This window comes from Lachnoclostridium sp. An14, from assembly GCF_002160755.1.
In the GTDB taxonomy this organism is placed as follows: domain Bacteria; phylum Bacillota; class Clostridia; order Lachnospirales; family Lachnospiraceae; genus Lachnoclostridium_A.
Window position 1 is genome coordinate 57672 of sequence record NZ_NFLE01000003.1, and the last position, 56872, is coordinate 114543.

54 protein-coding genes (2 of these 54 only partly in view) are annotated in these 56872 nt (G+C 56.4%); 40 read left to right on the plus strand and 14 right to left on the minus strand.

The features are described from left to right. From B5E84_RS02750 to B5E84_RS02790, 8 genes are all read left to right on the plus strand, one after another. A protein-coding gene (locus tag B5E84_RS02750) for a [Fe-Fe] hydrogenase large subunit C-terminal domain-containing protein (protein ID WP_087218904.1) crosses the window boundary here: on the plus strand, window positions 1-1107 show its 3' portion. The gene continues 282 nt to the left of window position 1, outside the view; only the last 1107 of its 1389 coding nucleotides appear in the window; its start codon lies off the left edge, out of view; its stop codon occupies window positions 1105-1107. Window positions 1108-1111: 4 nt separating this feature from the next. Next, the gene (locus tag B5E84_RS02755; protein ID WP_087218907.1) at window positions 1112-1441 is read left to right on the plus strand and encodes a DRTGG domain-containing protein; all 330 of its coding nucleotides are present in this window, start codon (window positions 1112-1114) and stop codon (window positions 1439-1441) included. A 47-nt stretch (window positions 1442-1488) separates the two neighbouring features. Further along, the gene (locus B5E84_RS02760; RefSeq protein ID WP_087218910.1) at window positions 1489-2196 is read left to right on the plus strand and encodes a PHP domain-containing protein; all 708 of its coding nucleotides are present in this window, start codon (window positions 1489-1491) and stop codon (window positions 2194-2196) included. Window positions 2197-2348: 152 nt separating this feature from the next. Continuing rightward, a complete protein-coding gene (locus B5E84_RS02765; protein ID WP_087218911.1) occupies window positions 2349-3680 on the plus strand; it encodes an enolase C-terminal domain-like protein in 1332 nt (443 codons plus the stop codon). Between the two features lie 449 nt (window positions 3681-4129). After that, window positions 4130-5647, plus strand: a complete 1518-nt coding sequence (gene garD, locus B5E84_RS02775) for a galactarate dehydratase (protein WP_087218917.1) — start codon at window positions 4130-4132, stop codon at window positions 5645-5647. Between the two features lie 644 nt (window positions 5648-6291). Then, entirely contained in the window at window positions 6292-6939 is a 648-nt protein-coding gene (locus B5E84_RS02780) for a response regulator transcription factor (RefSeq protein WP_087218920.1), read from the plus strand. Beyond that, a complete protein-coding gene (locus B5E84_RS02785; protein ID WP_242963235.1) occupies window positions 6936-8333 on the plus strand; it encodes a sensor histidine kinase in 1398 nt (465 codons plus the stop codon). The genes B5E84_RS02780 and B5E84_RS02785 overlap by 4 nt, the downstream gene beginning before the upstream one ends. A 117-nt stretch (window positions 8334-8450) precedes the next feature. Further along, a complete protein-coding gene (locus B5E84_RS02790; RefSeq protein WP_087218923.1) occupies window positions 8451-10784 on the plus strand; it encodes a glycoside hydrolase in 2334 nt (777 codons plus the stop codon). On the opposite strand, the gene B5E84_RS02795 is transcribed toward B5E84_RS02790, so the two are convergent. Continuing rightward, a complete protein-coding gene (locus B5E84_RS02795) occupies window positions 10751-11269 on the minus strand; it encodes a GNAT family N-acetyltransferase (RefSeq protein ID WP_087218926.1) in 519 nt (172 codons plus the stop codon). The genes B5E84_RS02790 and B5E84_RS02795 overlap by 34 nt on opposite strands. 219 nt (window positions 11270-11488) lie before the next feature. On the opposite strand from B5E84_RS02795, the gene B5E84_RS02800 reads away from it, so the two are divergent. From B5E84_RS02800 to B5E84_RS02820, 5 genes are all read left to right on the plus strand, one after another. After that, window positions 11489-12121 carry a cytidylate kinase-like family protein gene (locus B5E84_RS02800; protein WP_087218929.1) on the plus strand — a complete coding sequence of 211 codons (633 nt, stop codon included), beginning with the start codon at window positions 11489-11491 and terminating at the stop codon, window positions 12119-12121. A 414-nt stretch (window positions 12122-12535) separates the two neighbouring features. Further along, window positions 12536-13267, plus strand: coding sequence for an amino acid ABC transporter ATP-binding protein (locus B5E84_RS02805; protein WP_087218932.1), 732 nt, complete (start codon window positions 12536-12538; stop codon window positions 13265-13267). Between the two features lie 38 nt (window positions 13268-13305). Further along, window positions 13306-14130, plus strand: a complete 825-nt coding sequence (locus tag B5E84_RS02810) for a transporter substrate-binding domain-containing protein (RefSeq protein ID WP_087218935.1) — start codon at window positions 13306-13308, stop codon at window positions 14128-14130. Between the two features lie 59 nt (window positions 14131-14189). Then, complete coding sequence (locus tag B5E84_RS02815) at window positions 14190-14888, plus strand: amino acid ABC transporter permease (protein ID WP_330374163.1); 699 nt, start codon at window positions 14190-14192, stop codon at window positions 14886-14888. Then, complete coding sequence (locus B5E84_RS02820) at window positions 14881-15588, plus strand: amino acid ABC transporter permease (RefSeq protein ID WP_087218938.1); 708 nt, start codon at window positions 14881-14883, stop codon at window positions 15586-15588. The genes B5E84_RS02815 and B5E84_RS02820 overlap by 8 nt, the downstream gene beginning before the upstream one ends. Before the next feature lie 150 nt (window positions 15589-15738). On the opposite strand, the gene B5E84_RS02825 is transcribed toward B5E84_RS02820, so the two are convergent. Beyond that, window positions 15739-16770 carry a 3-deoxy-7-phosphoheptulonate synthase gene (locus B5E84_RS02825; RefSeq protein ID WP_087218941.1) on the minus strand — a complete coding sequence of 344 codons (1032 nt, stop codon included), beginning with the start codon at window positions 16768-16770 and terminating at the stop codon, window positions 15739-15741. Between the two features lie 120 nt (window positions 16771-16890). Here B5E84_RS02825 and B5E84_RS02830 point away from each other — a divergent pair, with 120 nt between their 5' ends. The 6 genes from B5E84_RS02830 (at window position 16891) to tyrS (ending at window position 26080) form a co-directional block, all read left to right on the plus strand. Then, window positions 16891-17499 carry a DUF4358 domain-containing protein gene (locus B5E84_RS02830; protein WP_087218944.1) on the plus strand — a complete coding sequence of 203 codons (609 nt, stop codon included), beginning with the start codon at window positions 16891-16893 and terminating at the stop codon, window positions 17497-17499. A 25-nt stretch (window positions 17500-17524) separates the two neighbouring features. Continuing rightward, window positions 17525-19093 carry an MBOAT family O-acyltransferase gene (locus tag B5E84_RS02835; protein WP_087218947.1) on the plus strand — a complete coding sequence of 523 codons (1569 nt, stop codon included), beginning with the start codon at window positions 17525-17527 and terminating at the stop codon, window positions 19091-19093. A gap of 24 nt (window positions 19094-19117) precedes the next feature. Continuing rightward, window positions 19118-20332, plus strand: a complete 1215-nt coding sequence (locus B5E84_RS02840) for a DHHW family protein (RefSeq protein ID WP_087218951.1) — start codon at window positions 19118-19120, stop codon at window positions 20330-20332. Window positions 20333-20376: 44 nt separating this feature from the next. Further along, complete coding sequence (locus B5E84_RS02845; RefSeq protein ID WP_242963236.1) at window positions 20377-21279, plus strand: DMT family transporter; 903 nt, start codon at window positions 20377-20379, stop codon at window positions 21277-21279. 350 nt (window positions 21280-21629) lie between these two features. After that, window positions 21630-24197 (plus strand): hybrid sensor histidine kinase/response regulator, encoded by a 2568-nt coding sequence (locus tag B5E84_RS02850; protein ID WP_087218953.1) that lies wholly within the window; start codon window positions 21630-21632, stop codon window positions 24195-24197. Between the two features lie 656 nt (window positions 24198-24853). Next, window positions 24854-26080 carry a tyrosine--tRNA ligase gene (gene tyrS, locus B5E84_RS02855; protein ID WP_087218955.1) on the plus strand — a complete coding sequence of 409 codons (1227 nt, stop codon included), beginning with the start codon at window positions 24854-24856 and terminating at the stop codon, window positions 26078-26080. A gap of 131 nt (window positions 26081-26211) precedes the next feature. Here tyrS and B5E84_RS02860 read toward each other — a convergent pair whose 3' ends face one another. Both B5E84_RS02860 and B5E84_RS02865 read right to left on the minus strand, forming a co-directional pair. Beyond that, window positions 26212-27096, minus strand: a complete 885-nt coding sequence (locus B5E84_RS02860) for an N-acetylmuramoyl-L-alanine amidase family protein (RefSeq protein WP_087218957.1) — start codon at window positions 27094-27096, stop codon at window positions 26212-26214. A 447-nt stretch (window positions 27097-27543) separates the two neighbouring features. Then, window positions 27544-28062: an NYN domain-containing protein gene (locus B5E84_RS02865; protein WP_242963238.1), complete on the minus strand. Its 519-nt coding sequence runs from the start codon at window positions 28060-28062 to the stop codon at window positions 27544-27546. 213 nt (window positions 28063-28275) lie between these two features. Between B5E84_RS02865 and B5E84_RS02870 the strand changes: the two genes are divergently transcribed. Then, window positions 28276-29607 (plus strand): aspartate aminotransferase type Ic, encoded by a 1332-nt coding sequence (locus tag B5E84_RS02870; protein ID WP_087218960.1) that lies wholly within the window; start codon window positions 28276-28278, stop codon window positions 29605-29607. 369 nt (window positions 29608-29976) lie between these two features. Here B5E84_RS02870 and B5E84_RS02875 read toward each other — a convergent pair whose 3' ends face one another. Continuing rightward, a complete protein-coding gene (locus B5E84_RS02875) occupies window positions 29977-30855 on the minus strand; it encodes a LysR family transcriptional regulator (protein WP_087218963.1) in 879 nt (292 codons plus the stop codon). 330 nt (window positions 30856-31185) lie between these two features. Between B5E84_RS02875 and B5E84_RS02880 the strand changes: the two genes are divergently transcribed. The 5 genes from B5E84_RS02880 to B5E84_RS02900 all read left to right on the plus strand — a co-directional run bounded on the left by B5E84_RS02880 (window position 31186) and on the right by B5E84_RS02900 (window position 37504). After that, window positions 31186-32175 (plus strand): FAD:protein FMN transferase, encoded by a 990-nt coding sequence (locus B5E84_RS02880; protein ID WP_087219206.1) that lies wholly within the window; start codon window positions 31186-31188, stop codon window positions 32173-32175. Between the two features lie 78 nt (window positions 32176-32253). Beyond that, the gene (locus B5E84_RS02885; RefSeq protein ID WP_087218966.1) at window positions 32254-32679 is read left to right on the plus strand and encodes a GtrA family protein; all 426 of its coding nucleotides are present in this window, start codon (window positions 32254-32256) and stop codon (window positions 32677-32679) included. Window positions 32680-33226: 547 nt separating this feature from the next. After that, the gene (locus B5E84_RS02890) at window positions 33227-36046 is read left to right on the plus strand and encodes a YfhO family protein (RefSeq protein ID WP_442911384.1); all 2820 of its coding nucleotides are present in this window, start codon (window positions 33227-33229) and stop codon (window positions 36044-36046) included. Then, window positions 36034-36654, plus strand: coding sequence for a cyclodeaminase/cyclohydrolase family protein (locus tag B5E84_RS02895; RefSeq protein ID WP_087218969.1), 621 nt, complete (start codon window positions 36034-36036; stop codon window positions 36652-36654). The genes B5E84_RS02890 and B5E84_RS02895 overlap by 13 nt, the downstream gene beginning before the upstream one ends. Before the next feature lies 1 nt (window position 36655). After that, window positions 36656-37504 carry a bifunctional 5,10-methylenetetrahydrofolate dehydrogenase/5,10-methenyltetrahydrofolate cyclohydrolase gene (locus tag B5E84_RS02900; RefSeq protein ID WP_087218972.1) on the plus strand — a complete coding sequence of 283 codons (849 nt, stop codon included), beginning with the start codon at window positions 36656-36658 and terminating at the stop codon, window positions 37502-37504. A 179-nt stretch (window positions 37505-37683) separates the two neighbouring features. On the opposite strand, the gene B5E84_RS02905 is transcribed toward B5E84_RS02900, so the two are convergent. The 3 genes from B5E84_RS02905 to B5E84_RS02915 form a co-directional block, all read right to left on the minus strand. Further along, on the minus strand, window positions 37684-39009 hold the full coding sequence (locus B5E84_RS02905) for an MATE family efflux transporter (RefSeq protein ID WP_087218975.1): 1326 nt from the start codon (window positions 39007-39009) through the stop codon (window positions 37684-37686). 235 nt (window positions 39010-39244) lie between these two features. Next, window positions 39245-39805: a TetR/AcrR family transcriptional regulator gene (locus B5E84_RS02910; RefSeq protein WP_087218978.1), complete on the minus strand. Its 561-nt coding sequence runs from the start codon at window positions 39803-39805 to the stop codon at window positions 39245-39247. Between the two features lie 109 nt (window positions 39806-39914). After that, window positions 39915-40541 (minus strand): class I SAM-dependent methyltransferase, encoded by a 627-nt coding sequence (locus tag B5E84_RS02915; protein ID WP_087218981.1) that lies wholly within the window; start codon window positions 40539-40541, stop codon window positions 39915-39917. Between the two features lie 270 nt (window positions 40542-40811). Here B5E84_RS02915 and B5E84_RS02920 point away from each other — a divergent pair, with 270 nt between their 5' ends. Together B5E84_RS02920 and B5E84_RS20545 are read left to right on the plus strand one after the other, a co-directional pair. Next, window positions 40812-41003 carry a hypothetical protein gene (locus tag B5E84_RS02920; RefSeq protein WP_087218984.1) on the plus strand — a complete coding sequence of 64 codons (192 nt, stop codon included), beginning with the start codon at window positions 40812-40814 and terminating at the stop codon, window positions 41001-41003. Continuing rightward, a complete protein-coding gene (locus B5E84_RS20545) occupies window positions 40996-41169 on the plus strand; it encodes a hypothetical protein (RefSeq protein ID WP_162612794.1) in 174 nt (57 codons plus the stop codon). Before B5E84_RS02920 ends, B5E84_RS20545 begins: the two co-directional genes overlap by 8 nt. Window positions 41170-41349: 180 nt before the next feature. Here B5E84_RS20545 and B5E84_RS02925 read toward each other — a convergent pair whose 3' ends face one another. Continuing rightward, window positions 41350-41679, minus strand: coding sequence for a hypothetical protein (locus B5E84_RS02925; RefSeq protein ID WP_143469160.1), 330 nt, complete (start codon window positions 41677-41679; stop codon window positions 41350-41352). Window positions 41680-41806: 127 nt separating this feature from the next. Further along, entirely contained in the window at window positions 41807-42514 is a 708-nt protein-coding gene (locus tag B5E84_RS02930) for an SDR family oxidoreductase (protein ID WP_087218990.1), read from the minus strand. A 293-nt stretch (window positions 42515-42807) separates the two neighbouring features. On the opposite strand from B5E84_RS02930, the gene B5E84_RS02935 reads away from it, so the two are divergent. The 9 genes from B5E84_RS02935 to B5E84_RS02975 all read left to right on the plus strand — a co-directional run bounded on the left by B5E84_RS02935 (window position 42808) and on the right by B5E84_RS02975 (window position 49155). Then, window positions 42808-43236, plus strand: a complete 429-nt coding sequence (locus B5E84_RS02935) for a DMT family transporter (protein WP_087218993.1) — start codon at window positions 42808-42810, stop codon at window positions 43234-43236. 79 nt (window positions 43237-43315) lie between these two features. Next, window positions 43316-43906 carry a helix-hairpin-helix domain-containing protein gene (locus B5E84_RS02940; protein ID WP_242963242.1) on the plus strand — a complete coding sequence of 197 codons (591 nt, stop codon included), beginning with the start codon at window positions 43316-43318 and terminating at the stop codon, window positions 43904-43906. Between the two features lie 14 nt (window positions 43907-43920). Next, window positions 43921-44619, plus strand: a complete 699-nt coding sequence (locus tag B5E84_RS02945) for a response regulator transcription factor (protein WP_087218996.1) — start codon at window positions 43921-43923, stop codon at window positions 44617-44619. A 16-nt stretch (window positions 44620-44635) separates the two neighbouring features. Next, window positions 44636-45133 (plus strand): GNAT family N-acetyltransferase, encoded by a 498-nt coding sequence (locus B5E84_RS02950; protein ID WP_087218999.1) that lies wholly within the window; start codon window positions 44636-44638, stop codon window positions 45131-45133. Next, on the plus strand, window positions 45130-45609 hold the full coding sequence (gene rlmH, locus B5E84_RS02955; RefSeq protein WP_087219002.1) for a 23S rRNA (pseudouridine(1915)-N(3))-methyltransferase RlmH: 480 nt from the start codon (window positions 45130-45132) through the stop codon (window positions 45607-45609). Before B5E84_RS02950 ends, rlmH begins: the two co-directional genes overlap by 4 nt. A 30-nt stretch (window positions 45610-45639) precedes the next feature. Further along, entirely contained in the window at window positions 45640-46434 is a 795-nt protein-coding gene (locus tag B5E84_RS02960; protein WP_087219005.1) for an AIM24 family protein, read from the plus strand. Next, window positions 46431-47009, plus strand: coding sequence for a GNAT family N-acetyltransferase (locus B5E84_RS02965; protein ID WP_087219007.1), 579 nt, complete (start codon window positions 46431-46433; stop codon window positions 47007-47009). The genes B5E84_RS02960 and B5E84_RS02965 overlap by 4 nt, the downstream gene beginning before the upstream one ends. 42 nt (window positions 47010-47051) lie before the next feature. Then, entirely contained in the window at window positions 47052-47894 is an 843-nt protein-coding gene (locus B5E84_RS02970) for a MerR family transcriptional regulator (protein ID WP_087219010.1), read from the plus strand. Between the two features lie 178 nt (window positions 47895-48072). Further along, window positions 48073-49155, plus strand: a complete 1083-nt coding sequence (locus B5E84_RS02975) for an oxidoreductase (RefSeq protein WP_162612795.1) — start codon at window positions 48073-48075, stop codon at window positions 49153-49155. 116 nt (window positions 49156-49271) lie between these two features. On the opposite strand, the gene B5E84_RS20785 is transcribed toward B5E84_RS02975, so the two are convergent. Continuing rightward, on the minus strand, window positions 49272-49445 hold the full coding sequence (locus B5E84_RS20785) for a DUF6774 domain-containing protein (protein ID WP_204248527.1): 174 nt from the start codon (window positions 49443-49445) through the stop codon (window positions 49272-49274). 287 nt (window positions 49446-49732) lie between these two features. Between B5E84_RS20785 and B5E84_RS02980 the strand changes: the two genes are divergently transcribed. The 3 genes from B5E84_RS02980 (at window position 49733) to B5E84_RS02990 (ending at window position 52678) form a co-directional block, all read left to right on the plus strand. Beyond that, entirely contained in the window at window positions 49733-50758 is a 1026-nt protein-coding gene (locus tag B5E84_RS02980) for an aldo/keto reductase (RefSeq protein ID WP_087219016.1), read from the plus strand. A gap of 17 nt (window positions 50759-50775) precedes the next feature. Next, the gene (locus tag B5E84_RS02985; protein WP_330374165.1) at window positions 50776-51381 is read left to right on the plus strand and encodes a nitroreductase family protein; all 606 of its coding nucleotides are present in this window, start codon (window positions 50776-50778) and stop codon (window positions 51379-51381) included. Window positions 51382-51619: 238 nt separating this feature from the next. After that, the gene (locus tag B5E84_RS02990) at window positions 51620-52678 is read left to right on the plus strand and encodes a S66 family peptidase (RefSeq protein WP_087219019.1); all 1059 of its coding nucleotides are present in this window, start codon (window positions 51620-51622) and stop codon (window positions 52676-52678) included. Here B5E84_RS02990 and B5E84_RS02995 read toward each other — a convergent pair. From B5E84_RS02995 to B5E84_RS03005, 3 genes are all read right to left on the minus strand, one after another. Beyond that, window positions 52660-54132: a DUF6034 family protein gene (locus B5E84_RS02995; protein ID WP_143469161.1), complete on the minus strand. Its 1473-nt coding sequence runs from the start codon at window positions 54130-54132 to the stop codon at window positions 52660-52662. The genes B5E84_RS02990 and B5E84_RS02995 overlap by 19 nt on opposite strands. 193 nt (window positions 54133-54325) lie before the next feature. After that, window positions 54326-55705, minus strand: a complete 1380-nt coding sequence (locus tag B5E84_RS03000) for a sensor histidine kinase (RefSeq protein WP_087219025.1) — start codon at window positions 55703-55705, stop codon at window positions 54326-54328. Further along, entirely contained in the window at window positions 55702-56376 is a 675-nt protein-coding gene (locus tag B5E84_RS03005) for a response regulator transcription factor (protein ID WP_087219027.1), read from the minus strand. Before B5E84_RS03005 ends, B5E84_RS03000 begins: the two co-directional genes overlap by 4 nt. A 309-nt stretch (window positions 56377-56685) precedes the next feature. On the opposite strand from B5E84_RS03005, the gene B5E84_RS03010 reads away from it, so the two are divergent. After that, a protein-coding gene (locus B5E84_RS03010) for a putative polysaccharide biosynthesis protein (RefSeq protein ID WP_087219030.1) crosses the window boundary here: on the plus strand, window positions 56686-56872 show its 5' portion. The gene runs 1424 nt beyond the window's last position; only the first 187 of its 1611 coding nucleotides appear in the window; its start codon is at window positions 56686-56688; its stop codon lies beyond the right edge, outside the window.

Below are 56872 nucleotides of genomic sequence, written 5' to 3' on the forward strand. Positions count from 1 at the left end.
ATCGTGTTAAACGCCCTGCTGCTCATGGGCTTTGACGATGTGATGGAGGTGAGCGCGGCGGCGGAGCTGGTGAGCGAGGCCACCAGGGAGTACCTGGCGGAGCACCAGGAGAACCTTCCTATTATCAGTACAGCCTGCCCGTCGGTGGTGCGGCTGATCCGGGTACGGTTTCCCAACCTGATTTCCCATCTGCTGCCCTTAAACCCGCCGGTGGAGGTGGCGGCCTGCCTGGCGGCCAAGCGGGCTATGGAGAAAACGGGGCTGCCCAGGGAGGACATCGGCATCTGTTTCATTTCCCCCTGTCCCTCCAAGGTGACCTACGCCAAGGCCCCTCTGGGCACGGAAAAGAGTCAGATCGACCGGGTTCTGGCCATCAAGGACGTGTATCCCCGGCTCCTCTCCTGCATGAAGGCGGTGGGGCCGGACCCGAAGGAGATCGGCACCTCCGGAAAGATCGGCGTCAGCTGGGGACGCAGCGGCGGCGAGGCGGGAGGCCTGTTTACGGAGAGCTATCTGGCGGCGGACGGCATTGAGAATGTGATCCGGGTGCTGGAGGATCTGGAGGATCAGAAATTTACCAGTTTGCAGTTTGTGGAGCTGGACGCCTGCAGCGGCGGCTGCGTGGGCGGCGTGCTGACGGTGGAGAATCCCTACGTGGCGGAGGTCAAGCTGAAACGGCTGCGCAAATATATGCCGGTGGCCAGGAGCCACATGGATGACGGGGAACACGCGGAGGAGTGCATGGCCTGGACGAATCAGGTGGTTTACGAGCCGGTGTTTTCCCTGGGACAGAACATGATGGAGAGCTTTGCCAGGCTCAACCAGGTGGAGCGGCTTTTAAAGAAACTGCCGGGGCTGGACTGCGGCTCCTGCGGCGCCCCCACCTGCAAGGCTCTGGCGGAGGACATCGTGCGGGGAGAGGCCAGGGAGGAGGACTGTGTCTATTATTTAAGAGAGAGCCTCCACAAGCTCTCCTGCGAGGTGTCCCACCTGGCGGACGGCATGGCTGCGGGAGAGAAGGACGGCGGGGAGACCCTGCGCCTTTTAAAGGAGTATATACAGAAAATTTCAGACGATATGGCAAAGCTGGATGAGGAAAAGAGGTAGTTCCATGACAGTGAAGGATTTGATGGATACAGGGAAATTTCAGGTGGTCAGCCCGGGGGACGATACGGAGCGAGTGATTGAAAAGGTGTTCTGCTGCGACCTGTTGAGCGTGGCCATGGGGCGGGCGCCCTCCGGCTGCGCCTGGGTGACGGTGATGGGAAATATGAATACCCTGGCGGTGGCGTCCCTGACGGATGCGGCCTGCGTCATTCTGGCGGAAGGGGCGGCCTTAGACGAGGTGGCGGAAAAGAAGGCGGCCCAGCAGGGCATCACGGTGCTGGCCACGGAGGAGCCTATTTTTGAGACGGCCATGGGGATTTACCAGAGCCTGTGAAACCGGCGTCCGCGAAATGGGAGAAGAACCTGGAAGGGAGGGAGAGCATGGAGCTGTTTTATGACCTGCACATTCATTCCTGTTTATCGCCCTGCGGAGACGACGACATGACGCCGGCCAATATCGTGGGGATGGCGGCGGTGAAGGGGCTGGACGTGATCGCGGTCACGGATCACAATTCCTGCAAAAACTGTGAGGCCGCCATGGCCGCGGGGAAGGAATACGGGGTTTTGGTGGTGCCGGGGATGGAGATCTGCACGGCGGAGGAGGTGCACGCCGTCTGCCTCTTTCCCGACTTAGAGAGGGCCATGGACTTTGACGGCCTGGTGCACAGCCTTCTGCCTCCGGTGGAAAACAGGCCGGAGATCTTCGGGCGGCAGCAGATCTATGACTGTGGCGATCAGGTGCGGGGCGAGGAGCCGTATTTGCTCATCAACGCCTGCGCCATTTCCTTTGACAGCCTGTGGGAGCTGGTGCGGCAGCGGGACGGGGTGATGTTTCCCGCCCACATCGACAAGACGGCAAACAGCCTGATCGCCAACCTGGGCTTTATCCCGCCGGACAGCCAGTTTACCGCGGCGGAGGTGAAGGATCTGAAGCATCTCCACCGGCTGAGGCGGGAAAATCCGTACCTGGAGGGCTGCCGGATCGTGAGCAATTCTGACGCCCATTACCTAGAGCACATCCACGAGCCGGAGCTGACGATTTCCGTGGGAGAGAGGAACGCGGCGGCGGTGGTGCGGGCCCTGCTTTGAGTGGCGTGGGGGAAACCTGCATAAGTTTTTCTTAGCCAAGGTAGAACATTAATTAATTTGACTAAGTGCATATCCTGGCGTTACAATGAAATCAGCAAAGGCGGAGACACTCCGCCGGGTCGGAAAATTCATAGGAGAGGAAGGTAATACGTATGGCATCACCAATCATTACCAAGATGGAGGTTTATCCCGTAGCGGGCAAGGACTGCATGGAGTTGAATCTGAGCGGAGCGCATTCTCCCTACTTTACCAGAAACATTGTAGTTCTCTACGCGGACAACGGTGAGATGGGCGTAGGCGAGGTTCCGGGGGGAAAGAAGATCACCGCGGCTTTAGAGGAGTGCATCCCGATCGTGGAGGGGACGAAGGTAGCGGAGTACAAGAGCACCCTGTTAAAGGTAAAGGCCCATCTGGATTCCAAGGGCGAGGAGGACGTGAGAGGAAATCAGACCTTTGATCTGAGAACGGGAGTGCACGTGATCACCGCCATCGAGGCCCCCTGCTTAGACCTGCTTGGAAAGCACCTGGGCGTTCCGGTGTGCGAGCTTTTAGGAGACGGACAGCAGAGAGACAAGGTGCGGATGTTAGGCTATTTATTCTTCGTGGGCGACCGGAACAAGACGGATCTGCCCTACGATTCCGAGCCGGATTCTGACTGCGAGTGGTACCGCATCCGTCACGAGGAGGCCCTCACCGCGGACAAGATCGTGGCGTTTGCCAAGGCGACTCATGAGAAATACGGATTCCAGGACTTTAAGTTAAAGGGCGGCGTTCTCTCCGGCGACAAGGAGATGGAGGTCATCCGCGAGTTAAAGAAAGCCTTCCCGGAGGCCAGAATCGACCTGGATCCCAACGGCGGCTGGACCTTAGAGCAGGCCTGTGAGTACGTGAAGGGAATGCAGGGCATTCTGACCTACTGTGAGGATCCCTGCGGCGCGGAGGGCGTTTACTCCGGCAGAGAGATCATGAGTGAGTTCAGACGCCGCACCGGTTTCCCCACGGCTACGAACATGATCGCCACCGACTGGAGAGAGGTGCGTCACTCCCTGGATTCCCAGGCTGTGGACATCATTCTGGCAGACCCCCACTTCTGGACCATGAGCGGTTCCGTGCGGGTGGCCCAGATGTGCCACGACTTCGGTTACACCTGGGGTTCCCACTCCAACAACCACTTTGACATCTCCTTAGCCATGTTTACCCAGGTAGGCGCCGCCGTTCCCGGCGAGTACAACGCCCTGGATACTCACTGGATCTGGCAGGAGGGCCTGGAGAGGCTGACCAAGGAGCCGCTGCAGATCGTGGACGGCTGCGTGGAGGTTCCGAAGAAACCGGGCCTTGGCATCGAGGTGGATTTAGAGCAGGTGAAGAAAGCCCATCAGCTCTACCTGGACAACTGCCTGGGCGGCAGAGACGATTCCATTGGAATGCAGTACCTGATCCCCGGCTGGAAGTTCGATCCCAAGAGACCGTGCCTGGTGAGATAAGCGGGAAAATGTTCGCGGGGTTGGATGATTATAAGATGATATAGGAAAAAACGGAGAGCCGGAGCGCCTGGAAATGGGGGCTCCGGTTTTTTGTGTAGGAAACTGCGTTCCCTATGACACAAAAGCCTCCGGCGGGAGGCGCACTTCGCGCAGAGGAATATGGCTGTTTACGCAGCCGCGCTCCGGCGCGAGTGTGCGCCAAGCGCACACCTTTTTTGGTCTGGAAAATCAGCCGGATCTGGTATGAAACCATTTTCCGCCAGCCTCCCGGCCCTCAATGAGATGAATTAAAAATATTAAGGAAACACAAATTTTAAATAATTTTACTTATAAAACCATCCGCGCTATAATAAAACTAACCTGCCGGGCGGCCGCCGTTTGGGGCGTCCAGCAAAGGGGCAGAAGTAGGTTAAGAGGATTCCAATTTCAGAATTCGGAAAGGAAGAAGTATGAGCGCTCCACTGTATATCAAAATCAAGGATGAAGACAATGTGGCAATCGCGGTGAACGAGATTAAGGCCGGAACGGAAGTGATGGACGGCATCACCGCGGCGCAGGACATTCCCCAGGCGCACAAGATCGCGCTGCGCGACATTCCCAAAGGCGGAGAGATCGTCCGCTACGGGGTGGTGCTGGGCTATGCCCTGGACGAGATCAAAAAAGGCAGCTGGATCAACGAGCATATGCTGGAGCTCCCCACGCCTCCTGACGTGGACAGCATGGAGTACGGCACCAACATTGTGACGGATCTGCCGGAGCCGCCGGTGAAGACCTGGGAGGGCTACCGCAACCCCTGGGGAGGCCCTGCGGGCACCAGAAATATCTTAGGCATCAGCACCACGGTGCAGTGCGTCACCGGCGTGCTGAACGTGGCCGTTGAGAAAATGAGACGGGAGCTCCTTCCCAAATATCCCAACGTGGACGACATTGTCCCCGTAAACCATCCCTACGGCTGCGGCGTGGCCATCAACGCCCCGGAGGCCAAGGTGCCCATCCGCATCCTGCGCAATCTGGCCAAGCACCCCAACTTCGGCGGCCAGCTCATGGTGGTGGCCTTGGGCTGCGAGAAAATGACCGTGGATATGCTGATCGACGAGGCGGACATCAGCCCGGAGAACGTGATTGTCCTCCAGGAGGAAAAAGGCTTTGACGCCATGATTAACGCCCTCATGGAGATGGCGGAAAAGAAACTGAAGATCTTAAACGAGAGAAAGCGGGAGACTCTGCCCCTGTCCGAGCTGCTGGTGGGAATGCAGTGCGGCGGCAGCGATGCCTTCTCCGGCGTGACCGCCAACCCGTCTGCGGGCTACGCGGCGGATATGCTGGTACAGGGCGGCGCCACAGTGATGTTCTCCGAGGTGACAGAGGTGCGGGACGGCGTTTACCTTTTAGCCCACCGCTGTGTCAGCGAGGAAGTGGAGAAGAAACTGGCGGCGGAGATGAAGTGGTACGACAACTACCTGTTAAACGGGGAAGTGGACCGCAGCGCCAACCCCACTCCCGGAAACAAGAAGGGCGGCCTGGCCAATATCGTGGAGAAGGCCATGGGCTCCATCGCCAAGTCCGGCACCTCCCCCATTGTGGAAGTGCTCTCCCCCGGTGAGAAACCGTCCAAACACGGCTTAATCTACGCCGCCACCCCGGCCAGTGACATCGTGTGCGGCCCCTGTCAGCTGGCGTCCGGCATTGGCCTTCAGGTATTTATGACCGGCCGCGGCACTCCTTACGGCCTGGCCATCGCCCCGGTGATCAAGGTCTGCTCCAGAAACGACATGAAGGAGCAGTGGCCCGACCTCATCGACGTGAACGCCGGCCCCATTGCCACCGGCGAGGCCACCATCCCGGAGATCGGCACAGAGCTGTTCAACGAGATCATCGACGTGGCCAGCGGCAGAAAGCAGAGCTTTGCGGAGAAGTATAAGCTCCACAACGACCTGTGCATCTTCAACCCGGCGCCGATCACCTGATAAAAGCAGGCGCCTCCGGCACCCGCGGAAAACAGAATAAACGGACATGACCGCTAACGCGGTCATCACAAATTATGAAAGCCATGAGAATTGTTCCGCACTCCCGCAATTCTCACCCGTATTCGCATTCCGAGCTATCGCCCTCCGTGCTCATACGGGTTAGCGTCTCTAATGTCCAGGTAGTCTTACGTGCAAGCACGCAGTCTGCCTGGACATTGAGACAAGGCTTTCAGAGTAAAAAATCAAAACGGAGCGGAGTCTCCGGCAGAACAGAAATGGTCTGCCGGGGACTTCGCTCCGTTTTCCCTTATGAGGAATAGGGCACTGATACAGGAAAATTTATCCTGGAAAAGTTTATCTCGGAAACAGCCTGTAACACCGCTGACACATGAGAGTGGCATAATAGAAAGAAACATAAAAGGAAAACGGGAAAAGAGAACGCTCAGCTCTTGCAGAATAGACCTGTTTCCGTTATGCTGAGTGGTGATGAAAATTCCCGTTTGACGGGAAAACGTGCGTACAACAGCGCAAGCACGCGCCGGCGGCTTTTGAATCGCGGGGAGTGCGGTTTTCCGCGACAGAACAAAAGGGGACCGGCCTTACAGGCGGCTGCCCATAGTTTATATAGAGGAGGAATATTCCATATGCGTGTTTTAATTGCGGAGGATGACCGGGATATGCAGAAGATATTACGGTTATATTTACAAAAAGACGGGTTTGAGGTCCACGTTGTGTCAAATGGAAAAGAGGCGATGGATTTTCTGACGGAACAGGGGGCAGACCTGGTGATTATGGACTGGATGATGCCCGTTCAGGACGGGATTCAGACCTGCCGCGAGATTCGGTCCCTGCGAATTCCCACAAAGATTCTGATGCTGACCGCGAAAGGGCAGAACGAGGATGAGATACAGGGACTCACCTGCGGCGCCGATGACTATCTGCGGAAACCCTTCGACATTCAGATCCTGCTGCTGCGGGTTCGCAAGTTGTGCCGGGCGGAGAATGCGATGGCTTTCCGGGACATTTGTCTGAATCCGGAAACCATGGAGGTGACAAAAGGCGGAGAGAAACTGGGGCTGACGAAAACGGAGTATGAACTTTTGAAATATTTCCTCTCAAACCAGCGCCGGATCCTGTCCCGGGAGCTTTTGCTGGACCGGATATGGGGAATGGACTATGAGGGAGACAGCCGCACGGTAGATACGGCCGTCCGCCGCCTGCGGGTGAAAATCGGCGAAGATCTGATTCAGACCAGGATTGGTTTGGGCTATGTGATGGGAGAAGGGGTATGAGACTGCTGTCCATGGTGCGGAAACGGTTGTACCGAAAATTTGTCCTTGGGGTTGTCTTGATTCTGCTGTTTACCCTGGCGGGAACCTTGTTTGCCAATTCCTGGCTGGTAGAGCGGTTTTATCTCCATGAGAAACGGGAGTATGTGGAGGCGATCGGAGATCGCCTGGCGGAAGAAATCGAAAGAGGAAATGATCCTCAGGAGACAATCCGGACGGTGGAGGAACAGGAAAAGGTGCTGATCGTCCATTCAGGGGAGAGAAATGCCCCTGATGTCCTTGCCAATGAGCTGAGAGAGAAATTCAGGGAAAAGGGTCTGGGATTTCAGCGGTTGTGGCTGTGGGATCAGGATTATGAGAGGGCGGTGGAACAGGGCTCTCAGTTTCGCCTGTACAGCCAGAATAAGATGGATTACAGCATACTGGTACAGTATCTTCTGCTGGAATCGGGGATGTATGCGATCGCGGCCATTGTACCTGATGCCGGGGGCTTTCTTTCCATTGTCAATCACATCGGCTTTTTGATTTACTTTTTCGCGGCGGCGGTGGCCACAGGGCTGATATTTGTAATGACCAGACATATTACGAAACCTCTGACGGAGATCTGCGCTTTTACGAGGAAAGTGTCCTCCCACGACTATGAGCCGCTGCGGATCCGGACGGGAGATGAACTGGAGGAGGTGGCGAACAGCTTAAATGATATGGCCGCCCACATTGAGCAGTATCAGAAAATGCTGGAGGAAAAGAATGAACAGATGAAACAGCTGCTAAACGACGTGGCCCACGACCTGAAAACGCCGGTTTCCCTGGTGCGGATGTACGCCGCGGGGATTCAGGACGGCCTGGATGACGGGACATTTCTGGATACGATTGTGAGGCAGAACGATAAAATGTCTCAGATTGTGGAGAAACTCCTTCATCTTTCCCGCATAGAACAGAGAGAATATCCCTGTGAGACGCTGTCCTTAGATCAGGTATTAGCCAGGTGCGTCAAGGAGCACAAAATCCTTTTTGAGCAGAGAAATCTGGAGCTCAGGGAAAGCATTCAGCCGGGCCTGGCCTTTAAAGGCAACGGGGAGCTTTTGAGCGAGCTGTTTTCCAACCTTCTCTCCAACGCGGCCAAATACGCCGCTCCTGGAGCCGTCACCGTGGAACTGCGGCGGGAAAACGGGGAATACCGGTTTCGGATTTCCAACCTTACGGAAAATGAGGATCTGGATACGGATCTGATCTGGCAGCCCTTTTATGTGGGAGAGGGATCCCGCAACAAAGAGCTGTCCGGTACGGGGCTGGGCCTGTCGATTGTGAAAAAGATCGCGGAACAGTTCTGCTATGGGGTTTCCTGTTTGAGGGACGGCCGGGAAATTTCCTTTGAAGTCCGGTTCCCGGCGGAGTAAGAGGCTGCGGCAGGCGCAGGGACCGGGAGATTTTTAAGAAACAGGCGCTTGTAACACAGATGTCACAGGACGGCACTATTCTGTTGGAGAACATCATTGACAGAGGAGAATAAGCCTATGGGAACATCAATTTGGAACTTACTGTGTTTTATGCTGCCGCCTGCGCTGCTTTTAAGCGGCTGCTCTGCGAACCCGGTTTCCCCGGACAGCCCGGCAGTCAGAGAGGAGGCAAAGCAGGAGCTGGCGCTGCCCTTTGAGCTGGAGGCAAATGCGGAAACCTTTGAGCTGTCATTTCAGGTGAACGGGCAGAACGTCCCCGTTTCCGGCGGTGAGACAGCGTATTCCGTGGAAAACTATGAGGAGAGAGACGGAGTTATCTCCTGGAGCTATCCTGCGGAGCAGGTTCAGGTGCGTCTTGAGCCGAAGGAAGATTACCTGGAGGTACAGATCACTTCGCAAGGAGACGGGGACCGTGAGTTTGTGTGGCCGCAGATCGCGGCGGATCAGTATTACCTCCCCTTAGGAGAAGGAAAACGGGTGCCCGCTGACGATCCCGCCTGGATCCATTATCTGGACCGCCGGCAGGTATCCGTGATGGAAGAACTGTCCATGCCGTTCTGGATTGGGCAGGAAGGGGATTTCTGCCTGCTGTTCATTATGGAAAATCCCTACAGGACCCAGATGGATTTTTCCGCTCAGCCGGAGCTCACTTTTTCCGTATCCCATGAATATCCGGAAATAGACGGGGAAAAAACAAACGCCTACCGGATCTACGTGACGGAAAATGACCCGGTCAGCTGCGCCAAGATCTACCGGAACTATGTGAAGGAAAACGGCGGGCTGGTGACTCTGGAACAGAAGGCGGAGGAAAATCCCGATATTGAGAAACTGTACGGGGCGCCCTTTATCTATCTCTGGGGAGAAAATCTGCTCTCCGCAGAGGATGTCCACTGGGGCGCGTTCCGCCAGGCGGTCCACACGCCGGTTATGGACTATCTGCGCTCCTTTTCTTCAGAAATAGAAAACGGAGGGGAGTTTGAAAATACGCTGGATGAGCTGAGCCGTCAGGACTATGTGGCGGTTTACCAGCAGAACGTGATCTGCCGGTATCTCAGCCAGGTATTGCGCCGGGAAGATTTCTGGAATCCGGATGTGCTGCGCGAAAGAAACGGCCAGATAGACGCCTTGCTGGAATCCGGATACGAAACCCTGACCGATGAGCGGAAAGTGAGACTGCATAAGGAGGCGCTGGCCGCCAATCTGCCAGGTGTTTTCCGCGAGGTTTCTGACTGGATGAACGGGTCTACCTTGGATCTTATTCAGGACATGAAACAGTCGGGAATCCGCCACGCGTGGATCGGCTTAAACAGCTGGGAGCAGGCGTACGCCAAACCGGAACTGGTTGAGCAGGCTGTGGAAATGGACTATCTGATCGGCAGCTACGACTCCTACCATTCCATCCACGCTCCGGGGGAGGAACAGTGGATCACTGCCCGGTTTGAAGACCAGTCGCTCTATGAAAACGCGACGGTGACAGACCGGAATGGAAACAGGGAAAAAGGATTTCAGGGCGTTGGCAGGAAACTGAATCCCACGCTTTCCCTGCCTTCTGTGAAGACGCGAATGGAAGGGATTTTGTCCAATGACCTCCCGTTTAATTCCTGGTTTATTGACTGCGACGCCACCGGGGAAATCTACGATGATTACACGCCGGAGCATCTCACCACGCAGCAGCAGGACCTGGCGGCCAGACTGGAACGGATGGCTTATATCAGGGACCAGTATGGCATGGTGATCGGATCAGAGGGAGGAAATGATTTCGCGGCCTCTGTCATCGCGTTTGCCCACGGCATAGAGCTGAAAAGCTTTTCCTGGATGGACGAGGATATGAAAGCCAACCGGGAGAGCGAGTATTTCATCGGCAAATACTATAATCCCAACGGCGGTGTGGCAGAGCATTTCGCGAAACGGATTCCTGTGAAAGAGGAATACTACGCCGTCTTTGCCGCCCCTGAATATGACATTCCCCTGTTCAAACTGGTGTATAACGATTCCGTTATTACAGCAGCCCACTGGGACTGGTCTACCTTTAAAATAAAAGGGGCGACACAGGACCGGATGATCCGGGAAGTCCTCTACAATGTTCCGCCCCTCTATCACCTGGACGGCGAGCAGTGGGAGGAGTATAAAAAAGACATTGCGGCCCATCACAGCGTATGGTCAGAATTCAGCGCCAAGGCCATCCGGCATGAAATGACGGATTTTGCCTGTCTGAAGGAGGACGGAACGGTGCAGAAAACGGTGTACGGCAACGAGCTGGCGGCCGTAGCCAACTTCGGCGATGACCCGTATCCCTACGAGGGCCAGGAAATTCCTGCCCACTCCGTGCTGATTCAGGACGCCGGAGAGAGGATGGTTTACACTCCAGTGCTGGACGAAACGCACAGGTGAGAGAAATCCCTCTCATACTCTACCAAAACCTCCACCGTCCCCTCCTGGAGTTTCCGGTTTCCGTTGGGGGCAAAGCCGTAGCGGCTGTAGAGGGCCCGGGCCGGTTCATTTTTTTCCAGGACCCACAGGGTGGCCCGGCGGATTCCGGCCTGGGCCGCCTCTTTTAAAAATTCCTCCAGGATGAAAGCCCCGATTCCCTGATGCTGGAAAAAGGGATCCACATACACCTCTTTTAATTCCCAGCAGCGGCTGTCCGCGCCGCCTTTCTCCCATTTAGTCATGGCCTTTACAATGCCGTCGTCGTACACAAATACCCCCTCAAGGGCACCCGGCTCGTCCCGGTAGAAAAGGGCCAGATCCAGCACCTGCATCTCCTGAAAGGACACGAAATCGTTCTGAAATATGGGGCGGAAGGCCGTCCGTTTGGCAAAGATCTGGATTTCCGCCAGCCGGGAGGCATCCTCCGGCACCGCTGGTCTGAGCATGATACCATCTCCTTTTTTGCTTATGTTCATGGGAAAATTGTACCACGGCCGCCTGGGACGTGGCAAGACAAATTGCCGCGTTTTCCTGGCTTTTTCGACAACTATGTATTTTTGGATAAAATTTCTGAAAAATATAGTGGAAATTCCCGCTGTTTCGTTGTACAATAGTGGGAAAAGGGGCCGTCCGCGGACAGGTGCGGCCGGACAGGGGGAAAATATATGGCTGACAATTATACCATCGTGATTCAGCGGGAGTTTGGTTCCAATGGCAGGACGATTGCCAGAAAGGTGGCGGACCGGCTGGGAATCCGGTTTTATGACAGGGACATTGTGGAAAAGGTGGCCAGCACGCTGAATCTGCCGGTGTCCACCATCAGCGACGAGGAGGAGAAGGCGCCCAGCGGCACCCTTCACTATCTGATGGCAAAGTTTCCGCTGGGTACGGACAACAGCTATATGCAGGACATGATCTTTTCCGTCCAGAAGGACATCATCCTAAAAGTGGCGGAGGAGGAGAACTGCATTATCGTGGGCCGCTGCGCCGACTATCTGCTGCGCAACCGGAAGAACAATATCAACATCTACATCTTCGCGCCCTATTCCTACCGCCTGAACGTCTGCATCCATGACTACGGCATGAGCCCGGAGGAGGCAAAGAGCATGATCCTCTCCGTGGACAAGGCCAGGGACGCCTACCACAAGAAATACGCCGGCCACTCCGCCAACGACGAGCGTTTTCAGGATCTGATGATCAATTCCGCCCTTCTTCCGGAGGACGATATCGCGGATATGATCGTCCAGCTGGCAAAGAAGAAATTCGGCATTGAGGAGGATCCCCACGTGGTAATTTAAGGGGGAATTTGTCTGTTTACGGCGGTTTTGCCCTGTTTTGCCCGTTTTTGACAGGGTATCGGTGATAAAAATTTATTACTGTAATGCTGTAAAAATTTGCAGCATCACAAAAAAGCAGTAAATATTGTTGACAAATCCGTTTTGGATGATTATAATAGCAAGAAATCGCATAAACATAAGCTATAAGCGACGGAGCTTACTTAGGGAAGCTCCGTTTTTTTGTTTTATAGGGAACGGCGTTTCCTATGACACAAAAGCCTCCGATGCCGGCGCGCCGGACGCGCGCGGTCAGAAAAATGCTTTTTGGATCCCCTGAAAGGGAACGGCAATTCTGCATATTTATGTACATAAAAAGCAGCGCACGCGTTTTCACAGGGCATCCACAGAAAAGAAAGCGGAAAGTGAGGGAACCACATGGAGGAGATGGTAAAAGTTGAGAATCTCTGCAAGAACTTCGGGGATTTCGAGGCGTTAAAAAATATCAACCTGTCGGTGAAAGAGGGCGAGAAACTGGTGATTATCGGCCCGTCCGGCTCGGGAAAATCCACCCTGATCCGGTGTATCAACTATCTGGAGGAGCCCACCGGCGGACACATCTATATAGCCGGAAAGGAAGTCACCAGGAAAAACCACCGGGAGATGGCAAAGAACTATTCGGCCATGGTGTTCCAGCAGTTTAACCTGTACCCCCATCTGACGGTGCTGGAAAATCTGACGCTGGCTCCCATGAAACTCCAGCACGTCTCCAAAAAAGAGGCTACGGAGGAGGCCCTCAAGTGCCTGGAGCGGGTGGGATTGTCCGACAAGGCAAATGTCTATCCCAACCAGCTCTCCGGCGGCCAGCAGCAGCGTGTGGCCATCGCCAGGGCGCTGTGCACGAAACAGAAACTGATCCTTTTTGACGAGCCCACATCGGCCCTGGATCCGGAGATGGTCCAGGAGGTTTTAAACGTGATGGTGGAGCTGGCCAAGGAAAATATTACGATGGTCTGTGTCACCCACGAGATGGGCTTTGCCAGACAGGTGGCGGACCGGGTGATCTTCGTACACCGGGGAGAGATCATCGAGGAGGGGACGCCGGAGCACTTCTTTACCAATCCGGAGCAGGAGAGGACGAAGGCGTTTTTGAGTAAGATTCTCCATTAAAAATTGGGAATATAGAGAATGGAAAGGAGACAAAGATTATGAAAAATTGGATGAGGATGATGGCAGCGGGAGTTTTGACGGCGGCGATGGTCATGGGGCTTACGGCCTGCGGCGGAGGCAGCAAGAGCGGCGTGGACGCCATTAAGGACCGCGGCGTGGTAAAGGTGGGAGTAAAGGCGGATGTGCCGAAGTTCTCCCTGCAGAATACGGCCACCGGTGAGTACGAGGGCTTTGAGGACGATCTGGCTTACGCTTTGGCCGGAAAGATCCTGGGAATTTCCGCAGATGAGGCCAAGGCTCAGAAGAAGGTGGAGTTCCAGGCGGTAAACGCCAAGACGAGAGGGCCGCTGGTGGAAAACGGCGAGGTGGATTTTGTAATCGCGACCTTCACCATCACCCCCGAGAGAAAGGAAACCTACAATTTCTCCCCGGCCTACTACACCGACGCGGTAGGACTTCTGGTAAACAATGATTCCGGAATCGACGACATCGAGGATCTGGATGGAAAGATCATCGGTGTTTCCCAGTCCTCCACCTCCAAGGATGAGTTCTTAAAGTATAAAGAGGCAAACGGCATCGCTGCGGAGCCCACGTTCCAGGAGTTTGCTACCTATCCGGAGCTGGCCCAGGCCCTGGCAGCCAACCAGATCGACGCCTTCTCCGTAGACCGCGCCATCCTGGAGGGCTACAAGAACGACACCAACAAGTTCCTGGATGTCCGCTACGGCGAGCAGGAATACGGCGTCTGCTCCAACAAGGAGAACACGGAGCTGGCGGAGCTGATCAACACCACCGTTCAGGAGATGTTAGACAACGGCGAGATGGACGCTCTGATGGAGCAGAACGGACTGACGGTCGAATAAGAAAGCTGTGAGGGAAAAACGTGTTTAACGGTTTGATGAAAATAAACAGATGGAATGCGTTGCTTGAGGCAATCCCGGAGTATTATATTCCGGGATTCCTTATGACGCTGAGGACGGCGGTGTGCGGCCTGCTTTTGGCCCTCCTGCTGGGCCTGATCTTCGGCCTGATGTCAACCTCCAGGGCGAAGATCTTAAAATTAATATCCAGAGTCTACGTGGAATTCTTCCAGAACACGCCCCTGGCGCTGCAGGTGGTATTCTACTATTCGGGACTTCCCATTTTGCTGGGCGGGACGGGGACCCGTATCCCCAAATTCATCCTGGGGCTTATGGGCGTGGGGATCTACCACGGGGCCTACATCGCGGAGGTGATCCGCACCGGCATCGAGGCCATTCCGGCGGGACAGTCGGAGGCGGCCAAGAGCCAGGGCTTTTCCTACATACAGACCATGCGGTACATCATCATGCCCCAGACCATTAAAATCATCATGCCGCCCCTGGCCAACCAGGCGTTGAACCTGGTGAAAAACACCTCGGTGCTGGCGATGGTGGCAGGAATGGACCTAATGTATTTTACGGACTCCTTTGGCTCCAATACGGGATATTTCGCTCAGGCCTACTTCGCGTCGGCGCTGATGTATTTCATCATTTGCTACCCGCTTGCGAGGCTTGCCCGCTATCTGGAAATCCGGGCCCTGCGTCAGCCGGTGGCCAAGATAGCCATAGATCAGATGATGGAGGATTCAATCAATGTCTAATTTGTTCAGCCAGATTTTTACGCCGGCCAATTTCTCCTTTATGATGAAGGGGCTTGGGATGACGGTGATGATCTCCATAGGCGCTGTATTTTTCAGCACCATCATCGGCAGCGTGCTGGCTCTGATCCGCACCTACGCCACCGGGAAATACCGTATTTTCGGGAAACTGATCGCCGCCTACACCGAGTTTTTCCGGTGTACGCCAAACCTTCTCTGGATCCTCTGGATCTACTTCACCATCAAGGGGAACAAGGTGGCCATCTCCGTGTTTGCCATCACCCTGTTTACATCGGCGGTCATGGCGGAGATTTTCAGGGGCGGTTTAAATTCCATTCCCAAGGGCCAGTTTGAGGCGGCGGAATCCCAGGGATTTTCCTTTGTACAGACCATTGTGTACATTGTGTGGCCCCAGACCTTTAAAAAGGTCATTCCCGCCCTGCTTTCCCAGATTATCACGGTGCTCAAGGACACGTCCTTCCTGCGGATGGTGGACATCCCGGAGTTTATGAGAAACAGCTCTGTGGTCATGGGTAGCATTTACGACGTGCGGGGAATGATGATCCTGTACGGATTTGAGGCCCTGTGCTATTTTGTCATCTGCTTTACCTTAAGCCTGGTGGTGAGAGGTTATCAGAAACGGCAAGGGGCGGCGCCCCGCAAGGTGGTGAGAGCCCAGAGCGCAGTGGAGAGCGCGGGATGATGGAGAGAAAGAAAAACAGAATCGGAAAACGAAAAAACCGGGAGTTCCTCGATGTGATGGGACTTCCGGTTCGTTGTTTTTATTTAACAGGAAACTAAGTTTCCTGTTAAATAAGAATGCTTTGCAAGGAGGCGCGCTCCTCAGGCGGGGTCAGTCCAGCCCCTCGGCGATGTCGCAGATCAGCCGCTCGGAATCCTCCCAGCCCAGGCAGGGATCGGTGATGGATTTGCCGTAGCAGTGCTCGGACACCTTCTGGGCGCCGGGCTCGATGTAGCTTTCGATCATTACGCCCTTTACCAGCTCCTTGATCTCGGCGGAGTGACGGCGGCTGTGAAGGACCTCCTTCACAATGCGGATCTGCTCCTGGTACTGCTTGTTGGAATTGGAGTGATTGGCGTCCACGATGCAGGCGCGGTTCTGCACGTCCCGCTCCTGATACAGGTTGTAGAGGAGGATTAAGTCCTCGTAGTGGTAGTTGGGAAGGCACTGGCCGTGCTTGCTCACCGCGCCCCGCAGGATGGTGTGGGTCAGGGGGTTGCCGTGGGTTTTTACCTCCCACTCCCGCATGATGAACTCGTGGCCCGTCTGGGCGGCCACCACAGCGTTTAACATCACGGACAGGTCGCCGCTGGTGGGGTTTTTCATGCCCACGGGAACGTCACAGCCGCTGCACACCAGGCGGTGCTGCTGGTTTTCCACGGAGCGGGCGCCTACGGCGATGTAGGACATGATGTCGTCTAAGTAGCTTACGTTCTCCGGGTAGAGCATCTCGTCGGCGGTGGAAAATCCCGTTTCCGCCAGCACCCGCATATGCATATGGCGGATGGCGTGAAGGCCTTCGGAGACGCTGGGCTGTTTCTCCGGGTCGGGCTGATGGAGCATTCCCTTATAGCCCAGTCCGGTGGTGCGGGGCTTATTGGTATAGACTCTGGGGATTAAGAGAAGGCGGTCCGCCACCTTCTCCTGAACCTTTGCCAGGCGGGTGGTGTAGTCTAAAACCGCGTCCTCGTTGTCCGCGGAGCAGGGGCCGATGATCACCAGAAACTTGTCGCTCTCCCCGGTGAAAATCCGGCTGATCTCCTTGTCTTTTTCTGCTTTTATCTCTGCCAGGCGGGCCGGGAGGGGAAACTGCATCTTGATCTCCGCGGGCGTGGGCAGCTTTTGTATGAATTCAACGCTCATTGGTACCTCCATTTGCCGGTTTTGGAAATTCTTTCGCGAAAAGTAAGCAATTCGTAAATTGACCGGCTCTCGTTTGTCCATTATAATATAAAAACAGCAAGTGAGCAAGGAGGAAACGTAATGAGAAAATCTGTTTATACAATCTGTGCCGTCAGCGCGGCGGCGCTTATGCTGAATCTGACAGCCTGCGGAGGCTCCGGACAGAAGGAAATCGCGGCAGGCACCACGGCCGCTGAGGTGACGGAGAGCGCGGCGGAGACCACCACGGCCGCGGAGGAAAGCCAGGCGTCCCCCGATCTGACGGAGATTCTGGAGGCGGTTCAGGATGCCTACGGAGAGGATTACCTGCCCAATACAGCCATTGACGCTACGGTGCTGGAGCAGACCTACGGCATTGACGCCGGGCTTTACGAGGAGTTTGTGGGAGAGATGCCCATGATCAGCACCCATGTGGATACCTTTCTGGCGGTGCGGGCCAAGGCGGGAGAGGGCGAGACGGTGGAGGAGCTGTTAAACGCCTACCGGGACAGCCAGATCGAAGGAGCCATGCAGTATCCCATGAATCTGCCGAAATTTGAGGCGTCCCAGGTGGTGCGCTACGGGGATGACGTGTACTTTGTCATGCTGGGCGCCTACGACGACAGCATCACCGGGGAGGAGGAGCTTTTGGCCTTCTACCAGACCCAGGTGCAGATCGGCCTGGATATGATCGACAGCTTTTATGAATAGGAAAGGGAAGGAGTAGGAAACAGATATGGTATTCAGCAGTCTGCTGTTTCTGTTCCGGTTTCTGCCGGCAGTGCTTTTCCTGTACTATGCCGTTCCTGGGAGGTTCCGCAATGGAGTTCTTTTCATTGGGAGCCTCCTTTTTTATGGCTGGGGAGAGCCGGTGTATATCAGCCTCCTGCTGTTTTCCACCCTGGTGGACTTTATCCACGGGAAATGGATCGGGCGGCTGTTGGCCCAGGGCAGGCGGGACCGGGCAAAGTGGCTGGTGGCCTCGTCCGCGGCCATCAATCTGGGACTTTTGGGATTTTTTAAATACGCCGGTTTTTTTGCCGGGGCGGTGAACCGGCTGACGGGGCTGGGAATTCCGGAGCTGTCCGTGGCGCTGCCGGTGGGCATTTCCTTTTACACCTTTCAGACCATGTCCTACACCATCGACGTGTACCGGGGGCAGGCGAAAGTGCAGGATGACATTGTGGCCTTCGGGGCTTATGTGTCCATGTTTCCCCAGCTGATCGCCGGGCCCATTGTCCGCTACAGCACCATCGCGGAGGAGCTAAAGGAACGGCGTGAGAGCCTTTGGGAATTTGAAACGGGAGTGAGGATTTTCCTTGTGGGGCTGGCAAAGAAGGTGCTTCTGGCAAACCCCATGGGGGAGCTGTGGACGGAGATCCAGGGCGTGCCGGAGGCGGACCGGGCGGTGCTCATGGCCTGGCTGGGGATTTTCGCCTTCGGGATGCAGATTTATTTTGACTTTTCCGGATATTCAGATATGGCGGTGGGGCTGGGACGGATGTTCGGTTTCCACTTTCCGGAAAATTTCCGCCATCCCTACGCCTCCAGGAGCGTGACGGAGTTCTGGCGGCGCTGGCACATTTCCCTGGGAACCTGGTTCCGGGAGTACGTCTACATCCCTCTGGGGGGAAACCGCAGGGGGAAACGGCGGCAGGCGGTGAATATTATGGCAGTGTGGCTGCTCACCGGGCTGTGGCACGGGGCGGACTGGAATTTTCTGCTCTGGGGCGGGTATTTCGGCGTTTTGCTGCTGGCGGAAAAGCTGGTGCTTAGCCGGGTGCTAAAAAGGCTGCCGGGGGCGCTGCGGCTGGCTTATACGCTGGCGGCGGTGTTTTTCGGCTGGGTGCTGTTTGCCCATGAGGATTTGGGAGAGGGGATTTCCTACTTGCGCCAGCTGCTGGGGCTGGGAGGCCTGGCGGCAGTGAACGGGAGGTCGGTGTATCTGACGGTCACCAGCCTGCCCCTTGGGGCGCTGGCCGTGATCGGGGCGTCTCCGGCGGGGGCGCGGATCGGGGAGAAACTGGGGCTGTTAGAGCGGCAGCCGGACGGTGACGGCAGTTTCCAGGGAGAGCCTGGCTCGGAGAGGAGCGGAGCGGCCTGCCTCGGCGGTGACGGCGTTTCCCAGGGAGAGCCTGGCCCGGAGAGGAGCGGAGCAGCCTGCCTCGGCGGTGACGGCAGTTCTCGCCAGACGGGCGGCATCGCGGCGGTGACGCGGCCGGTGTGCTTTGGCGGGCTGTTTTTGCTCTGCGTGGCCTATCTGGTGAACGCGGGCTATAATCCCTTTTTATATTTTCGGTTTTAACAGGAAGGAACAAGGAGGCGGAGGATGAAGAACTGGAAAACCTGTGGGACGGCGGCAGTGTTTTTAGGGCTTTTGGCCCTGGGGACGGGGGCGTCCCTGCTTTGGCCCCAGAGGCGGTTTTCGGAGACGGAAAACCGGTATCTCACCGGACGGCCGGAGCTTTCCCTGGAGGGAGTGATGGACGGCTCCTATGGGGAAACCTATGAGAAGTATCTGGGAGATCAGTTTCCCCTCCGGGACGGATTTGTGGGAATCAAGACGGCCGCGGAGCGGTTTCTGGGGCGGCAGGACGTAAACGGTGTTTATTTTGGAAAGGACGGATACCTGATGGAGCGGTTTGAGCGGGAGGACATAGAGACGGAGCAGCTGGAGGAAAATCTGGACGCTTTAGCCGCTTTTTTGCTGACCGAGGGAGAACGGCTGGGAACGGACCGGGTAAAAGCCATGCTGGTGCCCTCTGCCGCCTGGGCCATGCCGGAAAAGCTCCCTCTGCTGGCAGCACCCTACGATCAGCAGGAGGTTTTGAGGAAACTTTCGGCCCGCCTGGGAGGGGCGGAGGTTCTGGTGGACGCGGGGACGGCCCTGCGGGAGAGCGGAAAGGACGGGCTTTACTACCGCACGGACCATCACTGGACCGTGTCGGGAGCCTACGAGGGCTACCGGGCCTGGGCGGAGGCCATGGGGATTGTGCCCTGGGAACGGTCCGCGTTTTCCGTGGAAACGGTGAGCCGAGACTTTGTGGGAACGGTTCAGGCGAAGGTGAACTGGAAGACGGAGCCGGACGCCATGGAGCGGTGGACGCCGCGGGACGGGACAGCCTATGAGGTATTTTACGACGGGAGTGAGGAGAAGGCAGCGGGCGGTCTGTACACGGAGAGCGCCCTGGAGAGCCGGGACAAATACCGGTTTTATCTGGACGGGAACCATGGGCTGACAAAGATCCGGACGGTGCGCGGGACAGGAGAAATGGGATCTGATAGCCATTCCAGCCCCGGAGCCGGCGGGCCGCCCCGCCGCCTGTGCATCATCAAGGATTCCTACGCCAACAGCTTTGCCCCCTTCGCCGCCAACCACTACGAGACCACCTTCCTTTTGGATCTGCGGTATTTCAACGGAAACATTTCTCATTTCCTGGAGCAGGAGGGGATCACCGACCTGCTGGTGCTGTACCGGATTCCGGGATTCGCGGCGGAGGAAACCCTGTGGAAACTTCCGGTTGCCAAACAGGGCGGTCTGTGATAACGTAATATGGACAAAAATCTGGATACAAAAGGGAGAAACGTATGAATCAGGCGGAGCGAATGCGGATCGGGAATCTGATGACCGTCATAGGCGGAATATGCTGGGGATTTTCCGGGTGCTGCGGACAATATTTATTTCAGCAGAGAGGCGCCACGGCGGAGTGGCTGGTGGCCCTGCGGCTGGTGGGGGCGGGAGTCCTGCTGATCGCGGCGGGATTTCTCGTAAACGGCAAACGGAATGTGGAGATTTTTAAGAGCGGCCGGGACCTGGTCCATCTGGCGGTGTTCGCCCTGGCGGGGATCATGATGGCCCAGTACCCCTATTTCGCGGCCATCCAGTATTCCAACGCGGGGACAGCCACGGTGTTGCAGTATATGTTTCCCGTGCTGATTCTGATTGTGGTGTGCGTTCAGGGACGGCGCCGCCCTTCCGGAGTGGAGATGGCGGCTATCGCCCTGTGCCTTGCGGGAACCTTCATCCTGGGCACCCACGGCAATTTCCGGGAGCTGACCCTGACGCCGAAGGCCCTCTTTTTCGGCCTTCTGTCCGCCGTGGGAGCGGTGCTCTACAACATGATTCCCGGAACCCTGATGAAACGGTACGGCGTGTGCCAGGTGCTGGGATTTGGAATGCTGCTGGCGGGGATTGTGATGAGCGCGGCGGTGCGGCCGTGGCAGTATGAGATGGTCTGGGACGGAGGCACCATCCTGGCCCTGGGGAGCGTGACCGTCATCGGAACAGCGGTGGCCTTTGGCCTGTATCTGGGCGGTGTGTCCATCATCGGCCCCTTTAAGGGCAGCCTCTTTGCCAGCATGGAGCCTGTTTCGGCGGTGGTGATCTCCTTTCTGTGGCTGAAAACGGCGTTTACAGGGATGGATGTGCTGGGCTTTGCGCTTATTCTGGGAACAGTGCTGATGCTGACGGTGTATCAGTCAAAGGCGTGACAAGGGGATGGGATGGCAAACGGCGGCGGTCCGTTTTCTTTCCCTTTTTCTTTTTCTTTCGTGAGGGCGGTTCCGCTTTTCAGAGCCATTTACACAGTTCTTTCTTCATACTGAAACCTTCCGCGGGCCGTAAGGCTCAGCCGGGAAAGTGAGATTTCTAAAAATTCAGCTAATAATTATCCATTTTTTTGAATTTAGTACATTAAAAAATGCTGTTTTCGTGCTATACTGAAAGGGATGACAGATGAATTTGAAACAGAACAGACCACGTCGGATGGCATGGATGGGGAACGTCCATGGGAGAAATGGACAGACAGTGAAGATAAAAGCCAATGAGGGGAAGGGATTGTATGGATAAGAAAATGTTTCGATTTTTATGGACCAGTCTGATCGGGTTGTTGGTTCTGTGTATCAGCGTTTTTGTTCTGATCGCGCGGGTTATGCTGAAGGAAAATGAGAAATCGGCCGCCAGCATAGCGACCCCGTACATGGAGGGGGTCAGCACACAGGTTCAGCACCACTTTGAGACGCTGTTTAAAATGCGTATCCTTCAGGTGGAAAACATCGTCAGCGCGATTCCGCCGGAGGAAGTTACCGCGATTGAGGGCGAGGTTGTCGAGTATTTTACGAAACTGGGGAAAAATGTGGAGTTTGAGTATCTGGCCCTATACAATACAGAGGGGAAAGAGAACCTCATCTACGGGGAACCGTTGGAGCTGGACAATCCTGAGCTTTTCTTGGATTCCTTAAACAGCGGCAACGAGATGGCGGGGATCGGCAGAACGAAAGACGGCGAGGCGTTGGTTCTGTATGGCATATCGGTAGGCTATCCTCATGATCAGGGGTATCCCATGACCGATGGGCAGCAGTGTACCGCCATTGTCGCCGGCGCGTCTGTGGAGCGTCTGAACGAGATGCTTTCCTTAGGGCTTGACAACAGCCTTGTCTATACCAACATCGTACAAAGTGACGGCACATTTATCATAAAAAATGAGGGTGTCAGCGAGGACAACTGGTATGATTGGGTGCTGCGCAACGGTCAGGAAAGCGGCATCGACGGGATTGAGGAAGAAGTGGAGGCAATGCGGCGGGCCATCGTCCAGCGGGAAGATTTCAGTATGCTGGCAGCGCTGCGGGGGGAGAAACGCCATGTATATTGCTCCCAGCTTCCCTATACGGTGTGGACGCTGGTAACGGTGATGCCCCACGGCATTCTGGATGAGGCCGTATCTGAGCTTGGGGCGCGGCGGGTCAGCCTGTCGTTGGGGGGCTGCGGGATTATTCTGGCGGCTACGATGATCGTGTTTTTCTACTATTTCAGGTTCTCCCGGGAGCAGATGCTGGAGCTGGACGCGGCGAAGGAGGACGCGGTGCACGCGAACGCGGCAAAGAGTGAATTTCTCGCCAACATGAGCCACGATATTCGCACCCCCATGAACGCCATCATCGGCATGACGGCCATAGCCACCGCCAATGTGGATAACCGGGAGAAACTCCTGGAATGCCTGCGGAAAATCACCCTGTCCAGCAAGCAGCTTTTGGGGTTGATCAACGATGTGTTGGATATGTCGAAGATTGAAAGCGGAAAACTGACGTTAAATTATGACCTGCTCTCTCTGCGGGAAACCATGGAAAGCATCGTAAGCATCATCCAGCCCCAGGTCAAGGCCAAAAAACAGACGTTCAATATCTTTATTCACAGGATCCAGGCGGAGAATATCTACGCGGATGGGGTGCGCTTAAACCAAGTGCTGCTGAACCTCCTTTCCAACGCGCTGAAGTTCACGCCGGAGGGCGGGGACATCACCGTTACAGTGTCCCAGGAGGACTCGCCCAAAGGGGAAGCTTACGTCCGCACCCATTTCTGGGTGAAGGATACGGGCATCGGGATGTCAAAGGAGTTTCAGGCGAAGATCTTTGAAAGCTTTGTGCGCGAGGACAGCGCGCGGGTGCATAAGGTGGAAGGAACGGGGCTGGGCATGGCCATCACCAAGTACATCGTGGACAAATCGGAAGGCAGCATTGAGCTGACAAGCGAGCTGGATAAAGGTACGGAATTCCATGTGACCTTTGATTTTGAGCGGGGAGAATCTAGGGACGAGGAAATGATCCTGCCAAACTGGGATGTCCTGGTGGTAGATGATGACGAAGAACTGTGCCGCAGCGCTGCGGATTCTCTGAATGAGATCGGCGTTCACGCGGAATGGGCGTTGGACGGCCGTTCCGCCATTGATATGACGGTAAAGCGGCATGAACAGCACAAGGACTATTTTGTGGTGCTGCTGGACTGCAAAATGCCGGAGATGGATGGAATTGAGACGGCCCGTGAAATACGCCGCCGCATCGGCGACGGTGTGCCCATCCTGCTGATGTCTGCCTATGATTGGGGGGATATTGAGGATGAGGCGCGGGCAGCGGGGATTACCGGCTTTATCGCCAAACCCCTGTTTAAGACAACGCTGTATCACAGCCTCAGCCCCTTTGCGGAGACAGAGCACCAGGAGCTGGAGGCGTCGGAGCCGCAGGTGGATTTTAGCGGAAAACGGCTGCTGATGGCCGAGGACAATGAGATGAACTGGGAAATCGCCAGCACGCTGCTGGAAACCTATGGGTTTGAGCTGACCTGGGCGGAAAACGGCGAGGTCTGTGTGGCGAAGTTTGAGGAGTCGGAGCCGGGCTACTATGACGCGGTGCTGATGGATCTGCGGATGCCGGTGATGAACGGCTATGAGGCGACGAAGGCGATCCGAAGCTCCGGCCGCCCGGACGCGGACATCCCCATTATCGCCATGACGGCGGACGCGTTTTCCGAGGATGTCCAGCGCTGCCTGGACTGCGGCATGAACGCCCACACGGCGAAACCTCTGGATATGAAGGCGGTGCTGAAAATCCTGCAAAAATTTGTATTTAAGGAATAAACGGAATGGGAAAACGCCGGTTCCATCCCGGAGCCGGCGGAAAGATTTGGCCGGTTTCGGGGCGGCGGTCTGTGAGTTTCCGAAAAATGGGTGTTGACAAAGGCCGGTTCCCAGCCTATAATACAGATAATTTCACAAACAAATGCGGTGAAGGGAACAAGTAATTTCTGGAACGAGCGTACAGAAAGCAGCCGGCGGATGAGAGGCGCACGCATCACCAGGGACGAATACCTCCCGGAGCAGCGCCCCAAACGGGGCGGACGGCAGAGAGCTGGACGCATCCCCAAGTAGGCGGCGACGGAGCGGCGGACGTTATACCGGCCGGAGTATGATGGTACTCCATGAGACAGACGGTGCGAGCCGTCTGTGAATAAAGGTGGTAACACGAGCGGCAGCCTCGTCCTTTTTGGACTGGGCTGCCTTCTTTTTTTCCTGGGAAACGGCGTTTCTTATGGGAAAAGCGTTTTGGTTGCGCATTGTAGCGCATAGTTTTAATTGTTTAACAGGAAACGAAGTTTCCTGTTAAACAAGATTGCTCCGCGAGGAGGCACACTCCGCGCAAAGGAAAATGGCTGTTTACGCAGCCGCGCTCCGGCGCGAGTGTGCGCCAAGCGCACACTTATTATAATTCCAGAAAAGAAAAGGAGATCCTGACAATGCAGATTTACGAGGAGCTGGTTGCCCGCGGCCTGATCGCCCAGGTGACCAATGAGGAAGAAATCAAAAACATGGTAAACAACGGAAAAGCCACCTTCTACATCGGCTTTGACCCCACGGCGGACAGCCTTCACGTGGGCCATTTCATGGCGCTGTGCCTGATGAAACGCCTTCAGATGGCAGGAAACCGCCCCATCGCTTTGATCGGCGGCGGCACCGGCATGGTGGGCGACCCCTCCGGCCGCACGGATATGCGCCAGATGATGACGGTGGAGACCATCGAGCACAACTGCGAGTGCTTTAAGAAACAGATGAGCCGTTTCATCGACTTTTCCGACGGCAAGGCCCTGATGGTAAACAACGCCGAGTGGCTCACAAAGCTCAACTACATCGAGCTGCTGCGGGAGGTTGGCTCCTGTTTCAGCGTAAACAATATGCTCCGCGCCGAGTGCTACAAGCAGAGAATGGAGAAAGGCCTCAGTTTCCTGGAGTTCAACTACATGATCATGCAGAGCTACGATTTCTATATGCTGTTCCAGAAATACGGCTGCAATATGCAGTTCGGCGGCGACGACCAGTGGAGCAATATGTTAGGCGGAACGGAGCTGATCCGCAGAAAGCTGGGCAAGGACGCCCACGCCATGACCATCACCCTGCTGTTAAACTCCGAGGGCAAGAAGATGGGCAAGACCCAGTCCGGAGCCGTTTGGCTGGATCCCAACAAGACCTCTCCCTTCGATTTCTACCAGTACTGGAGAAACATCGCCGACGCCGACGTGCTGAAATGCCTGCGGATGCTCACTTTCCTGCCCCTGGAGCAGATCGACGAGATGGACAAGTGGGAGGGCAGCCAGTTAAATACGGCCAAGGAGATCCTGGCCTACGAGCTGACCAACCTGGTACACGGCGAGGAGGAGGCGAAGAAAGCCCAGGAGGCCGCGAGAGCCCTGTTTGGCGGCGCCGGAGATTCCGTCAATATGCCCTGTCTTGAGCTGACGGACGGGGACTTTGAGAACGGAACCATCGGCCTTCTGACCATCCTTCAGAAATCCGGCCTGTGCGCCTCCCGCTCCGACGCCAGAAGAAACGTGGAGCAGGGCGGAGTGTCCGTGGACGGAACTCAGGTCAAGGACGTCAAGGCGGAGTTTACCAAGGACCAGATCGGAAAGGAAGGTGTCATCGTCAAGAGAGGCAAGAAAAACTTCATGAAGGTTATGGTGAAATAAGAGCCGGAAAGAAAAAATCAGAAAAGAAAAGATCAGAAAAGAGAGGCGCGGGCTGCGAAGAAATGCGGTCCGCGCCGTTTTTGTGCCATATAGTGAACAGGCGATTCCCTATTATATATAGAAGAATCCCGTCAGGACAGAGACCCGTCCGCCGCCGGGGTGAAGGTTCTCGGCCCGGTGAGCATACTGCCGTCCTCCTGCATATAGTAGGTCTTTCCCTCTACCTGGACGAACCCACGCTCCATCCGTCCCGTCTCCAGGTTCAGGAAATACCATTTCCCGCCGTCCTCCACCCAGCCTTTTGCCAGGGTGCCGTCCGGATTGTAGTAGAGCCACTGGGCGCTGGCGGTGCCGGCCTCGCCGCTCTCCAGCACCCATCCCGTCTGGATGTGGGGCTGTACCGTATCCTCACTGCCGCTCTCCTCCGGGCCATAGGGCTGAAACATCATAATCCGGGAGGCGGTGGTGCCATCTGACCATACAAGGCAGCGGGCGCCGGGATAGAGGTTTTCCAGGTAGAGCATATTCCGGGTGAGATAGGGGGAGATGGGGCAGTCAGAGGAAACCTGGAATACCAGTCCGTCTGCCGCGGTCAGCTGATAGCCGCCGTCTGCCGCCTCAAAAGACTTCACTTCAATGTAGTCCGGCACCCGGTAATCCGCGGGAATCTGGGTTAAAATTACGTCCGCCGTGGTCTGGGGCGGCAGGCTTAAGGTCATAACGGGACTTAAGTAGGCGTAAACCGTCTCCCCGGAGGGAAGCTGGTCCGCTGCCACAGGCATTCCGCTCGCGGCGTTTAAGATCTTTGTGTCCTCGGACAGGTGGATCACCACCTCTCCGGTGTAGGACTGCTGGCTCTGGTTGTCAATAGTGAGCTGATTCTCGGAATTTACCGTAACCGGTCCCCAGATCCGCAGCTCCGATAAAGGGTCTGCCATCGCCGGAACAGCGCTCATGGCAGATACCGCGGCTGCCGCGCAGAGGGCGGCTAACATACGTTTTTTATGGAATTTCATAGATGCGTTCCTCCTGATTGTTTGATAGGTTTATTATAGCAGAGAGGAGGAAAAGAAAATAGTGTCAGAAGGCTTAAGAATTCTTACTTTTTACTGTGAAAGCCCCGGATGGCGACGATATAGATGGGCGTGCTCGCACGCACAGATATATCGGCATCAGACGGGCAAGGCAGTATAAAAAGTGTGCGCTTGGCGCACACTCGCGCCGGAGCGCGGCTGCGCCAGCAGCCATATTCCTTTGCGCGGAGTGCGCCTCCCTGCGGAGCATTCTTATTTAACAGGAAACTGCGTTTCCTGTTAAATAAGAAAGTAGGGCGGTAGCCCGGATTTCGAATACCGCCGGCAGATGGCGGGAACGCCGTAGGCGTGGAGCCATCTGGCTTTCAGGATTTGTGATGACCGCGTTAGCGGTCATGTCCGTTTTAAAACAACGGCGGAATTCCTTCTTTATTTTTTGCGGTTCAGCCGAATATCCTCCAAATATTCAAACAGATCAGCGTCCACATTGTCAAAGAGACGGTTCTTTTTGGAGGGGATTTTTTGCAGGTGCTGAGAGTGGATTTCCTCGTCCGTCTCCCGGATTTCCTTCTGTAAGTCTCTGGCGGACAGGCGCACGGCGCCCTTTCCCAGGATGATCACCTGCTCCAGACGGTCGGAGGTGGCCACCCGCACGTGATGGGTGCGGCCGATTTCCTGAGTGACTTTTTCGATGTACTGGTCCGCGGTCTCCGCCTCTTTGGTGAAGATCACGTGGATATTGTGGTACTGGATGACCTCTCCCGGGTTTCCTTTCACCTTGTAGCCGTCAAAGACCAGGATCACGTTGCACTTTTTAAACCCCTGGTAGTTGCAGAGGATGTCCTGGAGCCGCAGTCTGGCAGCGTCCAGATTGGTGTCCGCCAGGGCTTTTAGCTCCGGCCACGCGAATATGATATTGTATCCGTCAACTAACAGGTATTCTGCCATAATGTATCCTTTCCCGTGCTGTGTTTCAAAACAGCCGTCCGATTTTATTTTAGTGGCTGAGGGGTGGGATGTCAAGAAAAGGTGGGGAAAAGGCGAAAGGCGGCTGGGAAAAAGTACTTGCGCAAATGGTGTTTTTGGTGGATAATGGTTACGTTACTGTTGCAATGAATTCATGCACGAAAATTGCATAAGACAGGATGAGGAGAATGAAAAATGAAAGCATACGCCGAGATGACAAGAGATGAGCTGAAAGCGCTGCATAAAGAGCTGTCGAAACAGTACAGGGAGATGCAGGAAAAAGATCTGAAACTGGATATGTCCAGAGGAAAGCCAAGCCTGGCCCAGCTCGACCTGTCCATGGGGATGATGGACGTGCTCAGCAGCGAGGACGATCTGACCTGTGAGGACGGAACTGACTGCCGTAACTATGGCTGTCTGGAGGGCATCAGCGAGGTGAAGGAGCTGATCGCGGACATGATGGAGGTGGCCCCCGCCAACGTGATTATTTACGGAAACTCCAGCCTGAACGTGATGTACGACACCGTGGCCCGCTCCATTACCAACGGAGTGATGGGAAGCACTCCCTGGGGCAAGCTGGACAAGGTGAAATTCCTCTGCCCCGTTCCGGGTTATGACCGCCATTTTGCCATCACAGAGTACTTTGGCATCGAGATGATCAACGTGCCCATGACGCCTCAGGGTCCGGATATGGATATGGTGGAGAAACTGGTTGCCGAGGACGATTCCATCAAGGGCATCTGGTGTGTGCCGAAGTATTCCAATCCTCAGGGATATTCCTATTCCGACGAGACGGTGAGACGGTTCGCCCGCTTAAAGCCGGCAGCCCAGGATTTCCGTATTTACTGGGACAACGCCTACACCATCCATCACCTTTACGACAACGACCAGGATCATCTGATTGAGATTCTGGCGGAGTGTAAGAGAGCGGGAAATCCCGACCTGGCATATAAATTCGCCTCCACCTCCAAGATCTGTTTCCCCGGTTCCGGAATCGCTGCCCTGGCGGCCTCTCCCAACAACCTGGAGGACATCAGAAAGCAGCTTTCCGTCCAGACCATCGGTCACGACAAGGTAAACCAGCTGCGCAACGTGCGGTTCTTTAAGAACATTCACGGCATGGTGGAGCATATGAGAAAGCACGCCGACATCCTGCGCCCGAAGTTTGAGGCGGTGGAGCGCATCCTGGAGCAGGAGCTGGGCGGCCTTGGCATCGCGGAGTGGACCAGCCCCAAGGGCGGTTACTTCATCTCCTTTGAGTCCATGGACGGCTGCGCAAAGGAGATCGTGGCTCGTTGCAAGAAGGCCGGCGTGGTGATGACCAACGCGGGAGCGACCTATCCCTACGGAAAGGATCCCCACGACAGCAATATCCGCATCGCCCCCTCCTACCCGCCGTTAAACGACCTGGAGCTGGCCACGGAGCTGTTATGCCTGTGCACCAAGCTGGTGAGCGTGGAGAAACTGATGGCGAACGCGGGAAAGACTGCTCCGAAAAAAGAGGAGGCCGCAGCGGCAGAGGCGTAAGAGCCGGCAGGAAAGCGGATTTCACGGTCCTTTACGGTCCTGTTTTTTGCGGGAATCCTGTAAATCCCGTTTTTGCGGAAATCCATTCTTGAAGCGTTTTAGTGACACAGACATGAGGGCCTTATGGTCAAACCTCCTCCGGCAGGCGGGCCTGCGTGGGATGGTTGGCCGTCTGGCCCTGGCATCGGATATAAAAAAGTGTGCGCTTGGCGCACACTCGCGCCGGAGCGCGGCTGCGTCAGCAGCCATTTTCCTTTGCGCGGAGTGTGCCTCCTTGCGGAGCATTGTTCTTTAACAGGAAACGAAGTTTCCTGTTAAATAAAAAATCCCGGCGATCCGAAAATCGTCGGGATTATTTCCAATCAGGAGCTATGTGACGGAAAAGAGGATCACGTTCACAAAGGCCTGGAAGGCCACAGTCTGGTATTTGTCCTGAAGGAAGGTGACGTGGGTGGTGCAGCTTAAGTTGAAGTCCTCCACCTCCAGCTCGGTGAGAGTGCCTTCCGCCAGGTCCTTCTCCGCCAGGGTTCTGGGGAGAATGGCGACGCCGATTCCCTTTCTGGCTGCCTTTAAGAGGGCGGCGGAGCTGATGCTCGTCCACGCGGGGGAGACAGACAGGTTGAAGAATAAAAAGGCGCTGTCCACGATCTGGCGCACCATGCTGCCCGGCTCCTTTAACAGGAGGGGCTGCTTTGCCAGCTCCGGGGCCGTGATAAGCCCGGCGGAGGCGATGGGAAGGTGAGGGGCGCAGACCACGGCCAGAGGCTCGGAGGAGACGGGAACCTTGACGAAATGCTCGTCGTCGGACATCCCTTCCGTGAGAGCCATGTCGATTTTGCGCTGGAGGAGCTGGCGTTCCAGCTCCGTCTCGCTGTCCACGGTGACCTTCACCTGGACGTCGCTGTGGCTGGCCTGGAATTTCTCCAGCACCTGCAGCAGGATGGAGCCGGCCACCGAAGGGGTGGCGCCCACCTTCAGGACAGATTTTACGTCCATGCCCTGGAATCCGCGCTCCAGATCCTCATACAGGTCCAGGAGAGGGATCACCTTGGAGAGAAAGAGCTGGCCCGCCTCATTTAAGACCACCTTGCGGGCGGTGCGGTCAAAAAGCTGGGTGCCCAGGGTTTCCTCCAGCTCGCTGATGGTGCGGGAGATGGCCGGCTGGGTGGTGGAGAGCCGTTCTGCCGCCTTTGTGATGCTCTCCTCCTCGCAGACAGTCTTGAATGTATAAAGTTGCTTGATCTTCATATAGAAATCCTCGCATTGATACCAAAAAGATTATGGGTATAATATATCATTATTACTATAAAAAATCCAGCATTTATTGCAGAAATATAATGACAGAACGTAACCGTTTTGCTGCGCCATTTACAAATTCATCATTTGGCGGATGCTGCGGAGCGGGCTGACGCGAACGGCTGCTGGCCGTCGAGCGATTCATGCCTGGTGTCTGTCTCGTGGAACCATATGGGAAAATGCCGCGGGGGAGCCTGCTCCCTGGGCAGAGGGTTGCCATATGGCTCCCCGTGGGTAAGCGGTTATGAGAGAAAAGGAGTGCGCAGATTGGTGAGAAAAAAGATGGGAGCTGTCCTGGGGCTGGCCCTTGGGGCGGCGTTTGTGTTGGCGGGCTGCGGGAGGCCGGCGGAGCCGGTGAGCCGTTCCGGGTTTTTGTTAAACACATTTGTGACGGTCACCCTCTATGACACGGAGAACGAGAACATCCTGGACGGGTGCATGGAGCTGTGCCGGGAGTACGAAGGGCTGCTTAGCCGTACCATAGAGACCAGCGAGGTGTATCAGATCAACCACCGGCCGGCGGGGACGCGGGAGATGGAGGTTTCCGGGGAGACGGCGGAGGTAATTGAAAAGGGGCTGTACTACAGCCAGCTCTCCGGCGGTGCCTTTGACATCACCGTGGAGCCCTTAAGCTCCCTGTGGGATTTTACGGCCCAGGAGCCCCAGGTGCCGGACGGGGAGGAGATCCGGGAAAACCTGCCGAAGGTGGGGTATGAGAGGATCGCTGTTTCCGGGGACCGGATCCTGTTTTCCGACGACGAGACCCGCATTGACCTGGGGGCCATCGCCAAAGGCTATATCGCCGACCGGATGAAGGACTATCTGATGGAACAGGGCGTGGAGAGCGCCATCATCAATCTGGGGGGAAACGTGCTCTGCCTGGGCAAAAATCCCAACGGGCAGCCCTTCCGCATCGGCCTTCAGCGCCCCTACGCCGGCTACAGCGAGACGGTGGGAACGGTGAGAGTGGAGAATATGTCCGTGGTCTCCTCCGGCGTCTATGAGCGTCATTTTGAGAAAGACGGGGTAAACTATCACCACATTCTGAATCCGTCCACCGGCTATCCCTATGAAAACGGGCTGACGGCGGTATCCATCCTGTCCACCCAGTCGGTGGACGGGGACGGGCTGAGCACCGCCTGCTTTTCCTTAGGGCTGGAGAAGGGGATGGAGCTTTTGGACTCCCTGGACAACGCCTGGGGCGTGTTTATCACCGACGACGGACAGCTGCACTATTCGGCGGGAATGGAGCAGTGGATGATGGCGGAATAGGCCGGGGCATTCCCGCCGGAAGGCTTTACAAGGACAGGAAGCTATATTAAAATAACCAGAAAGAGGAGCAGAGGACAGATGATGGAAAAATGGAAGGCAAAGCTGGTGAACCGGGAGACGGTTTCCTACTTTATTTTCGGGGTGCTGACTACCCTGGTGGACTGGATCTCCTACGCGTTTATGCGCGGCCCCCTGGGCTACCGGGCAGCGACGGCGCTCAGCCAGTTTCTGGCGATCCTGTTCGCCTACGTGACGAACAAGATCTTTGTGTTTGAAAACTTAAATTTCCATATCAGGTATCTGATCAGGGAGATCACAAGCTTTTTTGCCTGCCGGCTGTTTACGGCAGTCTTTACCTATGTGGCCATGGTGGTCATGGTGGACGGCATCGGCATCCGGCAGGACATGATCTGCAAGGTGGTGGTCTCCGCCATTTCCCTCGTGCTGAACTACGGGTTTAGCAAGCTGATCATATTCAGGAAGAAGTCATCGGAGAGAACGTAATATGAAAGAGGAAGGGCACGGACAGGTTTCCAGAGAGCTGGACAGGATTCTGGGGATTATGGAGAAAAGAGCGATGGAAAAGGAAAGAAAGGACGGCGGAGCGTTTCCGGTGGACGGGAGCGGGGAGCTGGAGGAGCTGATTTTGGAGGAGCTGGACGAGGACTGGTTCCGGCTGGAGGCCGGCGGGGAGCCGGAACGGGAGGTTTCGGAGGAAAAGACGGAAGAAGGGAAAGCCGGGCAGGACGGGACGGACGCCGTTTCGGAACCGGCGGAGCGCGATGTGCCCGGGGAAACCGGCGAAACCGGAGCGGAATCCCTTTCAGAGGCCGGCGCGGCCGCCAGGGAGCTGGAGGACCGCCTTCCCGACAGCGGGACAGATCGCGGGCGCGGGATCGGGACGCCGCCGGAAAATGAGAGCGGCCAGAAAGCGGCCGGCGTAAGCCAGGAGCCGTCCCGGGGCGGCCGAAACCTGCGGCAGAGCGGGACGTCAGCCGGGGAACGCTCATCCGGAATCCGGAGCCGTTCCAGGGCGGCAGCCCGGGAAAAAATGGCGGCCAGAGAAACCGCGACAGCCAGAGAAACCGCAGCAGCCCGGGAAAAAATGGCGGCCAGAGAAATCGCGACAGCTAAAGAAACCGTAGCAGAACGGGAAAAAATGGCGGCCAGAAAAACCGCGGCAGCCTGTGAAACCACCGCAGAACGGGAGGCAGAGGCGGGCCAGGAGACACAGCCGTCTTACGGGGGCGCCCCGGTTTCCCGGTTTGGAAACGGCCCGGCAGGGCCTGGGACGGAGCCGGAAAAGCCCCGCCCTGTGACGGCGGCGGGACACAGCAGGAGGGCTAAGGGATTTAACGGGGAAAAGGCGGCAAAAGAGGCGGGGCGCGGTTTGCTGCGCCCCATGGACGGCCTCCTTGCGGCCTTTTGGGTGCCGGTGATCATTATGCTGATCATCTTTATCCAGAGAAGGATTTTTCCCTTCGGGGACAACAGCTTTCTGCGGACAGATATGTACCACCAGTACGCCCCCTTTTTCTCAGAGTTTCATGACAAGCTGAGAAACGGCGGCAGCCTGCTCTACAGCTGGAACGTGGGGGGCGGGGTGAACTTCGCGGCCCTCTACGCCTATTACCTGGCCAGCCCGGTGAACTGGCTGATCATCCTCTGCCCGAAGGGATTCATCATTGAATTCATGACCTACATGATCGTGCTGAAGATCGGCCTCTCCGGCCTGACCTTTGCCTGGTATTTGCGGAAACACTGCGGGACCAGGGACTTCGGGACGGCGTTTTTCGGGATTTTTTACGCGCTGTCCGGGTATATGGCGGCCTACAGCTGGAATATTATGTGGCTGGACTGCATCTGGCTGTTTCCCCTGGTGATGCTGGGGGCGGAACAGCTGGTAAAGGAGAAGAAGGGCCTGCTCTACTGCGTGACCCTGGGGCTTTCCATCCTTTCCAATTACTATATTTCCATCATGACCTGCATTTTCATGGTGATTTACTTCCTGTGCCTGCTGGTGCTGGAACGGCGGAAACGGCTGAAGGGGGTGGCGGCGGCCTGCCTGCGGTTTGGGGTGTACTCCCTGTTAGCCGGAGGAATGGCGGCGGTGGTGCTGCTGCCGGAGGTATATGCCCTGCAGATGACGGCCTCCGGGGATGTGAATTTCCCCAAGACCTTTGAGAGCTATTTTTCCATTATTGATATGCTGGCCCGCCACATTGCCAACGTGGAGGTGGAGGTGGGACTGGATCACTGGCCGAATATTTACTGCGGCGTGGCGGTGTTCCTGTTTTTCCTGCTTTACCTGGCCAGCCGGAAGATTTCCATAAAGGAGAAGGCGGTGTACTGCACCCTGCTTATGGTGTTCTTCGCCAGTTTCTCCATCAACGTATTGAACTTTATCTGGCACGGCTTTCACTACCCCAACAGCCTGCCCTGCCGCCAGTCCTTCATTTACGTGTTTCTCATGCTGGTGATCTGCTACCGGGCCTATATGTACCTGGAGGAAACGCCCTGGAAACACGTGGTGATCGCCTTCTGGGGCTCCGTCTGCTTTGTGCTTTTGGCGGAGCAGACGGTGACGGACGACGCCTTCCATTTCATCGTGTTTTACGTGGCTGTCCTGTTCCTGGCCCTGTACGCCGGACTGATTTACCTGCGGCAAAAGGGGACGGTAAACGGGGGCGTGCTGGTGCTGCTGGCTCTGGCGGTGGTGTCGGTGGAGGCGGCGGTGAATACCACGGCCACCAGCGTGACCACCACCAGCCGCACGGCCTACGTAAAGGACAACGAGGACGTGAGGGATCTGGTGGCGGGGCTGACGCCGGCGGATACCTTCTACCGCATTGAGAAGGTGGACGGAAAGACGAAAAATGATGGGGCGTGGATGAATTTCCCCACGGTTTCCCTGTTTTCCTCCACGGCAAACGCGGATATGACGGATCTTTTCAAAAAACTGGGCTGTGAGGCGTCCACCAATGCCTACAGCATTGAGGGAAGTACGCCTCTGGTGGACTCCCTGTTTTCCATCCGCTACGGGCTCTACTCCTGGAACCAGGGGGCCAATCCCCTGCTGACTTTGGCAGGCCAGGAGGGAGACACCTGGCTGTACCGGAAAGAGTACACCCTGCCTCTGGGTTTTGGCATTTCCATGGATCTGGAGGACAACTGGCAGCTGGATCTGGGGAACCCGGCGGATGTGCAGAACGATCTGTGCACCGTTCTGGGAACGCCCTGGGTGCTAGAGGAGGTGTACGGCGAGGACGGCGGCGGGACGTATGCCTACACCGTGGAGGCGGAGGCGGACTACTACGCCTATATCACCAACCGCCAGGCGAAAAAGGTGAAGGTGGCCTGGGGCGAGGAGAGCACCACCTACGACAATGTGAACCGGGGATACCTTCTGGAGCTTGGCCGCTGCCAGCCGGGGGAGGAGATTGTGCTCACCTGCGAGGATCCTTCCGGAACCGACTTAAAGGCCAGGATCTACCGGTTTAACGACGAGGCTTTGAGCGCCGTTTACAATATTCTGGCGCAGAACGAGTGGGTGCTCACGGAGTGGACCGACACCACCTTAAAGGGCAGCATTCACATGGATCAGCCGGGACTTCTCTACACCAGCATCCCCTACGACAAGGGGTGGACGGTGCTTGTGGACGGGGAGGAGACGGAGACGAGGAAACTGTTTGACACGTTTCTGACCGTAGAGCTGCCGGAGGGGAGCCACACGGTGGAAATGTCCTATGAGCCTCAGGGCCTGCGCCTGGGAGCGCTGATCACCGCGGGCTGTGTGCTGATTGTGGCGGCCTGCGCCGTTTTCGGACGGGCGGTCCGCGGGAAAAAGGAGAAGAAAAAATGGAATTCATAGCATATCTGGAGAAACTTTCCTCCAAAGCGCCGGTGCCGGGAGGCGGAGGCGCCTCTGCCATAGGCGGGGCCATCGGAAACGGCCTGGGGCAGATGGTGGCGAACCTGACCATTGGGAAGAAGAAATACGCCCAGTGGGAACCGGAAATCATCAGGCTTCTGGACCGTATGGGAGAGCTGCAGGCGCGGTTTATGGAGCTGGCAGAGGAGGACGAGCGGGTGTTTGCCCCCCTGGCGGAGGCCTACCGCCTGCCGTCCGGCACGGAGGAGGAAAAGGTGTATAAGGAGCAGGTGATGGAGGGCTGCCTTCACGGGGCCAGCCTGGTGCCTCTGGAGGTGATGGCCACTGGCATGGAAATGCTGGAGATTCTGGAGGTCCTGGAACAAAAAGGCAGCGTCATGGCGGTGAGCGACGTGGGAGTGGCGGTTCAGTTTATCCGGACGGCTATCACGGGAGCGGCCATGAACGTGTTCATCAATACAAAATCCATGGCGGACAGAGAGCGGGCAGAAGAACTGAACCGCCGGGCGGAGGAACTGATTTGGAAGGGGACAGAGACAGCGGACGGCATTTACAGCCGGGTAATGGAAAGACTGAAGGAGAGATGACATGATCGTATTAAAAGGAGCGGCGGTATCCGCCGGGATTCAGGCGGAAGTAGAGGAGAAACTGAGAGAGCTGGACGGTTTCGTGCCCACCCTGGCGGTGGTCCGGGTGGGAGAGCGGCCGGACGATCTCTCTTACGAGCGGAGCGCCCTGGCCAGGATGAAAAAATTTGGCTTACAGGGAGTAAGCCGTTCCTATCCGTCGGATATTTCCATGGAGGAATTCCGGAAGGAGTTTGAGAAGATCAACAAAGATCCAGGGATTGACGGGATTCTGCTGCTCCGGCCCCTGCCGCCTCAGCTGGACGAGAAGGAGATCGAGCGGCTCATCGACCCGGCCAAGGATTTGGACGGCATCAGCCCGGAAAACATCGCCAAGGTGTTCTCCGGGGATGAGACGGGCTTTGCCCCCTGCACGGCGGAGGCGGTGATCCGGATGCTGAAGGGCTATGAAATTCCCATAGAGGGAAAACGGGCGGTGATCGTGGGCCGCAGCATGGTGGTGGGACGCCCCCTGGCCATGCTGCTTTTAAAAGAAAACGCCACGGTAACGGTCTGCCACACCAGGACGAAAAACCTGGAGGAAGTCTGCCGCCAGGGGGAGATCCTGGTGGCCGCCGCCGGACGGGCCGGTATGATCACCGGCGATTTTCTGGCCGAGGGGGCTGTGGCGGTGGACGTGGGCATTAACGTGGACGAGGAGGGAAATCTCTGCGGGGACATGGAGTTTTCCTCCGTGTCGGAGAAGGCCTCCATGGTCACCCCGGTGCCTGGCGGCGTGGGCGGCGTGACCACGGCGGTGCTGGCGGAGCACCTGGTGCGGGCGGCGTTAAAAAGGAACGAAAAGCGGTAACGCGCCGGTCTCAGCCGCCGGAAAGGGAAACGGCGGATGAAACAGAGGAAATAGGGGAAACGGGAAAGGACTGAGAGCGGTCTTTTCCCGTTTTTTGTCATGGGAGGCTGCTTTCCCTATGACACGCGCCTTTCCATGTGCCTGGCGGCGCGCGCCGCCAGTTTCCAAATCAAATGGAATTAGATAGTATTTGTCCGGCGTTTGAAGGATACCGCTGCGGAGATACCGGCTGCGGCACTGGCGACCACATGGCTGACCAGTACCGCCGCCCAAATCCCATTAAGCCCACATCCCAGATAAGAAAGCAAATAGGCCAGGGGCATCCGAACCACAATATAATAGAAGATCATCAAGAACATACTTTTTGCGGGCTTTCCCATCCCATTGAGGACGCCCAGGCAGCAATTTGTGACCGTGTTGAGAACATATCCCACACTGACAATCAAAAAATATGTCCCCACAATGCCCGCCACATCCCCGCTTTTCACGAACAGGCCGGAAAGCTGCCTGGAAAAGCCGATGACCAAAACAGAGAGGATCACAAGCAGGCCGCAGCCGTATCCCAACGCGCATTTTAGATAGTCTTTTGCCCGGTCATACCGCGCGCCGCCGGTACACTGCCCGATAATGACAGTCAAGACCATATTCAAAGCCATCGCCGGGTAGAACAGAATGGTTTCCAGCTTTCCGGTCACTCCATAGGCCGCGATTGCCGTGACGCTGTAGGTGCTGACAAGGGCCGTAAGGAAAGTCGTGCTGATTGCCGGAATGCTCTGCTGGATGACAGAGGGAATTGCTTTTTGGATCAGCTGCAGAACGTCATTCCGATCGAACGCGGAGAGTCTGATCGCGAACCATTTTTTCTTTTTCAGATAGACCAGCATAAACAGCAGGCAGATGGTTTGAGAGAGCAGAGTCGCAATGGCCGCGCCGTGAAACCCCATGAAGGCAATAAAAATGGGATCGAGAATGGCGTTTAAAATCGTTGACACCAGCATCGCGGCTGCCTGAAACATGGAATTGCCAAAGCTGCGCAGAACCGCGGTAAAGTAGAGGTAAAGGCAGACCGCCAAATACCCAAGGACATAAATCGCCAGATAGCTGTACGCCATATCATACGTTTCCGCTGGAGTGTTCAAAGCGTCTAAAATTCCCGGAAGAAAAACCTCAAGGAGAATGGTCACGAGAAGGGAACACACCACTGCGGCGCAGAAGGAGGTGGCAATCAAATGTTCAGTTTTCTTCCTGTCCTTTGCGCCAACCGCCTGGGAGATCAAAATGGACACGCCATTCGCCGCTCCCATCGCGACGGAAGTCAAAATCAGAATGATGGGAGTGGAATTTGTCAAAGCGGCATAGGCCGTTTCGCCGAGGAGATTTCCGATCCACAGGCTGTCTACAAGGTTATACATCATGTTAAGAAACATAGCGGCAATCATCGGGAGCGCCATGGCCATCAGACAGCGCTTTGTGTTTCCGCTTATAAAGTCCATATTTGTCGGCATAGTAAATCTTCCTTTCTTTTGAATGAACATTATTCATAAATGAGCTGTTATATAAAGCTGCCACACAGGCAGTCAATTACCATATGAGGGGGATCAACTGCCATGAATGAAATGGTAGTATTCGTTTATGGTTCCGAAACGCGATGGGTGATTCATAATAGTTCCTCCTTTATTGAATGAAAGCTATTCATTTCATGGGCCTTGAAAATCCCCCGTTCCAAAGCGGGGGGATTGTTCAAAGATGAAGTGCGTAGATAAGAAACTCCCGGATCCGTTTTGACTTATCTTCCTGGGTCAGATGGTCCGCCAGCAAGATGCCAAGCTGTCCATACACGCAAAACGCCGCGGCGGTCTGCAAATCGTCAAACTGGATTTCGCCGTTTTGCCGGGCACGGTACAGCAGGTTCTCTACCAGGGGAACCAACTTCTCACAGACTTTTAAGGAGAGCTGATCGTGGAATTTTTTGTTTTCCGCTCCGTGAAAAACGGAATAGTATTTTGTGTCCCGTTCTTCCATAGTGGCAGGCATATCTTCAATTATCTGCCGCAGGGTCTTGTGGCTGTCCTTTTCAGCGCCGGCAAACGGCTCCACCAGGACATCGGCGTATTGTTCCAGGGCGCTGTCAAACAGTGCCTCTTTGGACGGAAAATAGCGATAGCACAGACCCTGTGCCACACCGATCGCTTTCGCTATGTCTGTGATCGAGGTTTTCTCATACCCGTTTTCCCCGAACAATTTGAGGGCGGTATCTAAAATCTCCTGCCTGCGTACTTCTGGCTCCTTGGTAATCCGCATAGTCTGAACCTCCTTTCTTCTTAATGATAGCACGACTGCGTTAAAAAAGCAATGAGTGAATATCAGTCATTTTGACTATGACGTAAAAACATCTGGCCTGCTGTCCCGTTTACGCTGCCCCATCCGCGGGCTTTTCCCCCATAGCAATACAAGCGGTGTTTCCCATCCGCTCCCATGATACATGGTGAAAATATTCGGAAAGCATGGAAACGAGCTCCGTTTCGGAGTAAATTTTTACATCCCCTTCTTTGCTGTGCCGCATATAAAAATTCATGATCATGCGTCCCACAGCGGGCTGCCAGCAATCGCCCATGAGGAATGTGCCGCCTGGTTTCAATACACGATGTACTTCCCTTAATACGTTCCGCGGTGCCGGATAGTGATGGAAGGAATCGTTGCAGTACACAACGTCAAATGTGTTATCCGGAAATGGGAGCGACTCGCTGTCTCCTAAGAATAACGGAACGGTTTCCGGGAGTTTCGATTTTGCGGCAGCTAACATTTCTTCGGCCAAATCAATGCCCCATAATTCTTTTTGGGCGTCTTCCTGCAAAATGAGTTTCAGCATTTCGCCCGTCCCGCATCCCAAATCCAACGCGGAGTGGTATGGAATATGTGACAGTTTTTCCAGCAGGACGGGATAAAGGGAGCGGGCGTGCTGGCCTCTAATATGGTTATCGTAGGTAGCGGCCTGCTGATTAAATGCAGATTTTGAGAGTTCTTTTTTGGTACTCATGGATTTGTCTCCTTTCTATCCATCAGTATAGCATCTATTTTTGAAATGTCAATGAATAGTGTTCATTCATTTTTGAAACAAGAAAGAATCAGCAGAATGAGATACGCAATCGTTCAAACAGGAGTAGCGGAAATTCATTGGGTACGAAACGGATGTGAACCTGGAAAGACTTTCGAGAAATTTAATTTGCGCAAAAGGGAAGGATAGAATAAAATATAAGTGACGAGATGATATTACGAAGTTTTTTAGAAATGAAGGAGGTGTTCCCATATGGCAACTTCGAGTATTACAAGAAATTTTGTTATCACAGGGAAGAATAAGGTAGAGGCGTTCGCAAATGCTTTGGAGGAATCAGCCAATGCCCATGTGCCTTCCAGGGAAGTATCTGCAAGGCAGCTGACCGATCCGAAGGAGATTAAGGCGCTGATGATGAAGGCAAAGGAGAAAAAAGCGAATGGATAAATTTTCATATATTAACATTCGTGAATATCTGGCGCAGGATCATCCAGAGGGGATCGGAGAGGCTGATTTGCGGGCAGCTGTCTCCGATTTTTCGTGTCCGGGAAATTTGGATGTGGAAAACTTCTTGACTTTTACCGCAGCAATGGTTTCCGAGAGTTTGATGTAAAGATAGTTAAAGATTTAGAGGGAAACAGGCATGAATTAGTTCAGTTGCTGCGGCTTATATAACAAATTAAAAAATCATATACCTGCGCGCTACTTTAGCACCGCAAATCATACTTCTGCGGAAGGATATGTGCAGCGCAGGAATCCTTTCACAGCGCATTGCCTTCTGCCGCCGTGGGCATCACTTCCCTGTGGGAAGAAAAATAAGCGGAATTTTATAGCTGTATAATGCGCCATTTTCATAATCCATTAATCGTATTGTAATGGTATCTTCCCGTTCGTCTTCATCTTTGGGAACCGTATATGTAAATGAATTCTTTCCCATATCCGATATTTTCCCATTCTCAGCGGAAACTTCAAAAGCCCAATCGGCTACGCTTGATGTAATCATAACCGTCGTTTCTTTCTCTTTTCTGATTTGCAGAGCTGTTTTGTCAATTTGTACTTCAAATGGCATGGAAACGGAGGCATCCTCTGTTTCTGTGATCTCTATTTCCTCCGTACGTTCCATCTTAGACTCCGCCTCTGTATGGTTTACATATTCCGTCGTTTTTGGCAAAGAACAACTGGATAAAAGCAGTCCGCCTATCACACCACAGAACAAAAAAATCCTTTGAAACAATGTATTCCCTCCTTGATCATGGTTCTTCCAGAGACCAGCCGAAATCGTTGTGGTAGATCATCTGTTTCGTCATGCCGCCGTCGATGCAGATATTCTCCCCTGTGATAAACCCGGCCTGGGGGGAACAGAGAAAGAGGACCATGTGGGCGATGTCCAGGGGATTTCCCACCCGTCCCGCCGGGTGCTGGGCGGCGTCGGCTCCCGTGTACTCAGCAAATCCGGTGTCGATCCAGCCGGGAGAAATGGAATTGACGCGGACGTTTCCGGCGAGACTCACGGCCAGGGCGTGGGTGAGGGCGGAAATGCCGCCTTTGGCAGCCGTGTAGCTCTCCGTCTGGGGCTGGCTCATCCGATCCCGGGAGGAGGAGATATTGACGATGGAGGCGCCGGGAGCGAAATAGGGCAGAAACAGCTTGGCCAGGTAGAAAGGCGCCGTCACGCCCACCCGCAGGGCGTAGTTGAATTCGTCGTAGGAACAGTCGGTGATCCCTTTCATTAACGGCAGAGCGTTATTGATCAGGATGTCTGCTTTTCCGTAGTCCTGGATCACCTTCCGGGAAAACTGCACCAGGGTTTCCTCATCCCCCACATCCCCTGTGAAATAGTCGTTTGGCTGGCGGTCAATGATACACACATTTGCGCGGTTTTTCCGGAACTGATCGGCGATGCAGCGGCCGATTCCCTTGGCTCCGCCGGTTACGATGACAACTTTGTTCTGAAACATATGGATCCCTCCTTTTGTTATTTCACAGGAAACTGCGTTTCCCGTGAAATAAGAATGCTCCGCAAGGAGCCACACTCCGCGCAGAGGAATATGGCTGCTGGCGTAGCCGCGCCCGGCGCGAGTATGCGCTGTTGCGCCCCTTTTTTCCAGAATACCATGAGATTCCGGAAAATGCCAGATAAAATATAGCGGCCGGATTTCCTTCCGCCGCCGGCCGCTCCCGCATAATTTCCCCTGCTTATGCAGAAAATAGAAGAAAATAACTAAATAAAGAGATGGAGGGACGATTAATCATGTGGGGAATTTTGACTGCGCTGCTGTCCGGGGCGCTGATGAGCGTTCAGGGGGTATTCAATACGGAGGTGACGAAACAGACCAGCATCTGGGTGTCCGCCGGATGGGTACAGCTCACCGCCTTTTTGACTTGCGTGGCAGCCTGGCTGTTTTCCGGAAGGCAGAGCATCCCGGCCCTTTTGCAGGTGGAGCCGCGGTATATGCTGGCGGGCGGGGTGCTGGGGGCGTTTATCACCTACACGGTGATAAAGAGCATGGGGAGCCTGGGGCCGGCGAGGGCGGCGCTCCTCATTGTCATTTCCCAGATTCTGGTGGCTTATGGCATTGAGCTTTTCGGGCTGTTCGGGGTGGAGCGGGCGGCGTTTGAGTGGAAAAAGGCCATCGGAGCCGCCGTGGCCATCGCGGGAATTATTATTTTTCGCAGTTGATTTCCAGACAGGTTTTATGTAAAATAGAACTGTCAGGCTGAGAACGGTTTTTGCGCCGGAAAAAAGGAGGCGAAAAACCGTGAAGAAACCATATTGGAAGACGTTTTTGGCCGTGATTCTGATGGCCGTGGCAGGGATCTGCTACAGCTGCGGAGGCGGCGGGATTTCAGAAAATATCAGTGAGGTGCAAGCGGAGAGCCTGGGAGAGACTGTCTTGACTGAAAGCGAGACAGAATCCCAGGCTCCTGTTTATCACTATGTGCACGTCTGCGGGGAGGTAAAACAACCGGGAGTGTACAGAGTTTTGGAGGGGAGCCGCGTTTTTCAGGCCGTGGAGCTCGCAGGCGGGTTTACGGATGAGGCGGCTTCTGAATATTTAAACCTGGCAGAACTCACAGAGGATGGATTAAAGATCGACGTCCCCTCCGTGGAGGACGTACAGAGCGGCCTTTTGCCCCAGCCGGGGGAGGAGGCGTCAGGCAAAGTGAACATCAACCGGGCCGGCGCTCAGGAGCTGATGACCCTGACGGGGATCGGCGAGGCCAGGGCGGCGGATATTATCAAATACCGGGAGGAAAACGGAGGGTTCCAATCTGTAGAGGACATTATGAAGGTGCCCGGAATCAAGGAAGGGGCATTTGAAAAAATAAAAGATCAGATCAGTGTGTAATCAAGGGGAGAACTATGGCAAGAGCGTTAGTTGTAGATGACGAGAAATTGATTGTGAAGGGAATCCGGTTCAGCCTGGAGCAGGACGGGATGGAAGTGGACTGTGCGTATGACGGAGAGGAAGCCATCAATATGGCGAAGGCCAGGGAGTACGACATCGTGCTGCTGGACGTGATGCTGCCGAAACACGACGGGTATGAGGTGTGCCAGGCGATCCGGGAATTTTCCGAGATGCCCATTATCATGCTCACCGCTAAGGGCAGCGACATGGATAAGATCCTGGGGCTGGAGTACGGGGCGGACGACTATGTGACAAAGCCCTTCAATATCTTAGAGCTGAAGGCCAGAATCCGGGCCATCATGCGCCGGAATGCCAAGCGCAACCGGGGCAGTCAGAAACAGGAGAACAAGGTGGTTTCCGTGGGAGACCTGAAGATGGATCTGGAGGCGAGACGGGTATTCATCGGCGAGAAGGAGATCAACCTGACGGCGAAGGAGTTTGACCTTCTGGAGCTTTTGGTCTGCAATCCCAACAAGGTGTACAGCAGGGAGGCCCTGCTCACCTACGTGTGGGGAAACAAGGCCATGGACAGCGGCGACGTGCGGACGGTGGACGTCCATGTGCGGCGGCTGCGGGAAAAGATCGAGCCCAGCCCCAGCGACCCCAAATACGTCCATACCAAATGGGGCGTAGGCTATTATTTTCGCGCGTAAGGAGAACAAAAGAACCATGGATTATCATATCAGAACCGTGACAATGAAGGATTTGCAGGCTGTGACCGCCGTGGAGGCGGAGTGCTTTCCGGCGGCGGAGGCGGCCGGGGCGGAGGCTTTTCAGGCGAGAATCGCCGCCTTTCCGGAGTGCTTTTTCGTGGCGGAGGAGGAGAATGGCCGTCTGATCGGCATGATCAACGGAGCCGTCACTGACCGGAAGACCATCTGCGACGAGATGTTTGAGGACGCGGGACTCCACCGGCCGGACGGGGCGTACCAGAGCATTTTCGGCCTGGACGTGATTCCGGAGCGGCGGCGCCAGGGAGTGGCTGCGGCTTTGATGGAGCATATGATCCAGTCGGCGAGAGAGGCGGGGCGCAAAGGCGTGATCCTCACCTGCAAGGACCGGCTGATTCCCTATTATGAGAAATTCGGCTACCGGAGCATGGGCCTGTCGGACTCCGTCCACGGGGGCGCCGTGTGGTACGACATGATCCTGGAGTTTCCCGCATGAGGGTGACGGTGGTGGCCGTGGGACGGCTGAAGGAAAAATTTTACGAGCAGGCGGTGGCGGAGTACGCCAAACGCCTGGGGCGCTACTGCAAGCTGGAGGTGATCCAGGTGGCGGATGAGAAAACGCCGGACGGGGCATCGGAGACGGTGGAGCGCCAGATCAAGGAAAAAGAGGGGAAACGGATCCTGGCCCAGATTAAGGATGGGGCCTACGTGATCGCCCTGGCCATCCAGGGGGAGATGGTCTCCAGCGAGGAGCTGGCGGACAAGATGGGAAAGCTGGGGCTAAATGGCGTCAGCCATCTGGTGTTTGTCATCGGCGGCTCCCTGGGACTTTCGGAGGAAGTTCTGCGGCGGGCGGATTATAAACTGAGCTTTTCCAGGATGACCTTTCCCCACCAGCTGATGCGGGTGGTGCTTTTGGAACAGGTGTACCGCGGTTTCTGCATTTTAGGAGGAACCCCGTATCATAAATAAGGCAGACAGCAGAGGATAAGGAGGAATCTTATGTATCAGATCGGGAATTTTCTGGACAATGACGATATTAAAATTGTGGATTCGGCGGGGGCGTTTACCGTAGTGGAATACCAGCGGGATTTCAGCGTGACCCCTCAGAATGCCATGACGGCCTATTTCAGCAACGCTATGAACGTGAGAAAGCGCCAGGTGGTCTGTCAGTTAAGCAAATCCCCGGTGACGGTGCAGGCGGGAGCCATGCAGTGGATGGTGGGAAATGTGAACGCCACCACGGGAATCAAGGGCGTGGGCGACCTGCTGGGAAAGGCCGTGCGGGGCAAGGCCAGCGGCGAGTCCGCCATCAAGCCGGAGTATACCGGAGACGGGACCCTGGTGTTAGAGCCCACCTACAAGTATCTGATTCTGGTGAACGTGGCGGAGTGGGGCGGCTCCATCGTGCTGGACGACGGCCTGTTTCTGGCCTGTGAGTCCGGTCTGAAACACAAGGCAGTGATGCGCTCCAACCTCTCCTCTGCCGTAGCCGGCGGCGAGGGCCTGTTTAACCTCTCCCTGGTGGGCAACGGGATCGTCTGTCTGGAATCCCTGGTTCCCAAGGAGGAGCTGGTGGAGATCACTCTGAACAACGACGTGCTGAAGGTGGACGGCAACATGGCCATCGCCTGGAGCGGCAGCCTGCAGTTTACGGTGGAGCGTTCCGGAAAATCCCTGATCGGCTCCGCGGTGTCCGGCGAGGGCCTGGTAAACGTGTACCGGGGCACGGGAAAGGTGCTTATGGCTCCGGTGAATATTTCCGGAGCGGGCGCTGGTCAGGAGGCGCTCAAATGATCATTCGGTTTGCGGAGGAGACGGACAGCAGGGAGCTCCTTAGAATCTACGGGCAGTATATGGACACTCCCATTACATTTGAATACGTCCTGCCGTCAGAGGAGGAGTTTGCGGGAAGGATCCGAAGTATCCGCCGGGAGGGCTATCCCTATCTGGTCTGCGAGGAGAACGGACGGGCGGTGGGCTACGCCTATGCCCACAGGGCCTTTGAGCGGGCGGCCTATCAGTGGGACGCGGAGCTTTCCATTTATCTGGACAAGGGGCATACGGCTGCCGGTCTGGGAGGCCGGCTTTACCGGATCCTTATGGAGCTTTTGGCCCTCCAGGGGGTGCGCACCGCCTACGCCTGCGTGGTTTCCCCCAATCCAAAGAGCGAGCGGCTGCACCAGCGGCTGGGCTTTGAGCGGATCGGGGAGTTTTGCAACACCGGCTATAAAAATGGGAAATGGCTGGACGTGGTGTGGTTTGAGAAGAAAATCGGCGTCTGCGGCCCGGAGCCGAAACCGGTGATGCCGGTCTGGGAGCTGGAGGAGAAAAAAGTGAGGGAAATTCTTCAAAAAGGCTTGACCTTATAGCTGCTCGAACCTTTATCCTGGAGACAGGAGGGAGGGATAAACATGACGGGAATCGGAGATGTGGAAAAACGCACCGGGATCAGCCGGCAGAACATCCGATACTATGAAAAGGAAGGACTGCTGAAACCGGGCCGGAACCCGGAAAACAGCTACCGCCGGTACGGGGACGAGGATGTGAAACGGCTGTTTCAGATCAAGCTGCTGCGGAAACTGGGAATGCCCATCGGGGAAATCCGCCGGGTGCTGGAGGGAGAGGTGACGCTGGGAACGGCTCTGGCCGCCCATCAGTCGGCCCTGAAAGAGGAGCGGAAACAGCTGAAGGATGCCGCGGATTTCTGCGGCCGCATTCAGGCCAGCTGTCTGGAGGAATTGCAGGCGGAGGAATATCTCGCCCAGATGGAGCTGGAGGAGACGCGGGGAGCCCTCTTTGACGATTTTGTCCGCGATTTTAAACAGGTGGCAAGGGATGAAGGAAAGCGGTATTTCACCTTTATGCCGGATACCATGTGCTTAAACCCCAGGGAGTTTACAGACGCCCTGTTCGCTTTTGGAGAGAAGGAGGGGCGGGAGCTGGTGGTCACAAAGGAGGGAATGTATCCGGAGTTTACCCTGGACGGGGTGGAGTATGAGGCCCACCGGGTGTTTTCCCGGTACGGGGCAGTGGTGCACTGCGTCCGAAAGGGGGAAAAGCTGGAGGAGATCCCGGAGAAACGGCGGCGCGGGCTGCGGCTGCTGTACCGGCTCATAGGGCCGGCCGCTGTGCTGCTCTTTGTGGTGGTCATTCATTCCCGGAACCCAGAGGGGATCCCCTGGGTGCTGCTGCCGGTTTTGGTGATGATCGCGGCCTGGCTGGGCGGACGGTATTTTGACCATTTTAAAGAATGATTTCCGGTCTGGGGCCGGGAAGAAATAGCAAGTGGGAATAGGGGCTGTTCTGACCCAATATAATTGACAAAGTCAATTAATTGTGATAAGCTGTGGCAAACGCCCGGGCGAGACAGGAGAACGGGGATGTTCCCTGCCTGTCTCCGGAGAAAGAAGAAAAGAGACGAGGAGAATGGAAATGGAACGATTATTTACCCCCTGCGCCATCGGGAATGTAAAACTAAAGAACCGGGTGGTATTTGCGCCCACATCTCTGGGCGGGCACGGGCTGGAGCTTTACCGGGAGATTGCTGCGGGCGGGACGGGACTGGTTATTTTGCCGGACGTGTCGGTACAGCCGTCTATGCTGGGGGCGCCGTCCCTGGATTCGGGGTGGTTTTTTCCCTATTTCCGACAGGTGCTGTACCTTTGCCGGAAGGAGGGCTGCGAGGCGGCGCCTCAGCTGTTTTTTCCGGAGTATGACTTGGCCTATGTGGGCGGCCTGTTTCAGAACCGGCAGAGCCTGGGAGCGGAGGAGGTGCGCCGGAAGATGGCGGAGAATGTGGACGGCTACTGCGACAGCTTAAGCGAAACTCAGGCGGAGGAGATCATTGCCCGCTTTGGGGCGGCGGCAAAATACGCGGCGGCGGCCGGGTTCCGCCTGGTGCAGATCCACGGGGACCGGCTGCTGGGCAGTTTTTCCTCGGCTGTGTTTAACCACAGGACGGACCGGTACGGAAAGCGGACGGCCTTTCCGGCGGCGGTGGTCCGGGCGGTGAAGGAGGCGGCGCCGGAGCTGGCGGTGGACTACAAGCTGACCGTGCGCACGGAGGAGCCGCGGCTGGGCCGGGGCGGAGTGGCGATCGGGGAGGTGCCGGAGTTTGTCCGCGCGCTGGAGGAGGCCGGGGCGGACAGCTTTCACGTGGCCGCCGCCAACCACTCCAACCTGCGGGACACGATCCCGGCGGCGAACCATCCCTTTTTGCGGGGAGAGGGCTGTTTCTCCCATCTGGGAGAGGCGGTTTTAAACTGTGCCTCAAAGCCGGTGTGTCTGGTGGGGAAAATTCAGCACGGAGCCTTCGCGGAGGGGCTGGTGGAAAGAGGATACGGCTTTGTGGGCCTGTCCAGACAGCTGATCGCCGATCCCCAGTGGCCCAACAAGGTGCGGGCCGGTCGGGAGGAGGAGATCCGCTACTGCGTTTACTGCAATCAGAAGTGTGTGGGCGGCCTTATGAGCCATAAGCCGGTGGGCTGTGTGCTGCGGCAGGAGACGGAAGGCTGACGGTTTCCAGAGCGGGAGAGGATGGGACGGGAGCGCCCTGCGGCGGCCTGGAAACCGGATGGGACGGGGCGGCGGGCGGCTGAAAACCGCCCGTTTTCAGACTTTGGCCCAGGCGTTTACGTTTCCTGTTCTTTGGGGCCGCACAGGGCCTGGTGGGCGGCGATGGTGGCCAGGGTATCGCCAAGCTGCATCAGGACGGAGCTGATGAGAACGAGCTCCTCCGGGGATTTTCCCTCCGCGATGCAGCAGGCCAAGGTGGAGATGGAGACTGCGAATTCACAGGACTGCATAGAAATCACCTCGAAACAGTGTATGCGCCAGAGGGGGCCGGTTATGAGCGGACGTCCTTTCCGGAAGGAGGCGCACTCCGCGCAAAGGAATATGTCTGCTGACGCAGCCGCGTTTTGGCGCGAGTGTGCGTCAAGCACACACTTTTTTGCGCGAGTCCCGCCCGTTTCCCGCGTGTTTCCGGCGCCTCGGAAACCGTTGCATTTCCTCCTCCTTTTTAGGTATAATGGAACCAAACATCGAAAACTGATGGAAGATCATGAGGAAGATTACGAAGGAGGGGATTTTCATGAAGGATATGGTAAGGCTTGGAAAGACGGGGATCACCGTATCAAAAAACGGGTTTGGCGCCCTGCCGGTGCAGCGGGTGACCATGGAGAAGGCGGTGGAGCTGCTGCGAAAGGCCTACGATGGCGGGTTCCGCTTTTTTGACACGGCCCGCTCCTACTCCGACAGCGAGGAGAAACTGGGAGAGGCCCTGGCGGACGTGCGGGGGGAAATCTATCTGGCCACCAAGACGCCGGCCAAGGACGGGGACGGCCTGAAACGGGATCTGGAGACATCCTTAAAGCTGCTGAAAACGGACTACATCGACATTTTCCAGTTTCACAACCCGGCGTTCTGCCCGAAACCGGGGGACGGCACCGGCCTTTACGAGGCTATGGCGGAGGCGAAGGAACAGGGCATGGTGCGCCACATCGGCATCAGCAATCACCGGATCTACGTGGCAGAGGAGGCCATCGCATCCGGCCTCTATGAGACCCTGCAATTCCCGTTCTGCTATCTGGCCACGGAGAAGGATCAGGAGATCGTGAGAAAATGTCAGGAGGCGGACATGGGCTTTATCGCCATGAAGGCCCTGTCCGGCGGCCTGATCACCAACGCCGCCGCGGCCTACGCCTATCTGGCCCAGTTTGACAGCGTCCTGCCCATCTGGGGGATCCAGAGGCAGCGGGAGCTGGAGGAGTTTCTGCAGTTTATGGACGAGCCGCCTCAGATGAATGAGGAGATTCAGGCATTGATCGACCACGACAGGGCAGAGCTTTCCGGAAACTTCTGCCGCGGCTGCGGCTACTGTATGCCCTGCCCCGTGGGGATAGAGATCAACACCTGCGCCAGAATGAGCCTGCTGATCCGCCGTTCTCCCTCGGAGAAACAGCTCACGGAGAAGGCACAGGCCATGATGAAGAAGATTGAGGACTGCCTCCACTGCGGCGCCTGCGCGAAAAAGTGCCCCTACGGCCTGGACACGCCGAAACTGCTGGAGGAAAACTATAAGGATTATCAGGAAATCCTGGCGGGAAAACCTCTTTAAAAGGAGATTTCCCCGGGATGACCGCAAGGGCGGAAACGGAGGGGGCCGGAACTTCCGGGATGGGATGTTCCGGCCCTTCGGAAACCGTTCAGAGGGTGATGAGAGGAGGAAATCAGATGGATGCCATCTTTAAGCGAATCAGCGTAAGAAAATACGAGAGCCGGCCGGTGGAGCCGGAGAAGGTGGAGCGGCTGCTGCGGGCGGCTATGGCGGCCCCGTCTGCCAGAAACCAGCAGCCCTGGGAGTTTTATGTGGTGACGGACCGGGAAACGATCCGGGAGCTGGCGGGATGCAGTCCCTACGCCTCCTTTTTGCCGGAGGCGCCTCTGGCCATTGTGCCCTGCTACCGGAAGGAAGGGCTGACGGCCCCGTCCTACGCGGAGATCGACATGAGCATCGCCACGGAAAACCTGCTGCTGGAGGCAGCGGATCTGGGGCTTGGGGCCTGCTGGATGGGGATCGCGCCGGTGCGGGAGCGGATGGACGCGGTGAACGCGGTTTTGGGAAACCCGGATGGCCTGGAGGCCTTCGCCCTGGTTTCCTGCGGCTACCCGGCGGAGGAGCGGCCTCAGCAGGATCGCTACGAGGAAAGCAGGATTCACTGGATTCCGGAGAAGAAGTGACGCCGGAAGGGACTAGGAAAACTGGCGAGAATGTGCGCCTATGGCGTACATTTTGAATGGCATAGGAAAGAAAGTTCCCTATGCCATTCACGTTTCTGACGAAACCCGCGTTTTACAGGAAGGGACGGACTGTTGATACAGCCGGACTCCGGCATGGGTGTACGCTTGTAACGAACATTTTCGCGCGCTTTAAATGCCATAGGAAACGCACACAGTTCATAGGAAAAGGAGGAGATGTATGAACTATCCGAAACCATTGGGAGAGAAGGGGACCATCGGGTTTGTGGCCCCGTCTTTCAGCTGCGGCATCGAGCCCTACCGCACCATGTTTCAGCACGGGCTGGAGACCTTTTCGGCCATGGGCCACGGCCTGGATCTGGGGCCGAACTGTTATGAGGAAAAGGGAATCGGCATCAGCAACACCCCGGAGGCCTGCGGGGCGGAGCTGACGGAGTGGTACTGCCGGAAGGAGAATGACGTCCTCATTTCCTGCGGCGGGGGAGAGCTGATGTGCGAGATTCTGGATCACGTGGATTTTGAGCGGATCCGGGCGGCGGAGCCGAAGTGGTACATGGGCTTTTCCGACAACACCAATTTCACCTTCCTGCTCCCCACCCTCTGCGACACGGCGTCCATCTACGGGCCCTGCGGGGCGGTGTTCGGCATGGAGCCGTGGCATGAGTCGCTGCGGGATGCCTACGGGCTGCTGCGGGGGATAAAAAAACAGGTATCCGGTTATTCCCTGTGGAGCCGGGAGACGCCGGAAATGGGCGGCCCGGACCGGGAACAGGATCCCCTGGCGCCTTACCGCCTGACGGAGCCGAAGGTGTTAAAAAGCTTTGTGGGGGCGCGGGCTGTGGGGTCGGAGGAGGAGCTGGAGCTGTCCGGCCGCCTGGTGGGCGGCTGTCTGGACTGCCTGGCAAACCTGGTGGGCACCTGCTATGACGGAGTACGGCCCTTCGCGGACAAGTACCAGGAGGACGGGATCCTCTGGTTTTTAGAATCCTGTGATCTGGGAGTCATGGCCATTCGCCGGGCCATCTGGGAGATGAAACACGCCGGTTGGTTCCGTCACGTGAAGGGCTTTCTCATCGGCCGGCCTCTCTGCTTTGGCCAGGAGGCCATGGGCCTGGATCAGTACCGGGCGGTGACGGACCTGCTGGCGGAGTACGAAGTGCCCATCATCATGGATGCCGACTTCGGGCACCTGCCGCCGATGATGCCCCTGATGTGCGGCGCGGCGGCGAAGGTGCGGGTGAAAGGAAATGACATTTCCATTCAGTACGAGAAAAGATAGTAGGAATCCGGTTCGCCCATGATCTGGCCGTCCAGGGCGCTGATGGAGAGCAGCAGGTTCTGGGCGGTGGAATGCCTCGTTCCCTGTCCGTCTCCGGCGGAATCTGTGAATTCCAAAATCTGCTGGCTCTCACCCAGAATCTGCTGGCTCTCACCGGAGGAGGAATCCACGGTGACGTACAGGGAGGACGTATCGGAGAGGAAGAACTCCAGGGAACCGTAGAAATTCCAGACGGGGATCAGGGAACCATCGCCCTCATCGCCGTACTGAGGCAGGTACTCCAGGGCCACCTCTGTCACCGTTCCGCGGAGGTTCGGCCCGGAGCTGTCCGTGTCTGAGGAGTGCCAGGCGCGGCACTGCTGCTCAAATATTTCCCCGATGGAGGAAAAGGGGAGAAGGAAGGGCTCGGAATCCAGGGAGTCCCCTACAGTGTTGAAACCGATGTCCTTAAATTCCAGCAGCTGTCCGTCCCAGGCGTACAAAATCTCCACGTACTGGGAGGCGGGAAGGGAGCCGTTGAAATAGGAAATCCGGGAGTCGGCGGCAGGGATGCCTCCGGCGCTCAAGGTGTAGCGGAGCTGCAGGCCGTAGTCGCCGCGGAACTGGAGCTTGTAGTCCTGGCTCTCCGGGTCGGAGGAGCGGAGCCGTTTCCACTGGAAATTTTGGAGGGTCATGTGGGAGAGATCCATGGAGGCCAGCAGATCCTCCGCCTTTTGCTCCAGGCTGGCCCGCAGCCGTTCTTCCTCCTCAGAGGAGAGGGAGAAGTCCGACAGGTCGTTGGAATGAAAGTTTCCGTCAGAGGCAGCGGTAGTGCTGGTGCAGCTGAGCCAGAAAATAGGGGTGGGCGCCGCCGTGGAGCGGGTGGTTTCGCTTTCTGTTTCTATGGTTTCTATTTCCATGTTTCCGTCGTGGATGGAGAGCTGGTAGCCGGAGCGGCCGCTGGCGTTTGGCAGCACCGTCTGGCCGTTGCGGGAGACGAGCACCTGATCCATGGGGACGCCGGCTTTCTCCAGGGCGTCGGTCATCTTGTCGATCTGCCCGTCTTCATAGGTAGCCTGGGACAGTTCCCAGGTGGGGGCGGCAGAGACGTCGGGAAGGATGACCGGGGCGTTTGCCGTCAGATCCAGGACGTCCGTCTGCACGTGAACCTGGTAGGTCTCCGGCGCCTCGGTCTGGGCCCGGAGGGAGGCGCCGGTGCCGGAAGTTCCGGAGGTTCCTCCCTGGCTGGAGGAATCCGAGGAGCTGCCGCCACCGTCCGGATTTCCGGGATCCCCGGCGTTTCCGTTTTCCTTGTTTTCCGTTTCCTCATCTGTCTCTCGGATGATCACCGTTTCCTCTTTTCCGCAGCCGGAAAGCCCGGCGGCGGGGACCAGGGCGGCCCCAAAAAGAGCCGCCATCCCCAGGGCGCGGGCCGGCGGGAGGGAAAATCGTAAATATCCGTTCTTTTGTCTCATCATCATTGCTCCTTTCACTGCGAAACCGGTTTTTACCGGTTCCGTTTCTGTTCTGCCATAGAAGGCTGCGTTTCCCATGCCACAAAAGCCTCCGGCGGGATGTGTACTCCGCGCAGAGGAAGATGGCTGCCGGCGCAGCCGCGTTCCGGCGAGAGTGTGCGCTGCTGCGCACACCTTTTATGAAATGAGCATATCACGGCTGTCTTCCAAAGTATTCATCGTTTTGTAAAGGTTTTGTAAACGCCACAGTCACCGTTGTCCCCTGGCCTTCCCGGCTCTCGATGGTTAAGGAGGCGCCGTGGAGGGCGGCGATGCGCTCACAGAGGGCCAGCCCCAGGCCGGAGCCGCCCTGGCTGCGGGAGCGGGAACGGTCGGCCATATAGAAGGCCTTGGTCACGTGGGGCAGATCCTTTTCCGGGATGCCGCAGCCGCAGTCTGCCACGATGAGTGTCCCCGGCCGGGCCGAGAGATGGATGGGGTCGCCGGGATGGGAGGCGCGGCAGGCGTTCTGCACCAGGTTTGTGAGCAGGCTTTCCAGGAGGACGGCGTCCCCCTGAAAAGAGACAGGCTGCGGACAGTCCAGAAGAAGGCGGACGCCCCTTTCCTCCAAAAACGGGGCGCAGTCCTGGCGAACCTGCCGGAACAGGGCCTCTGCCGGGACCTCCTGGAAGGAGATGGAGTCGTTTTCATAGAGGCCCAGCAGGCTTAAAAGGCGGGAGGAGAGCTGTTCCATCCTGGCTCCCGACTCGTAGATGCGTTTGAGGGCCGCCGTCTGGGCTTCTTTTGGAAGGCGCACGTGGAGCAGGCTGTCGGCGTAGCCCATGACGGAGGTCATGGGAGTTTTCATCTCGTGGGCCAGGGCGCCTAGGAGGAGCTGTAGATCCTCCACCTGCTGTTCCACCTGGTCTGACATCCGGTTGAAGGCCTGTCCCACCTGTCCCAGCTCGTCGGAGGAGCGGATGGTCACCTTGGCCCCCAGCTCTCCCCGGCTGATGGCGGCAGCGGCGTTTTTCAACTCCTCCAGGGGACGGAGGGCTCCGGTGAGAAACAGGGTCAGAAGGAGGGAGACCCCCAGGGAGGAGGCCAGGAACATGAGGCCTGACCAGGCGGCCTGCCGTCCGGCGTTTTCCCAGACGGAGGACACGTCCGACGCCGCCAGCACCGAGAACCCGTCGGGGTAAGGGAGGGGCTCCAGGAGCAGGAGAATGCGGCGGCCGCCCACCTCCTGGACGGCGTACTCCCCTGTGAGGGGGCTAAGGTCCACGATCTCGTAGCCAGTGAGGTTGACCAGAGGTTCCCCGTCTTTGATCAGGGCATAGCCGTCCTCGTAGCAGCGGCGGAACTGGTATTTTAAGTAGGCGTCCCTGGCGATCTCCCCCATGTCTTCAAAATCCTCCCTGGTGCCCACCTGCTGGAAGGCCCGGCCGGCGATGGCCAGCTTTTCCCGCTCCCCGGCGGCGGCTGTGTCCAGGCTGTAATTTTTAAAAGAGAGGGCGGAAACGGTGCCGCAGAGGGCGAAGGCGGCGGCGGATACCCCCAGGATGGCGGCGGTCAGCTTTGTCTTCAGTTTCATAGGCTGTCGTCCTCAAACAGGTATCCGGCCTTGGGGATGGTGCGGATGGCCGCCCCCGCCTTCAGCTTTTTCCGCAGCCAGGCCACGTGGACGTCCACGGTCCTGGTTTCCCCGCAGAAGTCGTTTCCCCACACCAGGTTTAGCAGGCGGTCCCGGCCCAGCACCACGTTCCTGTTTTTAAGAAACACGGCCAGAAGGGAAAACTCCATGGGCTTTAAGGGGATTTCCCGTCCCCCTTCCGTCACCCGCCGCCGGCCGAGATCCACGGTCAGATCCCGGTAGGTGAGGACGGAACGCATCCGCCCCGTCCGCTCCAGCACCTTTTCCATCCGCACCAAAAGCTCCAGGATCTCAAAGGGCTTGACGATGTAGTCCTCCGCCCCCGCCCGCAGGCCCTTCACCTTGGAGGAAACGTCCCCTTTGGCGGTGAGATAGATCACCGGCACATCCGCCCGTTTAAAATCCTCCATGAGCTGAAAGCCGTCCGGCCCCGGCAGCATCACGTCCACAAGGGCCAGATCCGCCTGTTTTCCCTTCTCCTCCCGCAGGGCGGCCCGCACCGACTCCCCGTCGTCAAAGGCCGCCGTCTCATAGCCCGCCGCCGTCAGGCTCATACAGATCAGATCGGAGATGGCCGGCTCGTCCTCCACCACAAAAATTCTGTTTTTCATATCCGCCTCCCGGAAATCTTCCTGTGTTGCTTGATTACTTCATAATAGGATAGCAGGGATCCAAGGTCAGGCATCCGGCAAAACGCTTTTGCGCGGAGGAACCCTGGCCTTGAACCCCTTTCCCCATTATAGCATTCCGCCGTCGGGAAATCTTTAACAAAATGTAAATCTTTCCCCGCCGCCCCCGGCTGCCGCACAGCCGTCCCCGCCCGCCAACAATTCCTTGAAAACAGCGTCTCCCTGTGATAAAATGGGACTGTTTTTGAGACGCTAATACGAAAGAGAAAATCAGGAAGGTGCGAGTGGAAAATGGGCAAGAAGAACGACAATTATCTGGTGCAGGGCAGCATCCTGGCGGCGGCCGGGATCATCGTGCGCCTCATCGGACTGTTTTACAAGGTTCCCATGACCAGGATTCTGGGAGATGAGGGGATCGGCTATTACAACACGGCGTATGAAATTTATAATATCGGACTGATCCTGTCCTCCTACAGCC

Excerpts from the sequence above, each read along its gene's own strand:
- B5E84_RS20785 (WP_204248527.1), bottom strand. The coding sequence starts at position 49,445 with ATGCAGTCCTGTGAATTCGCAGTCTCCATCTCCACCTTGGCCTGCTGC.
- B5E84_RS02880 (WP_087219206.1), top strand. The coding sequence starts at position 31,186 with ATGGGAGCTGTCCTGGGGCTGGCCCTTGGGGCGGCGTTTGTGTTGGCG.
- B5E84_RS02945 (WP_087218996.1), top strand. The coding sequence starts at position 43,921 with ATGGCAAGAGCGTTAGTTGTAGATGACGAGAAATTGATTGTGAAGGGA.
- rlmH (WP_087219002.1), top strand. The coding sequence starts at position 45,130 with ATGAGGGTGACGGTGGTGGCCGTGGGACGGCTGAAGGAAAAATTTTAC.
- B5E84_RS20545 (WP_162612794.1), top strand. The coding sequence starts at position 40,996 with ATGGATAAATTTTCATATATTAACATTCGTGAATATCTGGCGCAGGAT.
- tyrS (WP_087218955.1), top strand. The coding sequence starts at position 24,854 with ATGCAGATTTACGAGGAGCTGGTTGCCCGCGGCCTGATCGCCCAGGTG.
- B5E84_RS02875 (WP_087218963.1), bottom strand. The coding sequence starts at position 30,855 with ATGAAGATCAAGCAACTTTATACATTCAAGACTGTCTGCGAGGAGGAG.
- B5E84_RS02830 (WP_087218944.1), top strand. The coding sequence starts at position 16,891 with ATGAGAAAATCTGTTTATACAATCTGTGCCGTCAGCGCGGCGGCGCTT.
- B5E84_RS02960 (WP_087219005.1), top strand. The coding sequence starts at position 45,640 with ATGTATCAGATCGGGAATTTTCTGGACAATGACGATATTAAAATTGTG.
- B5E84_RS02820 (WP_087218938.1), top strand. The coding sequence starts at position 14,881 with ATGTCTAATTTGTTCAGCCAGATTTTTACGCCGGCCAATTTCTCCTTT.
- B5E84_RS02910 (WP_087218978.1), bottom strand. The coding sequence starts at position 39,805 with ATGCGGATTACCAAGGAGCCAGAAGTACGCAGGCAGGAGATTTTAGAT.
- B5E84_RS02965 (WP_087219007.1), top strand. The coding sequence starts at position 46,431 with ATGATCATTCGGTTTGCGGAGGAGACGGACAGCAGGGAGCTCCTTAGA.
- B5E84_RS02865 (WP_242963238.1), bottom strand. The coding sequence starts at position 28,062 with ATGGCAGAATACCTGTTAGTTGACGGATACAATATCATATTCGCGTGG.
- B5E84_RS02790 (WP_087218923.1), top strand. The coding sequence starts at position 8,451 with ATGGGAACATCAATTTGGAACTTACTGTGTTTTATGCTGCCGCCTGCG.
- B5E84_RS02930 (WP_087218990.1), bottom strand. The coding sequence starts at position 42,514 with ATGTTTCAGAACAAAGTTGTCATCGTAACCGGCGGAGCCAAGGGAATC.
- B5E84_RS02785 (WP_242963235.1), top strand. The coding sequence starts at position 6,936 with ATGAGACTGCTGTCCATGGTGCGGAAACGGTTGTACCGAAAATTTGTC.
- B5E84_RS02905 (WP_087218975.1), bottom strand. The coding sequence starts at position 39,009 with ATGCCGACAAATATGGACTTTATAAGCGGAAACACAAAGCGCTGTCTG.
- B5E84_RS02755 (WP_087218907.1), top strand. The coding sequence starts at position 1,112 with ATGACAGTGAAGGATTTGATGGATACAGGGAAATTTCAGGTGGTCAGC.
- B5E84_RS02925 (WP_143469160.1), bottom strand. The coding sequence starts at position 41,679 with ATGGAACGTACGGAGGAAATAGAGATCACAGAAACAGAGGATGCCTCC.
- B5E84_RS02860 (WP_087218957.1), bottom strand. The coding sequence starts at position 27,096 with ATGAAATTCCATAAAAAACGTATGTTAGCCGCCCTCTGCGCGGCAGCC.
- B5E84_RS02825 (WP_087218941.1), bottom strand. The coding sequence starts at position 16,770 with ATGAGCGTTGAATTCATACAAAAGCTGCCCACGCCCGCGGAGATCAAG.
- B5E84_RS02935 (WP_087218993.1), top strand. The coding sequence starts at position 42,808 with ATGTGGGGAATTTTGACTGCGCTGCTGTCCGGGGCGCTGATGAGCGTT.
- B5E84_RS02895 (WP_087218969.1), top strand. The coding sequence starts at position 36,034 with ATGGAATTCATAGCATATCTGGAGAAACTTTCCTCCAAAGCGCCGGTG.
- garD (WP_087218917.1), top strand. The coding sequence starts at position 4,130 with ATGAGCGCTCCACTGTATATCAAAATCAAGGATGAAGACAATGTGGCA.
- B5E84_RS02835 (WP_087218947.1), top strand. The coding sequence starts at position 17,525 with ATGGTATTCAGCAGTCTGCTGTTTCTGTTCCGGTTTCTGCCGGCAGTG.
- B5E84_RS02810 (WP_087218935.1), top strand. The coding sequence starts at position 13,306 with ATGAAAAATTGGATGAGGATGATGGCAGCGGGAGTTTTGACGGCGGCG.
- B5E84_RS02850 (WP_087218953.1), top strand. The coding sequence starts at position 21,630 with ATGGATAAGAAAATGTTTCGATTTTTATGGACCAGTCTGATCGGGTTG.
- B5E84_RS02760 (WP_087218910.1), top strand. The coding sequence starts at position 1,489 with ATGGAGCTGTTTTATGACCTGCACATTCATTCCTGTTTATCGCCCTGC.
- B5E84_RS02920 (WP_087218984.1), top strand. The coding sequence starts at position 40,812 with ATGGCAACTTCGAGTATTACAAGAAATTTTGTTATCACAGGGAAGAAT.
- B5E84_RS02990 (WP_087219019.1), top strand. The coding sequence starts at position 51,620 with ATGAACTATCCGAAACCATTGGGAGAGAAGGGGACCATCGGGTTTGTG.
- B5E84_RS02765 (WP_087218911.1), top strand. The coding sequence starts at position 2,349 with ATGGCATCACCAATCATTACCAAGATGGAGGTTTATCCCGTAGCGGGC.
- B5E84_RS02915 (WP_087218981.1), bottom strand. The coding sequence starts at position 40,541 with ATGAGTACCAAAAAAGAACTCTCAAAATCTGCATTTAATCAGCAGGCC.
- B5E84_RS02900 (WP_087218972.1), top strand. The coding sequence starts at position 36,656 with ATGATCGTATTAAAAGGAGCGGCGGTATCCGCCGGGATTCAGGCGGAA.
- B5E84_RS02795 (WP_087218926.1), bottom strand. The coding sequence starts at position 11,269 with ATGCTCAGACCAGCGGTGCCGGAGGATGCCTCCCGGCTGGCGGAAATC.
- B5E84_RS02800 (WP_087218929.1), top strand. The coding sequence starts at position 11,489 with ATGGCTGACAATTATACCATCGTGATTCAGCGGGAGTTTGGTTCCAAT.
- B5E84_RS02975 (WP_162612795.1), top strand. The coding sequence starts at position 48,073 with ATGGAACGATTATTTACCCCCTGCGCCATCGGGAATGTAAAACTAAAG.
- B5E84_RS02995 (WP_143469161.1), bottom strand. The coding sequence starts at position 54,132 with ATGAGACAAAAGAACGGATATTTACGATTTTCCCTCCCGCCGGCCCGC.
- B5E84_RS02840 (WP_087218951.1), top strand. The coding sequence starts at position 19,118 with ATGAAGAACTGGAAAACCTGTGGGACGGCGGCAGTGTTTTTAGGGCTT.
- B5E84_RS02870 (WP_087218960.1), top strand. The coding sequence starts at position 28,276 with ATGAAAGCATACGCCGAGATGACAAGAGATGAGCTGAAAGCGCTGCAT.
- B5E84_RS02805 (WP_087218932.1), top strand. The coding sequence starts at position 12,536 with ATGGAGGAGATGGTAAAAGTTGAGAATCTCTGCAAGAACTTCGGGGAT.
- B5E84_RS02780 (WP_087218920.1), top strand. The coding sequence starts at position 6,292 with ATGCGTGTTTTAATTGCGGAGGATGACCGGGATATGCAGAAGATATTA.
- B5E84_RS02885 (WP_087218966.1), top strand. The coding sequence starts at position 32,254 with ATGATGGAAAAATGGAAGGCAAAGCTGGTGAACCGGGAGACGGTTTCC.
- B5E84_RS03005 (WP_087219027.1), bottom strand. The coding sequence starts at position 56,376 with ATGAAAAACAGAATTTTTGTGGTGGAGGACGAGCCGGCCATCTCCGAT.
- B5E84_RS02890 (WP_442911384.1), top strand. The coding sequence starts at position 33,227 with ATGGCGGCCAGAGAAACCGCGACAGCCAGAGAAACCGCAGCAGCCCGG.
- B5E84_RS02980 (WP_087219016.1), top strand. The coding sequence starts at position 49,733 with ATGAAGGATATGGTAAGGCTTGGAAAGACGGGGATCACCGTATCAAAA.
- B5E84_RS02950 (WP_087218999.1), top strand. The coding sequence starts at position 44,636 with ATGGATTATCATATCAGAACCGTGACAATGAAGGATTTGCAGGCTGTG.
- B5E84_RS03000 (WP_087219025.1), bottom strand. The coding sequence starts at position 55,705 with ATGAAACTGAAGACAAAGCTGACCGCCGCCATCCTGGGGGTATCCGCC.
- B5E84_RS02970 (WP_087219010.1), top strand. The coding sequence starts at position 47,052 with ATGACGGGAATCGGAGATGTGGAAAAACGCACCGGGATCAGCCGGCAG.
- B5E84_RS02845 (WP_242963236.1), top strand. The coding sequence starts at position 20,377 with ATGAATCAGGCGGAGCGAATGCGGATCGGGAATCTGATGACCGTCATA.
- B5E84_RS02985 (WP_330374165.1), top strand. The coding sequence starts at position 50,776 with ATGACCGCAAGGGCGGAAACGGAGGGGGCCGGAACTTCCGGGATGGGA.